Raw genomic sequence first — 56,499 nt, 5'->3', positions numbered from 1 at the left:
GGGATCGCGCCGCGCGCTACTGGCCCCGCTTTATCGAACTTTACTTTTTCGATTTCGTTCGTTAAATTTCGAATTCGAACATTTTGTGTTCGCCACTTTCCATCAGATGATAAGGACAGCAGGGTGACCCAACCGAATCGCTACGATCTGCTCGTCGTCGGCGGCGGCATCAACGGCGCGGGCATCGCGCGCGATGCGGCCGGCCGCGGCCTGTCGGTCCTGCTCTGCGAGCAGGACGACCTCGCGTCGCACACGTCGTCGTGCAGCACGAAGCTGATTCACGGCGGCCTGCGCTATCTCGAGTACAACGAGTTCGGACTGGTCCGCAAGGCGCTGCAGGAGCGCGAGACGCTGCTGCGCGCGGCGCCGCACATCATGTGGCCGCTGCGCTTCGTGATGCCGCACATGCCGAACCTGCGGCCGGCGTGGCTGATCCGCATCGGCCTGTTCCTCTACGATCACCTCGCGAAACGCGAACTGCTGCCGGGCTCGCGCGGCATCGACATGCGCCGCCATGCGGCCGGCGCGCCGCTGATCGATTCGATCAAGCGCGGCTTCGTGTATTCGGACGGCTGGGTCGACGACGCGCGCCTCGTCGTGCTGAACGCGCTCGACGCGAAGGAGCGCGGCGCCGAGATCCTGACGCGCACGAAGCTCGTCGCCGCCGAACGCCACGGCGACGAATGGGAAGCGCAGTTGCAGCTTGCGGACGGTTCGGTCCGTGTCGTGCGCGCGCGTGCGGTCGCGAACGCGGCCGGCCCGTGGGTCGGCGACGTGCTGCACGGCGCGCTCGGCCGTGGCGCGCGTCACAGCGTGCGGCTCGTGAAGGGCAGCCACATCATCACGCGGCGCCTGTTCGATCACGATCACGCGTACATCTTCCAGAATCCGGACAAGCGGATCATCTTCGCGATTCCGTATGAACACGACTTCACGCTGATCGGCACGACCGACGTCGAATACACGAACGATCCCGCGAAGGTCGCGATCGATCGCGACGAAACGCAGTATCTGTGCGAGTCGATCAACCGCTACTTCAAGCGCAAAATCTCGCCGGCCGACGTGCACTGGACCTATTCGGGCGTGCGCCCGCTGCTCGAAGACGAAAACGCGACGAACGCATCGGCCGTCACGCGCGACTACCGCCTCGAGATGGACGACGGCGCCGGCGCGCCGCTGCTGTCGGTGTTCGGCGGCAAGATCACGACGTTCCGCAAGCTCGCCGAAGAAGCCGGCGACCTGCTGTGCCGCGCGCTCGGCCGCGACGCGAAGACGTGGACGGCCGGCGCGCCGCTGCCGGGCGGCGACATCGCGAACGCGAAATTCGACGCATTCGCCGGTGCGTTCGCGAAACGCCATCCGTGGCTGCCTGCCGCGCTCGCACGCCGTTATGCGCGTGCGTACGGCACGCGTGCGGAGCGCGTGGTCGACGGTGCGAAGTCGCTTGCCGACCTCGGCGCGGAAATCGCGCCGGGCATTCACGACGCCGAACTGCGCTACCTGCGCGACGTCGAATGGGCGACCTGCGCGCAGGACGTGCTGTGGCGTCGCTCGAAGCTCGGCCTGCACGTCGCGCCCGGTACGCTCGACGCCGTGACGGCCGCGGTCGACGCATGGTTCGCGGCCGCGCACGCGCCGCACGCCTGATTTCGATTGCAGTCGTCGCAGTCATTGCAGTAGCCGTTGCGTTACCGACGTTGATTCACCGACGCGCCGCCACACGCGGCGCGCATCACAACTACGCCAATCCACGGATGGAGATGAGAGACATGCAGGATCAGTACATCCTCGCGCTTGACCAGGGCACGACGAGCTCCCGCGCGATGCTGTTCGATCGTCAGGGCAACATCGTATCGATCGCCCAGAAGGAATTCGAGCAGATCTACCCGCAACCCGGCTGGGTCGAGCACGATCCGCAGGAAATCTGGTCGACGCAAGCGGGCGTCGCCGCCGAGGCCGTCACGCGCACCGGCCTGAACGGCACGTCGATCGCAGCGATCGGCATCACCAACCAGCGCGAGACGACGATCGTCTGGGATCGCGAGACGGGCCAGCCCGTGTACAACGCGATCGTCTGGCAGGACCGCCGCACCGCCGACTTCTGCGATTCGCTGAAGAAGCAGGGCCTCGAGGCGAAGGTGCGCGCGAAGACCGGCCTGCCGATCGATTCGTACTTCTCAGCGACCAAGATCCGCTGGATCCTCGACAACGTGCCCGGCGCGCGCGACAAGGCGCGCCAGGGCAAGCTCGCGTTCGGCACCGTCGACAGCTGGCTCGTGTGGAACTTCACGAAGCACGAGCTGCACGTGACCGACGTGACGAACGCATCGCGCACGATGCTGTTCAACATCCACACGCGCGAATGGGACAGCGAGCTGCTCGAGCTGCTCGACATCCCGCGCAGCATGCTGCCGGAAGTGAAGGCGTCGTCGGAAATCTACGGCCACACGAAGACCACGGTGTTCGCGTCTAGGATCCCGCTCGCGGGCATCGCCGGCGACCAGCACGCGGCGCTGTTCGGCCAGATGTGCACGACCTCGGGCATGGTGAAGAACACCTACGGCACCGGCTGCTTCCTGATGATGAACACCGGCGACAAGCCGATCGAGTCGAAGAACAACCTCGTGACGACGATCGCATGGCAGATCGGCGACGACGTGCAGTACGCGCTCGAAGGCAGCATCTTCATCGCGGGCGCGGTCGTGCAGTGGCTGCGCGACGGCGTCGGCATCATCAAGACGGCCGCTGAAATCGAAGCGCTCGCCGCGAGCGTGCCGCACACCGACGGCGTCTATCTCGTGCCGGCGTTCGCGGGCCTCGGCGCGCCGCACTGGAATGCGCGCGCACGCGGTTCGGTGTTCGGCGTCACGCGCGGCACGACGTCCGCGCACCTCGCACGCGCGGCGCTCGACGCGATCGCCTACCAGTCGCTCGACGTGCTGGCCGCGATGGAAGCCGACTCGGGCATCAGCATCGGCGAGCTGCGCGTGGACGGCGGGGCAAGCGCGAACAACCTGCTGATGCAGTTCCAGGCAGATCTGCTCGGCGTCGATGCGGTGCGTCCGCAGATCACCGAGACGACCGCGCTCGGCGCGGCCTACCTCGCGGGCCTCGCGATCGGCTACTGGAAGAATCTCGACGAAGTGCGCAGCCAGTGGCAGCTCGATCGCCGCTTCTCGCCGTCGATGCCGAAGGAACAGGTCGAGCGCTGCATGGCCGGCTGGCAGCGTGCGGTGCGCGCGGCCAAGGCGTGGGCCGACGACGCGCAGTAAGTACCGCAGTAGTCAGTCAAGCAATCCGAACGAAATACAACAACGCCGGCGGACCGCGCAACGCGCGAGTCCGCCGCGATCTCCGAGAGACAAGTCATGTCACCTTATATTGCAGAATTCATCGGCACCGCGATCCTCGTGCTGCTCGGCAACGGCGCGGTCGCCAACGTGCTGCTTGCGAAGACCAAGGGCAAGGGCGCGGACCTGATCGTGATCGTGATGGGCTGGGCGATGGCCGTGTTCGTCGCCGTGTACGTGACCGCGTCGTTCAGCGGCGCGCACCTGAACCCGATCGTGACGATCAGCCTCGCGCTCGCGGGCAAGTTCGCGTGGTCGAAGGTCGGCGGCTACATCCTCGCGCAGATGCTCGGCGGGATGGCCGGCGCGCTGCTCGTGTGGCTCGCGTATCGCCAGCACTTCGCGAAGGAAGTCGACGCCGACCTGAAGCTCGCGGTGTTCTGCACGGCGCCCGCGATCCGCAGCACCACGCACAACGTGCTGACCGAAGCGATCTGCACGTTCGTGCTGATTCTCGGCGTGCTGTACCTGGCGTCGCCGCAAGTCGGACTCGGCGCGCTCGACGCGCTGCCCGTCGGCCTGCTCGTGCTCGGCATCGGCATCTCGCTCGGCGGCCCGACCGGCTATGCGATGAGCCCGGCGCGCGACCTGTCGCCGCGCATCATGCATGCGCTGCTGCCGATCCCCGGCAAGCGCGACAGCGACTGGCGCTATGCGTGGGTGCCGGTGATCGGCCCGCTGCTGGGCGGCGCTGCGGCGGCCGGCCTGTATCTGCGTCTGCACGCGATGGCCTGATCGCGGGTCGGGTCATTCGGGCTCGATGCTGAGGTCGAGCTCGAGTTGGAGCGCACGGCAGCGATTGCCGCGCGCATCCGAACCTTCCGCCCACCGTTGCGCGCGCTTTCCCCTCCCGCTTCACACCCGACGGCCGCCGCACCGGCACCGGACACCGCCGCTATCGATCGCCCGCGACCGACACCAGCGACTTCAGCTTCACCGCCGCATCCGCGACCGCCGCCGGCGTCACGCCGATGCCGCGCTCGACCAGCATGCGCGCGACGCGCATTTCCTTCACGAATCCCGACGCACGGCCGAAGCCGCTTGCCGCGACGAGACGCTCGCGTGCATCGAAGTGGAAATGGATTTCCGCATCATCGCCGAGCACGCGCGCGACCGTCCGTTCACCCAGCGCCGGCTCGCCGGCCACCTGCAACTGTGCGTCGTATTGATCGGACCAGAACCAGGGTGTGTCGCGATACGCGTCATCGGCGCCGAGCATGTTGCGCGCAGCGACGCGCGCCTGCGTTTCGGCGCCGTGCCACGTCTCCTGCCGCACGAGCCGCCCCGACACGCCGCTCGGGAACACCGCGACGTCGCCGGCCGCATAGATCCCGCGCGCCGACGTCTCGAGCCGCGCGTTCACGACGATCCCGCGCTCGGTGGCGAGCCCCGCGTCGCGCGCGAGCTCGTCGGCCGGTTCGATGCCGATACCGGCGACCACCGTATCGGCGATCAGCGTGTCGCCGTCGTCGAGCACGACGGCCAGTGCGCCGTCCTGCGTGCGCTCGATCGCGACCGGCCGGCGATTCAGGCCGATCGTCACGCCCTGCTGCGTGTGAAGCGCGTGCACGCGCGCCGCAATCGCCTCCGGCACCGCGCGCCCGAGCAAACGCGGTGCCGCATCGAGCACGGTCACGCGACAGCCACGCGAGCGCGCCGACGCCGCCACTTCGAGGCCGATGAAGCCGCCGCCGATCAGCACGACGCGCGCATCGCGCACAAGCCGCGCGCCGAGCGCCGCCGCATCGTCGAGCGTGCGCAACGCGAATACGCCGTCGCGTTCCGCACCCGGAATCGCGAGGCGGCGCGCGCGGCCGCCGGTCGCGAGCAGCAGCGCGTCGTAATCGAAGCGGCGGCCGCCCGACACGTGCAGCTCGCGCGCAACCGGATCGATCCGCTCGACCGTCGCGACGATCGGCTCGATGTCGTCGGCCCGCCATGCGTCCCGATCGCGCAACCCGCATTGCGCGGCGCTGCGCTCGCCGGTCAGCACGCCTTTCGACAGCGGCGGCCGCTCGTACGGCAGGTGCGCCTCGGCGCCGATCAGCACGATGCGCCCGCGCCAGCCGCCTTCGCGCAGCACCTGCGCCGCGCGGCCGCCCGCATGGCCCGCGCCGACGATCGCCATCACACGGTCGTTCGTCATCGCGTCACACCTCGATCAGGATGCGGCCGTCCTCGACCTTCGCGCGATAGGTGCGCAGCTTCTCGCAGGCGGGCGCCGACAGCGCGCGGCCGTCGCGCACGTCGAAGCGTCCGTTGTGCTTCGGGCATTCGATCACGTGGTCGAGCACGAGCCCGTCCGCGAGATGCACGTGCTCGTGCGTGCACAGGCCGTCGCTCGCGTACACGTTCGCGCCGATCCGGTAGATCGCGTACGTGCGGCCGTCGTGGTCGAAGCGCGCGACGTCTTCATCGTCGATATCGTCGAGGGCGCCGGTGTCGATCCATTGCGTCATGATGCGTGTCTCCTTGGTTGGCATGTTCGATGCCCGTCACGCGCGCGCCGCATCCGGCACCGGCCGCACGACGTGATGGGACGGGTCGCGGGTCTGCCGGATCAGCGCCGGCACGATCTCCGCATACGCGGCCACGGTGCTGCGGTACGGCGGCGGCATGTCGGCCTTCACCGCGTCGTGCAGCGCCGGCAGCGCGTGGAACGGCACCATCGGGAACATGTGATGTTCGACGTGGTAGTTCATGTTCCAGTAGAGGAAGCGGAACACCGGATTCATCATCACGGTCCGGCAGTTGCGCCGGTGGTCGAGCACGTTCTCAGGCATGCCCGCGTGCTGCGTGAGGCCGAAGTACAGGTACAGCCATGCGCCGTACAGGCTCGGCAGCCCGATGTACAGCAGCGGCAGGATCGTGTGCCAGTACAGCGATGCGCCGATCACGAGCGCGTAGACGGCCAGATGGATGCGCGCCTCGCGCACGACCTTCGGCCATTCCGATTCGGGCACGTAGGTGCGCGCCTCGTCGTCGAGCCGGCCGCCGAACGCGAGCGCGATCATCTTGCGCAGCTCGCTCGCCACGTGCTTGAGCGCGACCACGTTCAACGCGAGCCCGAGCCAGTCGGTCGGCTTCGGCGCGGCGATCTCCGGATCGCGCCCGACCACCAGCGTGTCGGTGTGATGCCGCGCGTGGCTCCAGCGCCAGACCGTCGCGCGGCGAAACACCTGGAACGACGCGACCTGGTACAGCACGTCGTTCATCCAGCGCGTGCGGAACGCGGTGCCGTGCCCGCATTCGTGCCAGCGCGAGTCGGCCGGGCTGCAGTAGAGCGTGCCGTACACGAAGAACGCGGGAATCGCCCACGCCGAATGCGCGCGCCATGCGAGCCACGCGAGCACGCCGCTCGCGACGATCGCCGCGTACCAGATCAGCGTGTCGCGGATCGCGCGCGCATCGTCGCGCTGCATCAATTGCTTCATCACCGGCCGCGGCACCGGGCACCGGTACCAGTCGGCGTTGACGAGCCCCGCCGCCCGCGCGCGCTCGCCGGCGCCGCCGATCATTCGGTATTCCTGACGGCGCGCCGCCGTGGGGCGCTCGCGCGCCTGGTCGTCCGTATGGGCCACTCGTGTCTCCTGGGTTCTCGTTCGCGGAAAGCGCGGCGAGCGCTTCGCATGGACCCAAAATTAGGCGACGGCCCTGCCCCGCTCAATCGAAACGTTGACGAAATTTCGCCATCGCTTTAGCGTTCCGGACAGCGCCACACCCCGCTGGCGACAACAAAGACGGAGACGACCATGACTGACCCCACCGGGCCGCGCTGGCGCAAGCGCAGCGCGCGCTTCGACGAGATCGCCGCGCTCGCCGGCGTCAGCACGACCACCGTCGACCGCGTGCTGAACGAGCGCGGCAGCGTGTCCGCGAACGCGCGCGAGCGGGTGGTCGCGGCCGCCCGCCAGCTCGGCGTGCCGCGCCAGCTGCCCGACACGCGGCACGGGCTGCTCCACGTCGACGTGCTGCTGCCGGACACCGACGCGCCGTTCTTCCGGCGGCTGCAGCAGGCGCTGCAACGCTCGCTGCAGATGCTCGACCGGCGCGTGGTCGTACACCGGACCATCCTGCCCGCCGCGGACGACGAACGCGCCGCCGCGCTGATCGAGCGGCCCGCGTACCGGCGCGCGGCGCTGATCGTCACCGCACGCGACACGCCGCGCGTGCGCGACGCACTGGCCGGCGCGATCGCGCGCGGCGAGACCGTCGTCACGATGGTCACCGACATCGGCGGCATCGCGCGCGTGCACTATGCAGGCATCGACAACTATCGCGCCGGGCGCACGGCCGGCTACTACCTCGGCCGCCTCGCACCGCGCCCGGGCCGCGTGCTGCTGCTGGGCGGGCGCATGGGCTACCGCGCGCACGCCGACCGGATGGCCGGCTGTGTCGACCAGCTGACCGAGGCATTCGCGGACCTCGGCTGCGACGACGTGCCGGTCGAAACGCTCGACCAGGACGACCGCTGCTACCGCGCGGTGACGAACGCGCTGCGCGCGCACGGCGACATCGTCGGGGTCTACAACAGCGGCGCGGGCTCGGCCGGCATCGAGGCCGCGCTGCGCAAGGCGGGTGCGGCCGGGCGCGTCGTCTGGATCGGGCACGAGATGATCGACCTGCACCGCACGTACATCGAAGCCGGCTCGATGGACATCGCGATCGATCAGGACCCCGACGGCCAGGCGATCTCCGCGCTGCAGCACGTGCTGCACGCGTGCGGGATCGTCGAACAGCCGCCGCCCGCCGAACCGGTCGAGTTCCGCGTGTTCTGCTCGGCCAACGTGCGCACCAGCGCGTATCTGCAGGGTTGACGCACGCCGCGCCGCGCAGCGAATGCGCGGCGCAGAAAATCGACCGCCGCATTGGCGATTTTTCGTCAACGTTTGTCATGCAGGCCGCCCCGCACGTCCGTACATTTGGCAGCCATCCAGGACAACGACGGACGGCAGACGATGGCTGAAGCGATCCTCATCGGCGTGAACCTCGACGGCGTGCTCGAACACGACGGCCTGCCGTTGCCCACGCCCGCCGAGCGGTTCCGGATGATCGCCGGCGCCGGCGTGTTCGACTATGTCGAGAAGAACCCGGTGCGCGGCGAGGACCTGTCGCCGTATTTCGCGCTGGTCGACCGGCACGCGCTGCCGATTCGCGCGATCGGCGGCATCTGGCGCGCCGGCCGCGACGAAGCGCACGTCGCCGAAATCATCGACGCCGGCGCACGGTTCGGCAGCACGGTACTCAACTGCCAGCTGTACGCGCATCACGCGGACGGCCATCCGCTGTCGGACCGCGAAGTCGCCGATTTCTACTTGCGCGCATACGAACTGGGCGAGCCGGTCGGTTGCCTGCCGAGCCTCGAAGTGCACGTCGACATGTGGAGCGAGGCATTCACGCGCGTCGCACGCGTCGCGCGGCACGTCGAGCAGGCCGGCGTGCCGTTCCGGATCACGCTCGACCATTCGCACCTGCTGTTCAAGATCGGCAACCGCGCCGAACTCGACACGTCGGGCCTGCACGAGCCGGCCGACAGCGCATACCGCCTGCTCGATCCGACGTCGCCGTCGGCGCTCTACGCGGACTGGATCGCGCGCGGCTGGGTTCGCCATGCGCATGCGCGCAGCGTGATTCCGGACAACCCGGAGAATCGCTGGATGCGCCGCGCGGACGGCCGGCCCGGCCGCGGGATCCAGTATCCGTTCGTCGCGCCGGCGCCGGGCGCCTATCACGGCGAGTGGCGCGCCGCATCGCTCGACACGTGGAAGACGGCGCTGCGGCGCCTGCTGCAGTGGCAGGTTCACGCGCGGCCGATACAGCTCGAGCAGATCAGCTGCGAGTTCATCCCGTTTCCCGACTATGGCGGCGGCGCCCGCTATTCGATCTTTGACAACAACGTCGCGTGCGCGCAATGGCTGCGCGACACGTGGCGCGCGCTCGCGTCGGCACCGGACGACGTACCGGCCGGCAACGCCGCGCGCAGCTTCACCTGATTCGCCCTGCCCCACCCGAGACCCGAGGAGACAACGATGACGCAACCCGCATTCCATTTTTCGCTGAACCGGATGAGCGCGCCGCGCCTGCCGCTCGACCGCTATGTCGCGCTGTGCCGGCGGCTCGGCGTCGACACGATCGAGATCCGCAACGATCTGAACGGCGTCGAGATCACCGATGGCACGCCGGCCGCCGCAGTGCGCGCGACGGCCGAAGCCGGCGGCGTGACGATCCTGACGATCAACGCGCTGCAGCGCTTCGAACAATGGAACGCCGAGCGCGCGGACGAAGCGGCCGTGCTCGCCGACTACGCCGCGCAATGCGGCGCGCGTGCGCTGGTGCTGTGCCCGACCAACACCCGCGCCGACTCGCGCGACGCCGACGCACGCCATGCGGATCTCGTGAAAGCGCTGAAGGCGCTCAAGCCGATCCTCGATGCGCGCGGCCTGCTCGGCTTCATCGAGCCGCTCGGCTTCGAGGAATGCGCGCTGCGCCGCAAGTCGGACGCGGTGAAAGGCATCTACGCGGCGGCCGGCGAACAGGTGTTCCGGCTCGTGCACGACACGTTCCACCATCACCTGTCGGGCGAAGACATCTTCTTCCCGAACCTGACGGGCCTCGTGCACATCTCGGGCGTCGAGGAAAGCGACCTGCCGGTCGACCGGATGCGCGACGGCCATCGCGTGCTGGTCGGCGGCGCCGACCGGCTCGGCAACATCCGGCAACTGCGCGAACTGCTCGCGCGCGGCTATCACGGCGCACTCTCGTTCGAGCCGTTCGCGAACGAAATCGCGGAGGCCGACGACATCGAAGACCGGCTGCGCGCGAGCATCGACTACGTACGCAGCGAGCTGGCCGCTCGCTGAGGAAGCGCGGCGGCGCAAGCCGCCGCGACACGCATCACGCCACGCATCGCGCCGCGCCCGAAGAGGCGCGCGATGCACGGCAGCAAGCAGCACAATCCACAACAAATGACGCAAGGTCTGGAGACGACATGAAACGCATCACGCTCACCGCGCTAGGCTGCTCAGGAATCCTCTGTTATTCGCCTGCGTTCGCGCAGACGTCCGTCACGCTATACGGCGTCGCCGACGCCGGCCTCGACTACGTGAGCCAGGTGCAGACCGGCAACGGCACCACCGCGTCGCGGCTGCGCGCGCAAAGCAGCGACTGGGGCGCGAGCCGGTTCGGGCTGCTCGGCCAGGAAGACATCGGCGGCGGCTATCGCGTGATCTTCAACCTCGAATCGGGCACCAACCTGATGTCGGGCACGGCGGGCGACGGCAACGGCCGCCTGTTCAGCCGCAAGGCGCTCGTCGGCGTGCGCAACGACCGGCTCGGCACGTTCACCTTAGGCCGCAACCTGTTCATCGCGAACGACCAGTGGGACATGGACCCGCTGCTGCAACAGGCGTATTCGGCCACCGCGCTGGTGCGCAGCCGCAACGTGCCGATCACGAGCAACAACCTCGAATACCGGTCGCCGTCGTGGAACGGCTTCAGCCTGCATGCGCAGTACGCGCTCGGCAACCAGGCCGGCGGCTTCAACCTGGGCGCGGCGAACGAGTACGGCCGCAGCGACGGGATCCAGCTCACCTACCGCAACGACTTCGTGATGCTGCGCGCGATGTACGACGAACTGCGCGACGCGAACGGCCGGATGAGCAACGTGTTCACGAGCTCGCGCGAAGTCTTCGCCGGGGCGAACCTCTATTGGCGTGCGCTGACGTTGCAGGCCGCCTACACGCACCTGAACGCGCCGGACACGCCCGCCGGGCTCGCGCGCAATGCGGACCACTACTGGATCGGCGCGCAGTATCGCGTGACGCCCGCGCTGTCGCTCGGCGGCGCCGCGTACTACGTGCACGTCGGTTCCGGCGCGGGCGATGCGACGCACGACCCGTCCGGCCATGCGTCGATGTACACGCTCGGCGGCGCGTACAGCCTGTCGAAGCGTACGCTGCTCTACGCGACCGTCGCGCACGTGCGCAACGCGAGCGGCTCGAATTTCTCGGTCGCGAACAACAACCCCTGCAGCGACAACGACAACCTCGCGAATCCGCTGCCGGGCCGTTCGCAGACCGGCGTGAACCTCGGCATCAACCATTCGTTTTGATGGGCAACGCGGGCCGCGGCCGATGCGTGCCGCGCCCGATCGGAAGACAACGGAGTCAACAGGAGAGCAGCATGATCGAATTCGCTTTGTTCGGCGCGGGAAGAATCGGGAAGATCCACGCGGCCAATCTCGCACGCCATCCGGGCGCGAAGCTCAAATACGTGGTCGACCGGCACGCGCCGTCGGCCGATGCGCTCGCGCATGCGCACGGCGCGCAGGTTGCCGACGTCGACCGCGCGCTCGGCGACGCGTCGGTGCGGGCCGTCGTGATCGCGTCGAGCACCGACACGCACGCCGACCTGATCATCGCGGCGGCGAACGCCGGCAAGGCGGTGTTCTGCGAGAAGCCCGTCGACCTCACCGTCGCGCGCTCGCGCGAATGCGCGGACGTGGTGCGACGCCGCGGTGTGACCTGCATGATCGGCTTCCAGCGCCGCTTCGATCCGACCTTCGCCGCGCTGAAGGCGCGCGTCGAACGCGGCGAGATCGGCGCGCCGGAAATGCTGGTCGTCACGAGCCGCGACCCCGGCGCGCCGCCCGTCGACTACATCCGCAGCTCGGGCGGCATCTTCAAGGACATGCTGATCCACGACTTCGACGTGTTCCGCTGGATCCTCGGCGACGAAGCGCAGACGCTGCATGCAACCGGCAGCTGCCTGACCGATCCGGCCGTGCGCGACGCAGGCGACATCGATTCGACGGCCGTCACGATTCGCACGCGGCGCGGGCTGCTGTGCCAGATCAACACGTCGCGCCGCGCCGCTTACGGCTACGACCAGCGCTTCGAGCTGCTCGGCAGCCTGGGGATGCTGCAGGCCGGCAACGTGCGGCCGACCGAAGTCACCGCGTGGTCCGCGAACGGCATTGCAACGGACGTGCCGGAGCCGTTCTTCCTCGAGCGCTACCGGCACGCGTACGCGGCCGAGATCGCGCATTTCGTCGATGCGCTGCGCGACGGCACGCCGGTCAGGACGACCATCGACGACGGACTGGCCGCGCTCGAACTGGCCGAGGCCGCGATGACGTCGTGGCAAACGGGGCGCGTGGTCGAGGTGTGACGCCTGCGCTGCGGCGGCCGGCGCGAGCAGGCCGCCGCAGCGCAGCAGCGCAGCAGCGCGTGCCGATGCGTGCCGATGCGTGCGAGCGGCACGGGATCGACGGGCGGTGAAGGCGACCGGCCGAACGCCTCACGGCGCATCGGCGAAAGCACGTATCATGGCGGCATGATCGGCGTCGCCGACGCCCCGCTTCTTCATCATCATGCTCGATCACCTCATCTGCGACTGCGACGGCGTTCTCGTCGACAGCGAAGTCATTGCCGACCGCGTATTGCTCGACACGCTGTCCGCCACGTTCCCGCATCTCGATTTCGAAGCCGCCGCGAAGTCCGCGTTCGGCCAGCAGACGTCGCGCTTTCTCGCCGGACTCGAAGCGCACTTCGCGATCCGGATGCCCGAGAACTTCCTCGAAACCGTCGAGCACAACATCGAGATCGCGCTCGCGCAGTCGCTCGCGCCGATCAACGGCGTGCGCGATGCATTGCTGAAGGTCGAGTTGCCGGCCGCGGTGGTCTCGAACAGCCGGCTCGTACGCGTGCGCAACTCGCTGAAGCGCGCGTCGCTCACCGAAATCTTCGGCGAGCGCGTGTTCAGCTCCGAGCAGGTCGCACGGCCGAAGCCCTACCCCGACGTGTACCTGCATGCGGCGCAGACTCTAGGCGTCACGCCGCAGCGCTGCATCGTCGTCGAGGATAGCGTGTCGGGCCTGAATGCCGCGCGTGCGGCGGGGATGAAGACGATCGCGTTCGTCGGCGCGAGCCACATCCCCGACAACTACGCGGACGCGCTGCGCGCGATGGGCATCACGCGGATCATGCGCAACATGGATGAACTGCCCGCGCTCGTCGCGGCCGGCCAGCGCGGCGAATTCGGCGACGTGCAGTCCTGACGGCCGGCGCTCGCGTACGCCGCCGCGCGCACGCCGTCGCGCGGGCGCAGCGATGCGCCCGCTTCCCTCTTGGTCAGGCCGGTTCGCAGCAGCGCTCGCGCGCCGCCGCCAGCGCCTCGCGGAATTCGACCAGCTCGGCGATCGTCAGCATCGGCAGGCCATGCTGCTGCGCGAAACGCTCGACGTCGTCGCCGCGCGTCATCGTGCCGTCCGGATTCATCAACTCACACAGCACGCCCGCCGGCTTCAGGCCCGCGAGGATCGACAGGTCGACCGTGCCTTCGGTATGGCCGCGGCGCGCCAGCACGCCGCCCGGCTGCGCGCGCAGCGGGAACACGTGGCCGGGGCGCACGATGTCGTACGGCTTCGCATCGTCGGCGATCGCCGCGCGAATCGTCGTCACGCGGTCGGCCGCGGACACGCCGGTATGCACGCCTTCGCGCGCCTCGATCGACACGGTGAATGCGGTGCCGTTGCGGCTCTCGTTGGTCTGCACCATCGGCGGCAGCTCGAGCGCGCGCACCTGTTCGTCGGTCAGGCACAGGCACACGATGCCGCTGCATTCACGGATCAGCAGTGCCATCGTCTCGGGCGTGATGCGCTCGGCGGCGACGATCAGGTCGGCCTCGTTTTCGCGGTCGTGATCGTCCTGCAACACGACGGCACGGCCCGCGCGCATCGCGTCGAGCGCGGCGGCGATGCGCGGCGGCACCGGTTCGGAATCGAGCAACGGGAGATCGGCAAAGGCGTCGGCCGGTGCCGACGAAACGGACATCAAGGACATGTGAAACGCTCTCGCAAATACGATTTGGGCGAAAAACGTTTCAGGGCATTGCAAACAGACAGAACGACAACCCGCTTCGCACACACGGCAAAGCGGCCCTGACGGACATGACTATCTGCACATCTTCTCTCATCCGGACTGTGACCGTCGGCTCTGGCATTCGACCAGATCTGCTGACCCCGCGCGGATGCGCGGGCGCTCGCGGGCTCGCCGGCTCTCGCCAGCCTACCGCCGGTGGGGAATTTCGCCCCGCCCTGAAGACGCACTGATGCCGGCTGCGGACTCCCCACGGCCGGCGGGCCAAGCATACATCAGCTGCGCGCACCGCGCAGCGAACCACAACTAAAACCTTACTGACGACTCCGTCCAACGGCATCGTCCGGACGACCGATATTCGGCCCCGCACCCGCGTCCGGCACGCGGCGGGCACGGGCGCGTGCCCGGCCCCGGCCGAAGAATCAGCCGGCTGCGTGCGCAGTGTCGGGCACGAGCCAGCGCGGCGGCACCTCCGGGCTCACCGTCACGCGGAACGCACGCGCTTCGCTGTCGCCCGGGTTGCGCAGGCTGTACGGCTGGTCGGCGTCGAACACGATCGCGTCGCCGGTCGCGAGCAACTGGCGGCGATCGTGCACGCTGACTTCTAGCGTGCCCTCGCTGACGACCAGGTTGACCGTCGTGCCGGGCGCGCGGCGTGCGCCGGGCTCCGTATGCAGCGGTGCGATCCGCAGCTCGTGGAACTCGGCGGCGGCCGGTTCGCCTTCCGGATACAGCGCGCGCGCCGAGAAGCGGCCGTTCGAGCTGACGACGCGCGACGCACGCTCGGCCGCCAGATGCTCGAAGCCGTTCACCGCGTGCCGGCGCAGAAATGCGGCGACCGACACCTTCAGCGCCGCGGCGATCTTGCAGAGCACCTTGATCGACGGCACGCTGCGCGCCGACTCGATCTGCGCGAGCATCGCGCGCGATACACCGGACAGCCGCGCGAGCGCATCGAGCGACAGTTGCCGCTCGGCACGCAAGCGCGCGAGGTTCACGCCGACGACCTGCTCGAGGACGTCGAGCGACGCGGACGTCCGCGCGTCGGCGGCGTTGCCGGACTCGAAGGAAGACACGTCGCGCACCAGCGCCAGGGGTGAAGACATAGCATTGCCTCCGGGCCGCCGCGCGGCCCTGCAAATGGGGTAAACCGGAATCGGGTTGCGCTATGAACAGCGCGTAACGAAACGCTATCACCCGGCCCCCAGCCGGCAAACGAAGTTATCTTCACACCGTTATCAGCATCGCGGAGGAATGCGTTTCTCGCGAACCTTTTCCTGCCGCTACGGCGCCGATCCGGCACCGAAGAACGCAGCGGTCGATGCATCGCTCGTTGCATCGCTCGTTGCTCCACTCGTCGCTTCGCTCGTTGCATCGCTCGTTGCGCCGCTCGTCGCATCGCTCGTTGCATCGCTCATTGCATCGCTCGTTGCTCCACTCGTCGCTTCGCTTGTTGCATCGCTCGTTGCATCGCTCGTTGCTCCGCTCATCGCTTCGCTCAATGCGCCGCCGGTGCCGCGCCGCGCGCCGGCGCGCGCGCATCGAGCCGCATCGCGATCCACGTGACGACGAGCGCCGCGAACGTCACCGCGACGGCGACCCACGGCAGCGCATCGAGCGCGAAGCCATGCTCCAGCGCAAGCCCGCCCAGCCACGCACCGCCCGCATTGCCGACGTTGAACGCGCCGATGTTCAGCGTCGACGCGAGATGCGGCGCGCTCGCGGCCTTCTCGACCACGCGCGCCTGCAGCGGCGGCACCGTCGCGAACGCGGCGATCCCCCAGACGAATACGGTGACGGCGGCCGCGACCGGCAGGTGGCTCGTCTTCGCGAACACGGCCATCACGGCCATCAGCGCGATCAGGATCGCGATCAGCGACGGCATCAGCGCGCGGTCGGCGAGCTTGCCGCCGATGGTGTTGCCGACCGTCAGCCCCGCGCCGAACAGCACGAGGATCAGCGCGACCGAGCGCGGCGAATAGCCGGACACGCTCTCGAGAATCGGCGCGATGTAGGTGAACACGACGAACACGCCGCCGAAGCCGAGCACGGTCATCAGCAGCGCGAGCCACACCTGCGGCTCCTTCAGCACGCGCACCTCGTGGCCGAGGCCGACGGGCCCGCTGTCGTGGCGGTTCGGCACCAGCAGCGCGACGCCGCCGAGCGACAGCACGCCGAGCACGGCGACGATCCAGAATGACGCCCGCCAGCCGAGCAATTGACCGACGAACGTGCCGAACGGCACGCCGAGCACGTTCGACAGCGTGAGCCCGGTGAACATCAGCGCGATTGCGCTCGCGCGCTTGTCGGCCGGCACGAGCGACGCGGCGACCACCGCGCCGATCCCGAAGAACGAGCCATGCGCGAACGACGTGACGACGCGCGCGACCATCAGCATCGCGTAGCCGGACGCGGCCGCGCACAGCACGTTGCCGACGGTGAAGATCGCCATCAGCAATTGCAGCGCGGCCTTGCGCGGCATGCGGCTCGTCAGCACCGCGAGCAGCGGCGCGCCGATCGCGACGCCGAGCGCATAGCCGGTGACCAGCAGCCCGGCCGACGGCAGCGACACCGCGAGGTCGCGCGCGACTTCGGGCAAGAGCCCCATGATGATGAATTCGGTGGTGCCGATGGCAAACGCGCTGATCGCGAGCGCCAGTAACGGGATAGGCATGACGTTCTCCGGAAGGCGACGGACGCGGCGCGGGAGCCGTGCCGCACCGCACAAAAAGGGCGATGTGCGCGCATTGTCCCGAATACGCCGATCTTTGATAATTGGCGTGGCACTTGAACCATTTTCAAAAAACAGTGAAAAATCCGATGGATCGACTGGGCGATATCCGGCTGTTCGTCGAGGCGGCCGAACTGGGCAGCCTGTCGGCCGCCGGGCGCAAGCTGAATCTCACGCCGGCCGCTGCGAGCGCGCGCCTCGCGAAGCTGGAAGCGGCCGTCGCCACCCGGCTGTTCGACCGTTCGACCCGGCAGTTGCGGCTGACCGACGAGGGCCGCCTGTACCTGAACGGCTGCCGGCAGGCGTTGCAGGCGCTGGACGACGCAAACGCGCTGCTGCAGGCCGGCCGCAACGTCGTCGGCGGCCGGGTGCGGCTGTCGGCGACGTCCGACTTCGGCCGCCGCCGGCTGCTCGACTGGCTCGACGAATTCACCGCACGCTACCCGGACGTGACGTTCTCGCTGACGGCGTCCGACTCGACGGTGAACCTGTGGCAGGACGAGATCGACCTCGCGATCCGCTTCGCCGCGCCGCCGGACGGCGCGCTGGTCGCCCGCCGGCTCGCCGCAGACCGGCGCGTGCCGTGCGCGGCGCCGTCGTTCGTCGAACGGCACGGCGAGCCGCGCGATCCGCACGATCTGGCCCGCTTTCCATGCAACGTGATCACGGTCGCGTCCGGGCCGATGAACACGTGGCGCTTCACGCGCGGCGACGACACGCAGACCTGCACCGTGCCGCTCGCCAGCGCGTTCGAAACCAACGACGGCGGCCTCGCCCGCGAATGGGCGCTGCGCGGTCGCGGCATCGTGCTGAACTCGATCTGGGATGTCGCCGACGACATCCGCGCCGGGCGGCTCAAGGTGCTGCTGCCCGACTGGCGGCACCAGAGCGCACCGCTGCACGCGGTCTATTCCGGCAAGCGCTACATGGCGCCGCGCGTACGCGCGCTGCTCGACTTCCTCGTCGAGCGGTTCGCACGCGAGGAAGCGGCGCACGACGACCTGCTGAACGCGTGCCGCTGACGGCCGCCGCCATCGCTGGCCACGCGGCATATCGGGGCCCGAGCATGAGGACTGGCGTCGCGCGGCTACAACCCGCCGGCCGCCCCGGGCAGCGCGTAAAGCTATAATGGAAGGCTTTCCCCGACGGCTTTTTCCGCAGTTCACGCCAGGCTCGACGCGCGCTGCGCGCCCCGGTCCGCCCTTTCGGCGCCGACAGGCACCGGCAGGCGCCGGCCCGAGCCGCTGCTTCGGCAGCAGCCGTCCCGATTCACCCTTGACGACGCCCCCAGGTCAACCACTGCGAACGGCGAATCCCCATGACCAAGAAAGTTTACGTAAAGACCTTCGGCTGCCAGATGAACGAGTACGACTCGGACAAGATGGTGGACGTGCTCAATGCGGCCGAAGGCCTCGAAAAGACCGATACCCCGGAAGACGCGGACATCATCCTGTTCAACACGTGCTCGGTGCGTGAAAAGGCACAGGAGAAGGTGTTCTCCGACCTCGGCCGCGTGCGCGAGCTGAAGGAAGCGAAACCGGGCCTGCTGATCGGCGTCGGCGGCTGCGTCGCGAGCCAGGAAGGCGCGTCGATCGTGTCGCGCGCGCCGTACGTCGACCTCGTGTTCGGCCCGCAAACCCTGCACCGCCTGCCGCAGATGATCGACGCGCGCCGCGCGAGCGGTCGCGCGCAGGTCGACATCACGTTCCCCGAAATCGAGAAGTTCGATCACCTGCCGCCCGCACGAGTCGAGGGGCCGAGCGCGTTCGTGTCGATCATGGAAGGCTGCTCGAAGTACTGCAGCTACTGCGTGGTGCCGTACACGCGCGGCGATGAAGTGTCGCGCCCGCTCGACGACGTGCTGACCGAAGTGGCCGGCCTCGCCGACCAGGGCGTACGCGAAGTCACGCTGCTCGGCCAGAACGTGAACGCCTACCGCGGCGCACTGACGGCCGGTTCGACCGAGATCGCCGATTTCGCGACGCTGATCGAATACGTGGCCGACATCCCCGGCATCGAGCGGATCCGCTACACGACGTCGCACCCGAAGGAATTCACGCAGCGCCTGATCGACACGTACGCGAAGGTCCCGAAGCTCGTGAGCCACCTGCACCTGCCGGTCCAGCACGGCTCCGACCGCATCCTGATGGCGATGAAGCGCGGCTACACGGTGCTCGAATACAAGTCGGTGATCCGCAAGCTGCGCGCGATCCGCCCCGACCTGTCGCTGTCGACCGACATGATCGTCGGCTTCCCCGGCGAGACCGAGGACGATTTCGACAAGATGATGGCGCTCGTGCACGAGATGAGCTACGACACCAGCTTCTCGTTCATCTACAGCCCGCGCCCCGGCACGCCGGCCGCGAACCTCGCCGACGATACGCCGCGCGAGGTCAAGCTCAAACGCCTGCAACATCTGCAGGCGACCATCGAGGAGAACGTCGCGCGCATCAGCCAGTCGATGGTCGGGAAGGTCGAGCGGATCCTCGTCGAGGGCCCGTCGCGCAAGGACCCGAACGAGCTCGCGGGCCGCACCGAGAACAACCGGGTCGTGAATTTCCCGGCGCCGCTCGCGTCGCACCCGCGCCTGATCGGCCAGATGATCGACGTGAAGATCAACCATGCGTACCCGCATTCGCTGCGCGGCGAGCTGCTGCTCGTGAGCGACGACGCGAGCGCGGCCACCCACTGACCGATTGACGCTCAACAGGAGCCCGACGCTACTTTGAAGACCGTCCAAGCACTGGAATTCACCGCGCCGCGCGACGACAACGCGCGCCTCGCCAATCTCTGCGGCCCGCTCGACGAGAATCTGCGGCAGATCGAACAGGCGCTCGACGTCACGCTCGCGCGGCGCGGCCACCGGATCACGATCCGCGGGCGCGGCGCGAAGCTCGCGCTCGCCGCACTCGAGAACTTCTACAACCGTTCGCGCGATCCGCTGTCGGTCGACGATATCCAGCTCGCGCTGGTCGAAGTGCGTCACACCGCCGGCAACGGCCGCCAGGACACGCTCGACGTGCGTTTCCGCGGCGACCCGGACCATCCGTTCGACGAACCGGCCGTGCAGACCGACGACGAAAACCCCGACGAGGAACCGGCGCCGAAGCTCTACACGCGGCGCGCCGACCTGCGCGGGCGCACCCCCGCCCAGCGCGAATACCTGAAGCAGATCCTGCAGCACGACGTGACGTTCGGCATCGGGCCGGCCGGCACCGGCAAGACCTACCTCGCGGTCGCGTGCGCGGTCGACGCGCTCGAGCGCGACCAGGTCAAGCGGATCGTGCTCACGCGTCCGGCCGTCGAGGCCGGCGAGCGGCTCGGCTTCCTGCCGGGCGATCTCGCGCAGAAGGTCGACCCGTACCTGCGTCCGCTGTACGACGCGCTGTACGACCTGCTCGGCTTCGACAAGACGGCGAAAATGTTCGAGCGCCAGATGATCGAGATCGCGCCGCTCGCGTACATGCGCGGCCGCACGCTGAACCACGCGTTCATCATCCTGGACGAGGCGCAGAACACCACGCCCGAGCAGATGAAGATGTTCCTCACGCGGATCGGCTTCGGCTCGAAGGCGGTCGTGACCGGCGACACGAGCCAAGTCGACCTGCCGCGCGGCCACAAGAGCGGCCTCGTCGAGGCGCAGCAGGTGCTCGGCGGCGTGCGCGGCATCGCGCTCACGCGCTTCACGAGCGCGGACGTCGTGCGCCATCCGCTCGTCGCGCGCATCGTCGAGGCTTACGACGACTTCCACGCTCAGCACAAGGACGCGTGAAGCACCGGCGGCGCCCGCGCGCCGTACCGGCCGACGGCCCGGCCCGCCCGACGGCGCGCCGGGCTTTTTTGCGTCGGCGCGCAAGCGCGCTGGAATTCGGGCGCGATCGACCGTTTGGTGTATCCTCAACGCGTCCCAATCGCCTCACCCGTCATGAAATCTTCCCGCTCCCGCAAGTCCGGTCGCGACCAGTCCGCCGCGCCCGATTCCCCCCGTGTTTCGCTGTTCGATGCGAAGGGCAAAGCCCGGACCATCAACGCACAAGGACTGCGAATCGACTTCCCGGACGGCCGCAGCCTGATGTTCGACCTGTCGGGCAGCTCGGGCGAGGCGGCCGTCGCGATCGTGGCGCAGCACAACGACCCGGCGATGCGCGCGAAGCTCGCGCTGCAGCCCGAGCACTACGACAGCGTGACGCTGCACGTGGGCGCCGAGATCGCGCCGCGTGAAGAGGAACTGGAAGCCGACCTGCGCGAACCGGAACTCGAGCTGTCCGTGCAGTACGGCGACGAGATCACCGGCGACGTGCGCAAGGCGCTCCCGAAGCGCAAGCTGATCGCCGAATGGCTCGAGCCGGCGCTGTTCGCCAGCGCGCAGCTGACCGTGCGCTTCGTCGGCGACGAAGAAGGCCGCACGCTGAACGCCGGCTACCGCCACAAGGACTACCCGACCAACGTGCTGACCTTCGCGTACGACGCGGCGCCCGACGGCACCGTGATCGGCGACCTCGTGCTGTGCTGCCCGATCGTCGAGAAGGAAGCGCACGAGCAGGGCAAGCCGCTCACGGCTCACTACGCGCACCTGCTGGTGCACGGCGCGCTGCACGCGCAGGGCTACGATCACGAGACGAGCGACGAGGACGCTGCCGAAATGGAAGCGCTCGAAGTCGACATCCTCGCGAAACTGGGCTTCCCGAACCCGTACCAGTAAGCAGCGCCTCCACCATGCACCACGCCGCGACACTGCCGCCCGCCTACCCGCCGTCGATCGGCGAGGGCCGGCTGCTGACGGAAGACGAGCTGGCGGCGTCGCTCGCGCACACGATGCGCGACTGGGACGGCCAGCAGGATCTGTGGCTGTTCGGCTATGGCTCGCTGATCTGGAACCCCGGTCTGCCGACCGTCGCCGCCGTGCGCGGCAAGGTGCACGGCTACCATCGCGGGCTCTACCTGTGGTCGCGCGTGAACCGAGGCACCCCGGAACGTCCGGGGCTCGTGCTCGCGCTCGATCGCGGCGGCTCGTGCTCGGGCATCGCGTTCCGGCTCGCGGGCCCGACCGCGCAGCCGCATCTCGAGACCTTGTGGAAGCGCGAGATGCCGATGGGCTCGTACCGGCCCGCATGGCTGCCGTGCTCGCTCGAGACGGGCGAACGCGTGAACGCGCTCGCGTTCGTGATGCGCCGCGACGCGCCGACCTACACCGGCAAGCTGCCCGACCCGATCGTGAAGGAAGTGTTCGGCTGCGCGGCCGGCCGCTACGGCACGACGCTCGACTACGTGAGCCGCACCGTGGATGCGCTGCGCGCGAGCGGCATCCCCGACCGGGCGCTCGAAGGGCTGCTCGCGCGATGCCGGTAGCGCGCGCTCGGCGCACGGCATTTTTGCCGCCGCTGCCCCGGCAACCCGTTCTGAGATAGGATGGATACGAAGGACGGCGCCGTGCGCGGCATGGCCGTTCCCGAGCGGGGCTCGCGCGGGCCGCCTGAGCCCGGCCGGACGGCCGGTGTGACACGGCCGCGCCATGCCCTTGGTGTATCCTTGCCTACTCCGTGACAGCGCGCCCCGGCATGACCCGGGCGCACCACCATGAACGATTCGTATCCCAGTCGTAAGCTAACCGACAAACCGCAAGAAAAGCGCTCGCTGCTCGAGCGCCTGACCGACTTCATCTCGCCCGAGCCGGAATCCCGGACGGAGCTGCTGGAAATCCTCCAGGATGCCCACGAACGCAACCTGATCGACGCCGATTCGCTGTCGATGATCGAAGGCGTGTTCCAGGTGTCCGACCTGTGCGCCCGCGACATCATGGTGCCGCGCGCACAGATGGACGCGATCAACATCGCGGACAAGCCCGAAGACTTCATCCCGTTCGTCCTCGAGAAGGCGCACTCGCGCTACCCGGTGTTCGAGGAGAACCGCGACAACGTGATCGGCGTGCTGCTCGCCAAAGACCTGCTGCGCTTCTATGCGGAAGAGGAATTCGACGTGCGCGGGATGCTGCGCCCCGCCGTGTTCATCCCCGAATCGAAGCGCCTGAACGTGCTGCTGCACGACTTCCGCGTGAACCGCAACCACCTTGCGATCGTCGTCGACGAATACGGCGGCGTCGCGGGCCTGATCACGATCGAGGACGTGCTCGAACAGATCGTCGGCGACATCGAGGACGAATACGACTTCGACGAAGAAGCCGGCAACATCATCTCGGGGCCGGATGGCCGCTACCGCGTGCGCGCGCTGACCGAGATCCAGCAGTTCAACGAGACGTTCGGCACCGATTTCCCCGACGACGAAGTCGACACGATCGGCGGCCTGATCACCCATCATTTCGGTCGCGTGCCGCATCGCGGCGAGAAGCTGCAGCTCGGCAACCTCGTGTTCGAGATCCAGCGCGGCGATGCGCGCCAGGTCCACGTGCTGCTGGTGCGGCGCAACCCGCTCGCGAGCCGCCGCGCCGAAACCTCGCACGAGGACTGACCGTCTCGCGCCGGCCGCGCCTCCTTCAACCGCTCGCCCCCTTCCGTTTCACATGGACGATCCGATCCCGTCCCGCCCGGCTGGCGGTCTTATCGCGCCGGCGCCCGGCCGCGCGCTGCCGCGCTGGCACTACCCGGCCGCGCTGCTCGCCGGCGCGGCCAATACGCTCAGCTTCGCGCCGACGCCGCATGGCGGCTGGCTGCAGCTCGTCGTATTCGTCTGGTTTTTCGCGCAACTGACGCGCACGTCGAGCTGGCGCGGCGCCGCGCTCACCGGCGGCGCGTTCGGCTTCGGCAACTTCATCAGCGGCATCTGGTGGCTCTACATCAGCATGCACGTGTACGGCGAGATGGCCGCGCCGCTCGCGGGCGGCGCGCTCGTGCTGTTCTCGCTGTACCTGTCGCTGTACCCGGCGTTCTCGGCCGGGTTGTGGTCGTTCTGCGCCGGTCATGCGTGGCACCGGCGCACGCCCGACCCGCGGCCGTTCTCGCCGACCTGGCACGGCGCATTCGCGTTCGCCAGCGCGTGGGCGCTCGGCGAATGGCTGCGCGGCACCGTGTTTACCGGCTTCCCGTGGCTCGCGAGCGGCTATCCGCAGGTCGACGGCCCGTTCGCGGGCTTCGCGCCGGTCGTCGGCGTGTACGGGATCGGCTGGGTGCTCGCGCTGTTCGCGGCGCTGGTCGCGCAGGCGCTCGTCGCCGCGCGCCGCGCGCCTGCGAACGCGCATGAACGACGCGCCGGCGGCAACGCGCGCGTGCGCATCGCCGCGCCGGCCGCCATCGCCGTCGCGCTGCTCGCCGCCGGCCTTGCGCTGCCGCAGGCCACGTGGACCGTGCCCGCCAACACGCCGCTCACCGTGCGGCTGCTGCAGGGCAACGTAAAGCAGGACATCAAGTTCGAGCAGGAAGGCATCGACGCCGCGATCAAGATGTACCAGCAGATGATCGTCGAGAAGCCGGCCGACCTGATCGTCACGCCGGAAACGGCGATCGCGGTGATGATCCAGGAACTGCCCGAGCCGTTCGCCGTCGCGATCCGCAAGTTCAGCGACACGACCGGCTCGGCCGTGCTGTTCGGCGCGGTCGGCGCGTCGGTGACGCCGGACGGCCACTACGTCGACTACACGAACAGCCTGTACGGCGTGACGCCGCACTCGCGCGACATCTATCACTACGACAAGCACCATCTCGTGCCCTTCGGCGAATTCATCCCGTGGGGCTTCCGGTGGTTCGTCGACCTGATGAAGATGCCGCTCGGCGATTTCGCGCGCGGCGCGCCGGTGCAGAAGCCGTTCCTCGTGCACAACCAGCCGGTGATGGCCGACATCTGCTACGAGGACTTGTTCGGCGAGGAAATCGCCGCGACGATCCGCGACAATCCGCAACCGCCCGGCGTGCTCGTCAACGTGACGAACCTCGCGTGGTTCGGCGACACGATCGCGCTCGACCAGCACCTGCAGATCGCGCGGATGCGCGCGCTCGAAACCGGCCGGCCGATGCTGCGCGCGACCAACACCGGGATGACGGCCGCGATCGACGCGCGCGGCCGCGTGCTCGGCCAGCTGAAGCCGTTCACGATCGGCTCGCTCGACGTGCGGATCGAAGGCACGAGCGGCTTCACGCCGTACGTGACGAGCGGCAACAACATCGTGCTCGCGGTGTCGCTGGTGCTGCTCGCGTTCGGCTTCACGTTCGGGCCCGGCCTGCGCCGCCGCAACGGTGCGAAGGGCGGCCACGACCGGAACGCGTGACGCAGCGCGACCGCGAGGTCGTTCGAGCCGTCCACGCGCTCCGCGAATCGGCGATCGGTCGCGCGACAACGGTCGCGCGCACCGCGATACGCGCAACTTGGCGCCCGCTGGAACCGCTCCGCACGCGCATCGCGAACGCCGTCGCCGCGCAGCGCCCGAGGCCGCCCCCCCGCATTGCGTGCCCCGCACGGACGCGGCGAAAACACCGTCGACGGCCGCTTCGTCCGCGTTCCGGCCGCATCCGGCCGCCGATCCGGTAAAATTGCGCGTTTCAGCACACTAACAAGCCGCGCCGCCGCGCGAGCCGACCCTCCGGACCCTGCCCGGAGCGCCGCCCGCAACGGAGCGCCAGCGCCACGAAGGCTCTTCATGCTTACGTTTCAGCAAATCATCCTGACGCTGCAGTCCTACTGGGACAAGCAGGGTTGCGCCCTGCTCCAGCCCATCGACATGGAAGTCGGCGCGGGCACGTCGCACGTCCACACGTTCCTGCGCGCGGTCGGCCCCGAGCCGTGGCGCGCCGCGTACGTGCAGCCGTCGCGCCGCCCGAAGGACGGCCGCTACGGCGAGAACCCGAACCGCCTGCAGCACTACTACCAGTACCAGGTCGTGCTCAAGCCGGCGCCGGAAAACATCCTCGACCTGTACCTCGGCTCGCTCGAGGCGCTCGGCTTCGACCTGAAGCAGAACGACGTGCGCTTCGTCGAGGACGACTGGGAAAACCCGACGCTCGGCGCGTGGGGCCTCGGCTGGGAAGTGTGGCTGAACGGGATGGAAGTCACGCAGTTCACGTATTTCCAGGAAGTCGGCGGCCTCGAATGCAAGCCGGTGCTCGGCGAGATCACGTACGGCCTCGAGCGCCTCGCGATGTATCTGCAGAAGGTCGAGAACGTGTACGACCTCGTGTGGACCGAGTGGGAAGAGCAAGGCCCGAACGGCCCCGAGCTGCGCCGCCTGTCGTATGGCGACGTGTACCACCAGAACGAGGTCGAGCAGTCGACCTACAACTTCGAGCACGCGAACGTCGACCTGCTGTTCACGTTCTTCAACAGCTACGAAGCGGAAGCGAAGAAGATGATCGACGCGCAGCTCGCACTGCCCGCGTACGAGCTCGTGCTGAAGGCCGGCCACACGTTCAACCTGCTCGACGCGCGCGGCGCGATCTCGGTCACCGAGCGGGCAGCGTACATCGGCCGCATCCGCGCGCTGTCGCGTCTCGTCGCGCAGGCTTACTACGACTCGCGCGAGAAGCTCGGCTTCCCGATGCTGGGCAACCCGCCGGGCGTGCCGGGCCTCACCACCGACGCCCAGGACGCCGCGCAGCCGGCATGGGCGCCGCCGCTGAAGGTCGAACGCAAGATCGATCAGGACTGACGAGACGAGATTTATTCCAGACATGACGCACAATCATCCCGCCCCCCTGCTCGTCGAACTGCTGACCGAAGAGCTGCCGCCGAAGGCCCTCGCGCGCCTCGGCGACGCATTCGCCGAAGGCGTCGCACAACGCCTCGCCGCGCGCGACCTCATCGAAGGTGAACTCGTATTCGAGCGCTACGCCACGCCGCGCCGCCTTGCGGTCGTCGTGCAGAACGTGCGCGCCGTCGCGCCCGAAAAGCAGGTGCGCGAAAAGGTCCTGCCCGTGTCGGTCGCACTCGACGCCGAAGGCAGGCCGACCGCCCCGCTCGCGAAGAAGCTCGCGGCGCTCGGCCACCCGAACCTGACGATCGCCGATCTCGAACGCGCGCAGGACGGCAAGGCCGAAGCGTTCTTCATCAACTATTCGGCGGCCGGCGCGACGCTCGCCGACGGGCTGCAGGCCGCGCTCGACGAAGCGCTCGCGAAGCTGCCGATCCCGAAGTTCATGACTTACCAGCGCCCGGACGGCTCCGACGTGAAGTTCGTGCGCCCGGTGCATCGCCTGACGGTGCTGCACGACGATCGCGTCGTGCCGGTCACCGCGTTCGGCATCGACGCAGGCGACACCACGCTCGGCCACCGCTTCCTGTCCGACGGCCTCGTCGCGATCCAGCATGCGCGCGCGTACGCCGACACGCTGCGCGACAAGGGCCGCGTGATCGCGCACTTCGCCGATCGCCGCGAAACGATCCGCATGCAACTGAACGAACACGCGAACGGCGACACGGTCGTGATGCCCGAATCGCTGCTCGACGAAGTGACGTCGCTGGTCGAATGGCCGGTCGTCTACCCGTGCCGCTTCGAGGACGAATTCCTGCAGGTGCCGCAGGAATGCCTGATCCTCACGATGCAGACGAACCAGAAGTATTTCGCGCTGACTGACGTCGCCGGCAAGCTGCGCTCGCGCTTCCTGATCGTGTCGAACATCGACACGAAGACGCCGGGCGAGATCATCGAAGGCAACGAGCGCGTCGTGCGCCCGCGCCTCGCCGACGCGAAGTTCTTCTTCGAGCAGGACAAGAAGAAGCCGCTCGCCGCGCGCGTGCCGCTGCTCGCGAACGTCGTCTATCACAACAAGCTCGGTTCGGCGCTCGCGCGCGTCGAGCGCCTCGAGGCGCTGGCCGGCGAGATCGCGCCCGCGATCGGCGCCGATGCCGCGCACGCGAAGCGCGCCGCGCGCCTCGCGAAGGCCGACCTGCTGACCGACATGGTCGGCGAGTTCCCGGAGCTGCAGGGCACGATGGGCACGTACTACGCGCGTCACGACGGCGAACCCGACGACGTCGCGCTGGCCTGCGCCGAGCACTACCAGCCGCGCTTCTCCGGCGACGCGCTGCCGACCACGCCGGTGTCGACCGCCGTCGCGCTCGCCGACAAGCTCGAGACGATCGTCGGCATCTGGGGCATCGGCCTCGCGCCGACCGGCGAGAAGGATCCGTTCGCGCTGCGCCGCCACGCGCTCGGCGTGCTGCGCCTGCTGCTCGAGAAGCAGCTGCCGCTCGATCTCGTGGCGCTGCTGCGCACGGCCCACGCGCGCTTCGAAGGCGTGCCGGGCGTCGCGGAAGCGACCGATGCGATCTTCGCGTTCTTCATGGATCGCCTGCGCGGCCTGCTGCGCGAGCGCGGCTATACGGCCGGCGAAGTCGATGCGGTGCTGAGCCTGAACCCGACGCGCGTCGACGATCTCGTCGCGCGCCTCGACGCGGTGCGCGAATTCACGCGCCTCGCGGAAGCCGAAGCGCTCGCGGCCGCGAACAAGCGGATCTCGAACATCCTGAAGAAGTCGGAAGGCGGCGCGAACGGCGCGGTACAGCCGACGCTGCTCATCGAAGCGGCCGAGAAGGCGCTGCACGAACAGCTCACGGCCGTGACGCCGCACGTGCAGTCGCAGCTCGAAGCACGGGCATACACGGGCGCGCTGTCGGCGCTCGCCGCGCTGCGCGCGCCGGTCGACACGTTCTTCAACGACGTGATGGTCAATGCCGAGGATCCCGCGCTGCGCGCGAACCGCCTCGCGCTGCTGGCCGCGCTGCATCAGCAGATGAACTGCGTCGCCGACATCTCGAAGCTCGCCGCATAAGGGCCGCACGATGCCGACCAGCCCCAACCGCAAGCTCGTCGTCCTCGACCGGGACGGCGTGATCAACGTCGATTCGGATGCGTTCATCAAGACGCCCGACGAGTGGATCGCGCTGCCCGGCAGCCTCGAGGCGATCGCACGACTCAACCACGCGGGCTATCGCGTGGTCGTCGCGACCAACCAGTCCGGCATCGGTCGCGGGCTGTTCGACATGGCCGCGCTCAACGAGATGCACCTGAAGATGCATCGCGCGGCGGCCGCGGTCGGCGCGCGCATCGACGCGGTGTTCTTCTGCCCGCACACGGCCGAGGATCGCTGCGACTGCCGCAAGCCGAAGCCCGGCATGATGCAGATGATCGCCGAGCGCTTCGAGATCGATCCCGAGCACACGCCGGCCGTCGGCGATGCGCTGCGCGACCTGCAGGCCGGCGTCGCGGTCGGCTTCCAGCCGCACCTCGTGCTGACCGGCAAGGGCAAGAAGACGCTCGCCGCGGGCAACCTGCCCGACGGCACGAAGGTCCACGACGACCTGCGCGCGTTCGCCCTCGATTTCCTTTCACACGAACACGAGTGATGCGCGCGCCGCGCGCATCCTCCCTACTGTCAGACCCACGCCGATGCGCTTCGTCCGCTCCCTGCTGCTGCTGATCTACTTCATCGTGTACACGGTGCCGTACGCCACCGCGTGCTTCATCGCGTTTCCGTTCATGCGTCCCGACGCGCGCTACTGGATGGCAGCCGGCTGGTGCAAGTCCACGCTGTGGGTCGTGCGCTGGCTGAACGGCATCCGCTACCGGATCGAAGGGTTCGAGAACCTGCCCGACGGCCCGGCCGTGCTGCTGTCGAAGCACCAGTCCGCGTGGGAGACGCTCGCGTTTCCGGCGCTGATGCCGAAACCGCTGTGCTACGTGTTCAAGCGCGAGCTGCTGTACGTGCCGTTCTTCGGCTGGGCGCTCGGGCTGCTGCACATGGTCAACATCAACCGCAGGGAAGGCAAGAACGCGTTCGTGTCGGTGATCCGCCAGGGCAAGAAGCGCCTGTCCGAAGGCGCATGGATGATCATGTTCCCGGAAGGCACGCGCACGCCGGTCGGCAAGCAGGGCAAGTACAAGACGGGCGGCGCGCGCTTCGCGATCGAAACCGGCGCACCGGTCGTGCCGATCGCGCACAATGCAGGTCGTGTGTGGCCGCGCAATTCGTTCACGAAATTCCCGGGCGTGGTCACCGTGTCGATCGGCAAGCCGATTCCGGTCGCGGGCAAAACGCCGGACGTATTGAACTCGCAGGTCGAAGCATGGATCGAAGCGGAAATGCGCCGCATCGACCCGGATGCGTATCGCGAGTCGGGCAAGGCGGGTGCGCGCGATGCCGCGCGCATCTGAAGCGCCCGGATTGCCGCCGTTGCGTACGACGAAACGAAGCGAATTGATGAAAAAGCGTCCGCGGCCACGGCCTGCCGTCGTAGCCCTCGATCATCGTCAGATGGATCTGCCGCTCTTCGACGGGCCGGCTGCCGCACCGTCGGCACCCGCCGCGGCGCCCACGCCCACTCAGCCTGAAGCCACGCCGGTCGCGGCTGCGCCCACCGCCCCGCTCGACCCGGGCCGCCCGCCCGATCGCTCCCGCGTGCGCACGCTCGCGCTCGACAGCCGCGTGATCGAATACCGGCTGAAGCGCTCGGCACGCCGCACGATCGGCTTCACGATCGACGGCAGCGGGCTGTCGATCACCGCGCCGCGCTGGGTCACGCTCGCCGACATCGAAGCGGCGATCGCCGAGAAGCAGCGCTGGATCTTCGCGAAGCTCGCCGAATGGAAGACCCGCACCGAGCAGCGCGCGCTGCCGCAGATCGACTGGCGCGACGGCGCGCAACTTCCGTATCTCGGCAAGACCGTGACGATCGCGCTCGGCGCGAGCGCCGTCGCGTTCGATGCCGACGCACTGCGGCTGTCGCTGCCGCTGCCCGTGCAGGCCGACATGCAGCAGATCAAGGATCGCGTGCAGGGCTGGCTGCAGAACGAAGCGAAGCGGATCTTCGGCGAACGCCTCGTCGTCTATGCGGAAAGGCTCGGCGTCACGTATTCGATGTACGCGCTGTCGTCGGCCGCGACGCGCTGGGGCAGCTGCTCGAGCGACGGCAAGATCCGGCTGAACTGGCGGCTGATCCATTTCCCGATGTCGATCATCGACTACGTCGTCGCGCACGAACTGTCGCACCTGCGCGAAATGAACCATAGCCCGGCCTTCTGGCAGACGGTCGAATCGATCTTTCCGGAATTCCGCGAAGCGCGGCACACGCTCAAGCATCATCCGCCCGAGTTGCTGCCGTCGCTGTAACGCCGCCGGTCGCGACGTCAATGCGAAACGGGCGATGCGGATCACTCCGCATCGCCCGTTTTCGTTGCCCGCGGCGCGCAATGCGCCGCGACCCGCTCATCCGGCGCTCAGTGCGCCTTCTTCTGGATGAACTCGATCTTGTAGCCGTCCGGATCCTCGACGAACGCGATCACGGTCGTGCCGTGCTTCATCGGGCCTGCTTCGCGCGTGACCTTGCCGCCTTGCGCCTTGATCTTGTCGCAGGCCGCGTACGCGTCTTCGACTTCCACCGCGAGGTGGCCGAAACCGTTGCCGAGATCGTACGACGGCGTATCCCAGTTGTGGGTCAGCTCGAGCACGGTGCCCGTGCTCTCCGCTTCATAGCCGACGAACGCAAGCGTGAACCTGCCTTCCGGATAATCGTCGCGACGCAGCAGCTTCATGCCGAGCAATTCGGTGTAGAACTTGATCGAGCGGTCGAGATCGCCGACTCGCAGCATCGTATGCAGCAAACGCATGTGTTGTACTCCTGTGGGGCCTTGCCGGAACCGGAAATTCTACCGGAGTCGCCGAAAATCCGCTGGCCGCGGGCCTCCGCGAGACGTGACAGCCTTTCGGCCGCGTGGATGACGCGAACAATTATTGGCTCACGTGGGAAATAAGGAAAATAGAGGATTAACGGGAAATCTGCAGCACCGACGCAGCGAAAAACGCATCGCATCAGCGGTGTTATTCTGATAAATCCACACAATATCGAGATATTTAAATATCTCAAAATAAATCAGGCTTCCACCCCGGAAATAATACATTATTATTGCAATCTCATTTTATTTTCATATCGCCATGCAAAATACATATGCATATGGAATACACAATAACCTCACACCTGCAGAACTATTCTTTTTGATCACGATCGATAAAACCATGGATGAGTTGGGAGTTAGCGATGCAGCAGGTGTTGCAATGATACTTGCGGGCTCACGGTTTCTCTCAACACGAGGCAAATTCGCTGGTGCAGTAAAAGGGACCTCGGTCGCGTCGAAGGTCTCTCGCTCACTATTGCCCTATGAGATAAAATATCGGATCTTACCGACGTTCACATCATGGACCAGTGTAGCGCGATTACGAGTGAAGTTGACGAACCATATTGGTGTATTCGTCGGCCGCGCGATTCCGGGAGTCGGCTGGGCGATTACTGCTGTCGATGTGGCAATGATCGGGTACAAATCGGTTATGGAATACAACGGACGAGTAAAACGTGAGGATCGACTGTAATGGACGATGCGTGGCCCCAACTTCAGCAATTCATACGGGAAGTACGCGCCGCCGGAGTATTCGGGCTGGACGATGAATTAACTCGCGATATGGATCTGTATCACGATCTCGATTGGGAACCACCCAAAATCGTGAACGTCATACAGATGTGGGGCAAACGATTTCACGTCGACCTCAGCGACTTCAATGTCGCCTACTACGTTCCATCCGCGAGTATGCGAAGGCGTGACGTAGTGCTGGCTGCGTTGAAGTCGCCGTTCAGCGCGAAGGCGCGAGAATCGCTAGGAGGGCGATCGCTCACACTGGGGATGTTGGAAGACGCAATGAAGCGGGGGCGATGGGAACGGCGTTAACGACGCAGCGCCGCAAGCGCCTGCGCCACGCCGACGTATTCGGCCACGCTCACGTCCTCCGCACGGCGCGCGAGATCGAAGCCGAGCGCGTCGAAATCGATCGTCTCGCGATAGTCGCCGAGCGTATTGCGCAGCATCTTGCGGCGCTGCGAGAACGCGGCCGTGACGACTTCGCCGAGCAGCACGGGATCGACGTCCGGCAGTTCGTGCGGCTCGTACGGAATCATCCGGACGATCGCCGAATCGACCTTCGGCGGCGGCTGGAACGATTCCGGCGGCACGTCGAGCATCTTCTCCATCACGTAGCGGTACTGCAGCATCACCGACAGCCGCGAAAACGCCTTCGTGCCCGGCTCCGCGACCATCCGTTCGACGACTTCGTTCTGCAGCATGAAATGCTGGTCGATGACCGCGTCCGCGAACGTCATCAGGTGAAACAGCAGCGGGCTCGAAATGTTGTACGGCAGGTTGCCGACGATGCGCAGCGACGGCGTGTCGCCGGGCGCCGCGAGCGAGCGGAAATCGAATGCGAGCGCATCGCCCGCGTGCAGCTCCAGCAGTGCGCCGAAGCGCTGCTGCAGGCGGCCGATCAGGTCGCGGTCGAGTTCGACCGCGTGCAGCGGCGACTCGGGCGTCGCGAGACGCTCGATCAGCGGCCCGGTCAGCGCGCCGAGCCCGGGGCCGATCTCGACCATCCGCTGGCCGCGCGCGGGGCCGATCGTCGACACGATCGAGTCGATCACGCCGTGATCGACGAGGAAGTTCTGCCCGAAGCGCTTGCGCGCGAAGTGGCCTTGGTGCTGTCTGCTGTTCGACATCGACTGAGAAAAACGAAAAATACTGCGAGTAAAGTCAGGCCGCGAAGGCCGGCGCGCGTCAGGACGCGCGGCGATGGCGCGCCATCGTGACGGCCGTGTCGAGCGCGGCGACCATGCTGCCCGGATCCGCGCGGCCCGTGCCGGCCAGATCCAGCGCGGTGCCGTGATCGACCGACGTGCGGATGATCGGCAGCCCGAGCGTGACGTTGATGCCCTCGCCGAACGTCGCGTACTTCAGCACCGGCAAGCCCTGATCGTGGAACATCGCGAGCACGCAATCGGCATCCGCGAGGTAGCGCGGCTGGAACAGCGTGTCGGCCGGATACGGGCCGCGCGCGTCGATGCGCTGCGCGTTCGCGCGCGCGAGTGCCGGCGCGATCACGTCGATCTCCTCGCGCCCGAGATAGCCGTTCTCGCCCGCGTGCGGGTTCAGCCCCGTCACGAGGATGCGCGGCGCGGCGAGACCGAAGTCGCGCCGCAGATCGTGATCGATGATCGCGAGCGTCTCGACGAGACCGTCGATCGTCAGCGCGGCCGATACGTCCTTCAACGGCAGATGGGTGGTGGCGAGCGCGACGCGCAGCGGCCGCTCGCCGGTACCCGCCAGCATCATCACGACGCGCGGCGTGTGCGTGCGTTCCGCGAGATATTCGGTGTGGCCGGTAAACGGCACGCCGGCATCGTTGATCGTGCTCTTCTGCAGCGGCGCGGTGACGATCGCGTCGTATCGCCCCGCCACCGCCCCGTCGATCGCCGCGTCGAGCAGCCCGAGCACGTAGCGGCCGTTGGCCGCGTCGAGCGTGCCCGCGTGCGCGGGCGCGGCGAGCGCGTGATGCTCGACCGACACCGGGCCGGCGCCGGCGAGCACCGCGCGGTCGGCACCGACGGCCGCCGCACGTGCATCGAGCAGCGCGGCGTCGCCGAGCACGGTGAAATGTGCATCCGGCCAGCGCCGCGCGGCGTCCTGCAATGCCTGCACGGTCAGCTCCGGACCGACACCCGCGGGTTCACCGGTCGTGATCGCGATCTGCAGCACGGGTGTCGTCATCTGGCGCTCGCTCAGTTCGCCGGGCCCATGCCGCCGATCTTGTACTGAACGTACGACGAATCGCGCAGCTCGCGCAGCCAGTCGGCATACGCCTGCTCGGCCTTGCGCTGGCCGATCGCCTGGCGTGCGATATCCATCTGCTGCTGCACCGAGCCTTCCGCATCGCGGCGGTCGATCACCTGGATCAGGTGATAGCCGTACTCGGTCCGTACCGGCTGGCTGATCTGGCCGTCCTGCAGATTGTTCATCGCGCGCTCGAATTCAGGCACGGTCTCGCCCGGGCTGATCCAGCCGAGATCGCCGCCTTGCGACGCCGACCCGTCCTGCGAGTAGGTGCGCGCGAACTTCTCGAAATCGCCGCCGGCCTCGACCTGCTTGCGGATGTCGAGCAGTTGCTGGCGCGCCTGGCCTTCCGACTTGCCTTCGCCCACGCGCAGCAGGATGTGGCGCACGTGCGTCTGCACGATCTTCGGCGCCGCGGCCGACGTGCCCTGGCTCTCGCGGCGATCGACCAGACGCACGATCTCGAAGCCGTCCGGCACGCGGATCAGCGTCGGGTTGACCTGGCCCGGGCGCAGCTTCGATGCGGCTGCAACGACGTCCGGCGGCAGCGTGCCCGGCGCCTTGAAGCCGAGGTCGCCGCCGCTCTTCGCGTCGTTCGCTTCCGAATTGCTCTTCGCGAGCTTCTCGAAATTGGCGCCCGACGTCGCCTGCTGCAGCAACGCTTCAGCCTTCTTCTGCGCGGCTTCGATCTCCGGCTGCGGCGCGTTGGTCGGCGCCTTGATGAAGATGTGCTGGAAGCGCAGGTCCTGCTGCTGCGATGCGCTCGGCCCGCGCTGGCTCGCGATGTAGTTCGCGACTTCGGCGTCCGACACGGTGATCTTGCCGTCGACTTCGCGCTCGCGCAGCTTCGACAGCATCAGCTCGGTACGTGCATCGTTCGTGAAGATGGTCCAGGGCACGCCTTGCGCCACGATGCGCGCACGATACTGGTCGAGCGTCATCCCGTTCGCCTGCGCGAGACGCTGCAGCGTGGCCTGCACGGTGGCGTCGTCGATGCGGATCCCGTCGTCCTTGGCCTTCTGCACCTGGATGCGCTCGAGCACCATCTGGTTCAGTACCTGCGCACGCAGCTGGTCGGCCGGCGGCACGGGCGCGTTCTGCTGCTGCAGCCGGCGCGCGATCAGGCCGACGCGCTGGTCGAGTTCGCGGCCCGTGATCACGTCGTTGTTGACCACCGCGACGACTTCGTCGGCGAGCTGCGCGCCGTGCGAACCGAGCGCCTGCGCCGCGGCCGGCGCGGGGGCGAGCAGCGCGGCGGACGCGGCGAGGCTGGACACGACTGCCGCGAAACGAAGGGTTTTCTTCATTGCCACTGAAACTCCATTGAAATCGTGCTGACCGGTGCAGACATGCCGGCGTTACTCGTAGTTGCTGAAGCGGGACATCGGCGGCGGCGGCGGCGGCAACGGCGTGTAGCCCGGCACCCCGGCGCGGAATGCCGACACGAGGCCGTTGTCGACCGTCGACAGGCCCTTGAGCGTCAGCTGCATCATGAAACGCGTCGACGAGTTCTGCTGTCCCGACGTATTGATGCCGTTCGCAAACCGCTGCACCCCGACCCCGAGCGCCCAGCAGTCCGCGTCGTATTGTAAGCCGAGCAGACCGTCGACCACGCGATCGGCGGCAAGGTCGTAGTTGAAGCGGCCGATCGCATACAGGCGGCGCGTGAGCGGCCACTGCGCGGACACCAGGAACTGGTTGATCGGCTGATTGTCGAGCGTGGTGTTCGCGCGCGTATAGCGGTAGCCGACGTTGATCACGCGGCGCTCGCCCGGACTGTAGCCGAAACCGACGCTCGACTTCACGAGCTGGTTGTTGTTCTGGTTGTACTGGAACGCCGTTTCCGACATGAAGCCCGAGCCGAGCTTCAGCGCGGCGCCGACGATCAGGTCCGAGTGGCGCGCCAGCACGGCGCTCTGCCCGGGGTTCAGCGTCACGCGCTGATCGGCGAAGTAGTACTGCTGCGCGATCACGAAGCGCGCGCGCTCGTCGCCGGTGCGCGGGTCGATGAAGCGCGACGTCAGGCCGGCCGTGATCCGGTTCGCATCGGCAATGCGGTCGTTGCCGACGAACGTGTTCGGCTGGTAGATCTCGGCGAGGCCGAAGTCCGATTCCGCGGTGTCGAACAGCGGCGCGTTCGACTGATCGCGATACGGCGTGTACACGTAGTACAGGCGCGGCTCGAGGGTCTGGATGAAGTCCTGGCCGAACAGTCGCACCGAGCGATCGAAGATCAGGCCCGAGTCGAAGCTCACGGTCGGGATCGACTCGGTGAAGCGCTTCGGGCTGTTCGGCGTGCTCGACGACAGGTAGTTCAGGTCGTACGACGCGAAGTGGTACTGGACCTTCGGCACGGCGAAGTAGCCGGGCCCGTACACGCCGTACGCGATGTACGGGTTGAAGACGACGCGGTCGCCTTCGGTCGAATCGGCGGTCGTGATGCGGAACCGCGAATAATCGGCTTCCGCGCCGAAGTCGAAGCCGCCGACGTTGTACTTCGTGTACTTCACGTTCAACTGCGGCTCGCGGCTGTACGGCGCGATCGACGGCGGCAGCGTCTGCCAGTGCTGGTAGCGCGCGAGCACCGACCACGGGCCCTTGTTGTACGTGAGGCCGGCTTCCTGCTGGTACAGCGTCTGCGTCCCGTTGATGAACTGGTTCATCGACCCAAGGTCTTCGGGATACGTGTTGTCCGAGACCTTGTTGAAGTAGACGTAGCCGCCGAATCCGCCGCCGAAGTTCTGCTGGTGCTGCCAGTAGATCGCGTAGCGGTCGCGATGCGCGAGCCGGTCATCCGGCAGGTAATTGGCCGTGAACGTGCCCGAATACGACGGCGACAGGTAGCGGAACGTCGCCTCGGTCATCACGCCGCGCCGCGAGATGATGCGCGGCGTGAGCGTCAGGTCGCGGTTCGGCGCGATGTTGAAGTAGTACGGCAGCGTCAGCTCGAACCCGTTGTTCGAGTTCATCGAGAACGTCGGCGGCAGCAGGCCGCTGCGCCGCTCGCCCGACAACGGGAACGTCATCCACGGGCTCGCGAAGATCGGCACGCCCTGGAAGAACAGCACGCTGTTGCGCACGGTGCCTTCGTCGGCGCCCGTGTCGAAGTCGAAACGGCTGCCCTTGATGTACCACGCGGGGTTCGTCGAGCACTGGCACGCCGTGTAGGTCCCGTTCATGAACACCGAGCGCTCGCTGTCGAGCAGGTCGACGCGCTCGGCGCTGCCCGAGCCGCCCGTCACGTTGAAGTGATACTTCGGCGCCGTCATGAAGCCCTGGTTCGCCTCGACCTTCAGATGCGCGTCGGGGCCCGCGAACGACGTGCCGCCGTTGATCACCCGGACCTGGCCGTATGCATCGGCCATGTCGGTATCCTGATCGTAGTGGAGCGCATCGGCCTTCACGACCGCATCGCCGCGCCGCAGCTCGGCCGAGCCCTTCGCGGCCAGGTCCTGGTCGGCCGTGCCGCTCGTATGGTCGGCGATCACGAAGGCGGCCGGCTTCGCGCCGTCCTTCAGCGGATGATCCTCGAGCTGCGGGGCGAGACGCAGATCCCACGGCGAATCGAGCGGCTGCGGCTGAGCGGCCGCACCCGACAGCTGCGCGTACGACACGGCCGGCACGAGGCCCGGCACGGCCAGCAGTGCGAGCGCGAGCCGCCGTTTGCGCGGCGCCCCGTCACCGGGGAAGACATTCGGGAATAGCGGTTTGGGCGGCATCTATCGTTTGGCGAATCGCCCCTTGTCAACCATACCTGCATCGCACATTCGCGCACGGCCGGCCGCACCGTCGAACCGCGACTGCGGCTGAGCGCAAACGGGGGAGGCGATCGGACACGCGGCGCGACAGGCGGCGGACCTGCACGGCGGAAGCTGACGCGGGGCGCGTCAAAAAAGTCGTGGGGTATTATATGGCAAGACGTTCCCCCCTCCGCCGAGTTTCATGACGCCTCCATCCGCCGCATCCCAGCCCGACGCCCGCCTCGAAGCACTCACCGCGTGGCTGCGCCCGCTCGCCGAGCGCTACGCCCTCGACCTGTCGACCCTCGCGAGCGCGTCGTCGGACGCCAGTTTCCGCCGCTATTTCCGTGTCGCGTCGGCCACGAGCGCCGGCGGCACGCTGATCGCCGTCGACGCGCCGCCGCCCGAGAAATGCCGCGAGTTCGTCCAGGTCGCGCAACTGCTGGCCGCGGCCGGCGACCACGTGCCGGACGTGCTGGCACACGATTTCGATGCCGGCTTCATGCTCGTGACCGATCTCGGCCGCACGTCGTACATCTCGGTGCTCGATCCGGCCGACCCGGTCGCCGCCCGCCCACTGATGCGCGACGCGCTCGACGCGCTGATCCGCTTCCAGTTGAGCTCGAAGCCCGACGTGCTGCCGCCGTTCGACGAAGCGTTCCTGCGCCGCGAGATGGAGCTGCTGCCCGAATGGTACGTCGGCCGGCACCTCGGCAAGCCCGTGACCGACGCGATGCGCGGCACGCTCGACCGCACGTTCGCGCTGCTGGTCGCGAGCGCCCATGCGCAGCCGCAGGGCTTCATGCTGCGCGACTTCATGCCGCGCAACCTGATGGTCTGCGAGCCGAACCCGGGCGTGCTCGACTTCCAGGACGCCGTATACGGGCCGCTGACGTACGACGTCGTGTCGCTGCTGCGCGACGCGTTCATCAGCTGGGACGAGGAGTTCGAGCTGGACTGCTTCGCGTATTACTGGGAAAAGTCGAAGAAGGCCGGCCTGCCGGTCGACCCGGATTTCGGCGAGTTCTACCGCCAGCTCGAATGGATGGGGCTGCAGCGCCACATCAAGATCCTCGGCCTGTTCGCGCGCATCAACTACCGCGACGGCAAGCCGCACTACCTGAACGACCTGCCGCGCTTCCTGACCTACGCGCGCAAGGTCGCGCTGCGCTACCGGCCGCTCGTGCCGTTCGCGAAGCTGCTCGACGAGCTCGAGGGCAACGCGCCGCCCGACGTCGGCTATACGTTCTGACCGCCCTCCCCGCCCTCACCTTCAGCCGAACATGAGCACTACCCTGACCACGGCGATGATCTTCGCCGCCGGGCGCGGCGACCGGATGCGCCCGCTCACCGACACCCGCCCGAAGCCGCTGCTCGAAGCGGGCGGCAAGCCGCTGATCGTCTGGCAGATCGAAGCGCTCGCACGCGCGGGCATCGAGACGATCGTGATCAATCACGCATGGCTCGGCGAACAGTTCGAGGCCACGCTCGGCGACGGTTCGCGCTGGGGCGTGCGGCTCGCGTATTCGGCCGAAGGCGACGCGCTGGAAACCGCAGGTGGTATCGCGCAGGCGCTGCCGCTGCTCGAACGCGACGGGCGGCCGACGGTGTTCGCGGCGGTGGCCGGCGACGTCTACTGCGCATTCGACTACCGGACGCTCGCGGCGCGCGCCGCGCAGATGGTCACCCTCGACGCGCCCGCGATGCATCTCGTGATGGTGCCGAACCCGCCGTTCCATCCGGCCGGCGACTTCGTGCTCCGCGACGACGGCCGGCTGGCGCTCGCCGGCGCGCCGCGCGTGACGTTCGGCAGCATCGGCGTGTACGACACACGGATGTTCCGCGACATCGTGCCCGGCACGCACCGCGCGCTGTCGCCGTACTTCAAGGCGACGATCGAGGCCGGACTTGCGACCGGCGAATTGTATGAAGGTATCTGGGAGAACGTCGGTACGCCCGCGCAGCTCGGCGAACTCGACACGCGGCTGCGCGCCGCCGCGGGCTGAACGTTGGGTGGCGGTTCGGCGGTTCGGCGGTTCGGCGGTTCGGCGGTTCGGCGGTTCGGCGGTTCGGCGGTTCGGCGGTTCGGCGGTTCGGCGGTTCGGCGGTTCGGCGGTTCGCCAGCATGGGGCCGATGGCGTGACGGGCCGATGAAAGCCCGGCCAAGCCGGGGGCTTGGTTGCCACGGACGCCTCGCCCGGTCACCCGGCCGTGACGCCGCCACGCCACCACGCCATCCCAGTGCCCGTTACCGAAGGGACGCGCGCCCAATCACCCGCTGCCGCCGCGCACCACGTCGCGCGGCCCCCACGCTCACGCGGCCTCGGCCGCTTCCCCGCCCGCCGCCGCGCGCTGCTGCTGCAGCGCCCACATCTGCGCATAGAGCCCGTCGGCGCGCACGAGTTCGTCGTGCGTGCCGCGCTCGACGATGCGTCCGTGGTCCATCACGAGAATCTGCTGCGCATGCACGACCGTCGACAGCCGGTGCGCGATCACGAGCGTCGTACGATGCCGCGCGATCTGGTCGAGTTCGTGCTGGATCGCGCGCTCCGAGCGCGAGTCGAGCGCCGACGTCGCCTCGTCGAACAGCAGCACCGGCGGATCCTTCAGCAGCGTGCGCGCGATCGCGACGCGCTGCTTCTCGCCGCCCGACAGCTTCAGTCCGCGCTCGCCGACCGGCGTGTCATAGCCCTTCGGCAAGCTTTCGATGAAGTCGTGAATATGCGCGGCGCGCGCGGCCGCGATCACTTCGTCGCGGCTGGCGGTCGGCCGGCCGTACGCGATGTTGTAGTAGATCGAGTCGTTGAACAGCACGGTGTCCTGCGGCACGATCCCGATCGATGCGCGCAGCGAGTCCTGCGTGACGTCGCGAATGTCCTCGCCGTCGATCCGGATCGCGCCGCCCGTCTGTCGGTCGAGATCGTAGAAGCGGAACAGCAGCCGCGACAGCGTCGACTTGCCCGAGCCGCTGTGCCCGACGACCGCGGTCGTCGTGCCTGCTTCGATCGTGAAGGTGACGTCGTGCAGGATCTGCCGCGACGCTTCGTACGCGAAGTTCACGTGCTCGAAGCGCACCTGCGCGCCGGCCACCGCGAGCGGCCGCGCGTCGGGCGCGTCCGCGACTTCCTTCGCGGACGACAGCAGCCCGAACATCCGGTCCATGTCGGTGAGGCTCTGCTTCAGCTCGCGATAGACGACGCCGAGAAAATTCAGCGGAATGTACAGCTGCAGCATGAACGTATTGATCAGCACGAGATCGCCGAGCGTCAGCTTGCCGGCCAGCACGCCCTGCGTCGCGCGCCACAGGATGAACACGAGCCCCGTGCCGATGATCGCCTGCTGGCCGAAGTTCAGCACCGACAGCGAGTTCTGCGAACGGATCGCGGCCTTGCGATAGCGCTTCAGGTTCTCGTCGTAGCGCTGCGCTTCCCACTCCTCGTTGCCGAAGTACTTCACCGTCTCGTAGTTGATCAGCGAATCGATCGCGCGCGAGTTCGCACGCGAATCGAGCTCGTTCATCGTGCGGCGAAAGTGCGTGCGCCAGTTCGTGACCTTCACGGTGAACACGATGTACGTGACGAGCGCCGCGAACGTCACGTACGCGTAGTAGGCCTCGTACTTGACCACGAAGAAGCCGAGCACGAGCCCGACCTCGACGAGCGTCGGCAGGATGCTGTACAGCGAATACGAAATCAGTTGCTGGATGCCGCGCGTGCCGCGCTCGATGTCGCGCGACATGCCGCCCGTCTGGCGCTCGAGATGGAAGCGCAGCGACAGCCCGTGCAGATGCCGGAACACCTGCAGCGCGAGCTGGCGCACCGCGCTCTCGGTGACCTTCGAGAACAGGATTTCGCGCAGCTCGGTGAACAGCGACGTCGACAGCCGCACGAGCGCATACGCGACGACCAGCAACCCCACGCCGCCCGCGAGCACGATGCCGGCCGAATGCTCCGCGCGGCCGAGCGCGGTGAGCTGCTGCACGGCGGACAGATGATCGACGATGCGCTTCATCACGACGGGCACGCCGAGGTTCGCGACTTTCGCGCCGATCAGGCAGCCGAGCGCGAGCGCGACGCGCAGCTTGTAGGTGGCGAGGTACGGCAGCAACGACCGGATGGTCTGCCAGTCGTTGCGAGGCCCGGTCGGAGCCGGCGCGGGCTCGCCGGAAGCGGAATATCGGCGCATGGGGGAAGGATCTGCGGCGGTGCCAAACGCGTGCGGCTGCGATCGACTGGCGCGCTTTCTCGTACAATTTGCGAACGTTGTATTGTCGCAGAAGCCGCCTCGCGCCGCTGCCGGCGCCCTCGCCGGCCGTGCTGCGCGCGGCGGCGCCTTTATTACAGGATGAAAGCACCCGCCATGACCGATTCGACCCTCGAACTCCCGCAAAAGCAGCCCGCGCTGCGCGTCGTCCCGCAACCGCACGACGCCAACGTCCACGGCGACGTGTTCGGCGGCTGGATCATGTCGCAGGTCGACATCGCCGGGTCGATCCCCGCAAGCCAGCGCGCGAACGGGCGTGTCGCGACGGTTGCGGTCAATTCGTTCGTGTTCAAGCAGCCGGTGTTCGTCGGCGACCTGCTGAGTTTCTACGCGACCATCACGCGCACCGGCAACACGTCGGTGACGGTCGACGTCGAGGTGTACGCACAGCGCATGCGCCTGATGGGCGAAATCGTGAAGGTGACCGAAGCGACGCTCACCTACGTCGCGACGGGCGCCGACCGCAAGCCGCGGCCGCTGCCGCCGCTGTAATGCGCGCGCCGCGCCGCGGCGCGGCTCGGCGGCACGTCAGTGCGTGGCCGTCAGCCCGAACTCGCGCATCGCGGGCACGAAATCGTGATTGAGCGTCGGCTTGCGCGACAGCTTCATCAGCACGTAGCGCTGGAACGGCGCGAGCCGCTGCCACTGCGCAAGGGCGGGCGCCGGCAGCCCGGCCAGCGCGCACTGCTGCACGAGCGCATCCGGCACCGCGTCGACGGCGCGCCAGGCCGGCTGATCGTCCGGCTGGAACCACGACGGCTCCAGATCCGCATGCGTGCGCAGCATCTCGAACAGCGCGTGATCAAAGTTGGGCTCGATCGCGGTGTCGTCGTCGGCCGGAAAGCGCGCGAGCAGCTTGCGGTCCTCGAGCGGCAGCAGCTGCCACTGCTCCAGCGAAATCCGCAGACCGAAACGGTCGAGATTGAAACGCACGATCATCGGGATGTACGTCAGGTTTTCCGACGAATCGTGTTCGAAGTTGAATAGCAGCGGAGCGTCGCTGAGTCCCATGGTCGTTACCTGAGTGGCGGATGCCGGCGCGGCCGGCCTGCCTGGGGTATTTTAGAACCTCTGCGCGCGCGCGGCGAATGCGATCGTCGCCGCACGCGCTTCGAATCAACGGGAGTGCTCGTGAATCCGACCCAATCCGACCTACTGCACGACCCACTGCGCGACCCAGCGCGCGCCGAATCGCGCGACGAGCCGCGCGGCGCGATCGAGCTGTCCGTGCGCCGCACGCGCGGCGGCGCAGTCGAGACCGCGCACGACTACGTCGGCCAGGAATGGCCGGTTGCGCTCGTCTTCAACGGCATCTCGCATGCGGTGATGATGTGCACGCCGCTCGACCTCGAGGCATTCGCGGTCGGCTTCGCGATCTCGGAAGGGATCGTCGCGCGCGGCAGCGACATCAAGGACATCGAGGTGATCCTGCACGCCGACGCGCCGCTGCCGCATGCGGAGGTGCATCTGGAAGTCGTCCAGCAGGCGTTCGCCGCGCTGAAGGACCGGCGCCGCGCGCTCGCGGGGCGCACCGGCTGCGGCGTGTGCGGCATCGAGAGCATCGACCTGCTCGACCTCGCGCCCGAACGCGTGCCCGACACCGGCTTTCTCGCGCGCCTCGCGCCCGACGCGCTCGCGTGCGCGGCCCACGCGCTGCCCGCGCACCAGGCGCTCACGCGACTCACCGGCGGCCTGCACGCGGCGGCGTGGTGCGACGCAACAGGCGCGATCCGGATGGCGTTCGAGGATGTCGGCCGCCACAACGCGCTCGACAAGCTGATCGGCTCGCTCGTGCTGTCGCGCGCCGACGCGACCGACGGCTTCGTGTTCCTGTCGAGCCGCGCGAGCTACGAGCTCGTGCGCAAGTCGGCACGGGTCGGCATCCCGATGGTCGCGACGATCTCCGCGCCGTCGTCGCTCGCGATCGACATCGCGAAGGCGGCCGGCCTGCGGCTGGTCAGCTTCTGCCGCGAAACCGGCCACGTCGATTACGGCACGGCCTGATAGAGGCCCGGAAGCGGCACGCAGCGGCTTCTGCGACAGCCGTGCGGTCGGGCCGGCGCTCTTGCGCCGGCGCGCCCCACTCCGTCAGTCGAACTGACGGAAATCCGGCTTGCGCTTCTCGAAGAACGCGGTCATCGCCTCGCGCGCTTCCGGCGCGCGCAGCATCGCGGAGAAGTGCGCGGCTTCCTCGGCCATCCGCGCGGGCGTCGCCACGCCGCCCGTATCCTTGAGCAGTGCCTTCGTCACGCGCAGCGACGCCGCCGGCAGCGCCGCCAGCTTCGCCGCCTGCTTCGCCGCGAACGCGTCGAGCTCGGCCGCCGGCAGCACGCGGTTGACGATGCCGATCCGGTGCGCTTCCAGCGCGTCGAACGCCTCGCCCAGCAGCAGCTTCTCGGCGGCGACCTGATGGCCGGCCAGGCGCGGCAGCAGTGCGCTCGACGCGGCTTCCGGGCACAGCCCGAGCTGCACGAACGGCAGCGAGAACGTCGCGGTGTCGGCCGCATAGACCAGATCGCAGTGCAGCAGCATCGTCACGCCGACGCCGACCGCAATGCCGGGCACGGCCGCCACGACCGGCTTGCTCGCGCTGCTGATCCGCGCCAGGAACTGGAACACCGATGCGGTGTCGTCCTTCGGCGGCGCCTTCAGGAAATCCTCGAGATCGTTGCCCGAGCTGAAATTGCCGTCGCTGCCGCGCAGCAGGATCACGCGCGTCGCCTTGTCTTCCTGCGCATCGGCGAGCGCATCGGCCATCGTCTGATACATCGCCGCCGTCAGCGCATTCTTCTTCGCCGGGCGCGCGATCGTGATCGTCATCACGCCGTCGGCGCGTTCCACTTGAATGTCGGCCACAACCGTCTCCTTTGACTGTCTCTACCGGAATGAAAAAACGGTGCGCGAGCTCGTGGCCCGCGCACCGTCGTCGCTTTTCGTCGCGTCCCGCTTACAGGCGTTCGATGATGCCCGCCGCACCCATGCCGGTGCCGACGCACATCGTGACCATCCCGTACTTCAGGTTGCGGCGGCGCAGGCCGTGCACGACGGTCGCCGCGCGGATCGCACCGGTCGCGCCGAGCGGGTGGCCCAGTGCGATCGCGCCGCCCATCGGGTTGACCTTCGACGGATCGAGGCCGAGATCGCGCATCACCGCCAGCGACTGCGCGGCGAACGCCTCGTTCAGCTCGATCCAGTCGAGATCGTCCTGCTTCAGGCCGGCGGCCTTCAGCGCGGCCGGAATCGCTTCCTTCGGGCCGATCCCCATGATTTCCGGCGGCACGCCACGCACCGCGAAGCTCACGAAGCGCGCGAGCGGCGTCAGGTTGAATTCCTTCAGCACCTTCTCCGACACGACGAGCAGCGCACCGGCGCCGTCCGACGTCTGCGAGCTGTTGCCGGCCGTGACCGAACCCTTGTTCGCGAATACCGTGCGCAGCTTCGCGAGGCCTTCGAGCGACGTATCCGCGCGCGGACCTTCGTCGAGCTTGATCTCGCGCGTCTTCACGTCGACCTCACCGGTCGCGAGGTTCGGGAACCGCTCGGTGATCGTGTACGCAGCGATTTCGTCGCCGAACTCGCCGGCCTGCTGCGCGGCGAGCGCCTTGCGGTGCGATTCGACCGAGAACGCGTCCTGGTCGTCGCGGCTCACCTTCCACTGCTCGGCGACGCGCTCGGCCGTCAGGCCCATTCCGTACGCGATGCCGAAGTCTTCGCTGCGATCGAAGATGTGCGGCGACATCGACGGCTTGTTGCCCATCATCGGCACCATGCTCATCGATTCGCAGCCGCCCGCGAAGATCGCGTCCGACTCGCCGACGCGGATGCGATCGGCTGCCATCGCGAGCGCGGTGATGCCCGACGCGCAGAAGCGGTTGACCGTCACGCCGCCGACCGTCTGCGGCAGGCCCGCGAGCAGCGCGCCCATGCGCGCGACGTTCAGGCCCTGCTCGGCTTCCGGAATCGCGCAGCCGATGATCGCGTCCTCGATCACCTTCGTGTCGAGACCGGGCACCTGCGCGACCGCCGACTTGATCGCGTGAACCAGCAGCTCGTCGGGGCGCGTGTTCTTGAAGACACCGCGCGGGGCCTTGCCGATCGGGGTGCGGCTGGCGGCGACGATGTATGCGTCTTGCAGTTGTTTGCTCATTTCAGACTCCTTGTCTGCTCGCTCAGTTACGCACCGGCTTGCCGGTCTGCAACATGCCCATGATCCGTTCCTGCGTCTTCTGCGTGCCGAGCAGCTCGACGAACGCGCGGCGCTCCAGCGCGAGCAGCCATTCCTCGTCGACGAGGCTGCCGGCTTCGACGTCGCCGCCGCACGCGGCTTCGGCGATGCGGCTTGCGATCAGGTAGTCGTGGTCGCTGATGAAGCGGCCGTCACGCATGTTGACGAGCGACGCCTTGATCGTCGCGATCGCCGAACGGCCGGCGACCGGCACGTCTTTCGCGCGCAGCGGTGCGCGGTAGCCGGTGTCGGCCAGCGCACGCGCTTCCTTCTTCGCGGTGTCGAGCAGCTCGAACACGTTGAAGACGATCGTATCGGACGGCTTCACGTAACCCATCGCCCGTGCGTCGTGCGCGGACGCCGACACCTTCGCCATCGCCGCGTTCTCGAACGACTTGGTGACGAACTTCAGGATGTCGGTGGTCGCGTTCGCGGCCGTCGCGGCGTCCGCTGCGCGCAGCGCCGCTTCCTTCAGGCCGCCGCCGGCCGGCACGAGGCCGACGCCCACTTCGACGAGACCGATGTAGCTCTCGACGTGCACGACGCGCTTCGCGCTGTGCAGCATCAGCTCGCACCCGCCGCCGAGCGCGATGCCCGACACGGCCGCCACGACCGGCACGTTCGCGTACTTCACGCGCAGCATGCCTTCCTGGAACTTCTTCACGAACGGCTCGATGCCCTTCGCGCCGCCCATCATGAATGCGGGCATCGCCTCTTCGAGGTTCGCGCCGGCCGAGAACGGGCCACCCGGCGTGCCGAGCTTCAGCGACGTCGGCTGCCAGATCACCACGCCCTTGTAGTCCTTCTCCGCGAGTTCGATCGCCTGCACGAGGCCGTCGATCACGCTCGGTCCGATCGTGTTCATCTTCGACTTGAACGACACGATCACGACGTCGTCTTCACCGGCACGATCGTCGACCCACGCGCGCACCGCGTCGGTTTCGAACAGCGTCTTGCCGTACGTCTTCGGATCGGCGCCCGCTTCGCCCAGCAGCGGTGCGCGGAACACCTGCTTGCCGTACACGGCCAGGTCCGAACGCGGCACGAAGCGCTTCGATGCCGGCGCCCACGAGCCTTCGGCCGTGTGCACGCCGCCCTGCTCGGCGACCGGGCCTTCGAGCACCCACGACGGCAGCGGCACGTTCGCGAGCGCCTTGCCGGCCGCGATGTCTTCCTGCACCCACTCGGCCACCTGCTTCCAGCCGGCGGCCTGCCAGCCTTCGAACGGGCCTTCGTTCCAGCCGAAGCCCCAGCGGATCGCGAGGTCGACGTCGCGCGCGTTGTCGGCGATCGACTCGAGGTGCACGCCGATGTAGTGGAACACGTCGCGGAAGATCGACCACAGGAACTGCGCATGCGGATGATCCGTCTCGCGCAGCAGCTTCAGGCGTTCCGCCGGCGGGCGCTTCAGGATGCGGCCGACCGTTTCGTCCGCCTTCGCGCCGGCATCCACGTAGGTGCCCGTCTTCGCGTCGAGCACCTTGATCGCCTTGCCTTCCTTCTTGTAGAACCCGCCGCCCGTCTTCTGGCCGAGCGCGCCCTGCTTCACCAGTTCGGCGAGCACGGCGGGCGTCTGGTAGACCGGGAAGAACGGATCGTCGGCGAGGTTGTCCTGCATCGTCTTGATCACGTGCGCCATCGTGTCGAGGCCGACCACGTCCGCGGTGCGGAACGTCGCCGACTTCGCGCGGCCGAGGCGGCTGCCCGTCAGGTCGTCGACTTCGTCGAAGCGCAGGCCGAACTTCGCGGCCTCGGTGATCACCGCGAGGATCGAGAAGATGCCGACGCGGTTCGCGATGAAGTTCGGCGTGTCCTTCGCGCGCACGACGCCCTTGCCGACGACGCTCGTCAGGAAGGTCTCGAGCTGGTCGAGGATCTCGGCACGCGTATGCGCGGTCGGGATCAGCTCGACGAGGTGCATGTAGCGCGGCGGGTTGAAGAAGTGCACGCCGCAGAAGCGCGCCTTCAGCTCGTCCGAGAACCCTTCGGACAGCTTCGTGATCGACAGGCCCGACGTGTTGGTCGCGAAAATCGCGTTCGGCGCGATGTGCGGCGCGACCTTCTTGTACAGGTCGTGCTTCCAGTCCATCCGCTCGGCGATCGCCTCGATCACGACGTCGCATTCGGCGAGCTTCGCGATGTCGTCTTCGTAGTTGGCCGCTTCGAGGTACTTCGCATCGTCCTTCACGCCGAACGGCGCGGGCGAAAGCTTCTTCAGGTTCTCGATCGCCTTCAGCGCGATCGCGTTTTTCGGGCCTTCCTTGGCCGGCAGGTCGAACAGCAGCACCGGCACGCGCGCGTTGACGAGGTGCGCGGCGATCTGCGCGCCCATCACGCCGGCGCCCAGCACGGCGACCTTGCGAATCAGGAAATTGCTCACGGGATGTCTCCGGATAGTGTCGTGCAGCGCGGAATGTGAGGGCTGCACGGCGAAGTGAGTACCAGGAACCGTTGCGTTCGGGCGGCGCGGCACGCGGCGCGCACCGCCCGGACTCGCGTCAGAACAGCGATTCGTCGACTTCCATCAGCGTCTTCGAACCGGCGCGCGCGGCGCGGATCGTCGATGCCGTTTCGGGCAAGAGGCGCGCGAAGTAGAAGCGGGCCGTCGCGAGCTTCGACTTGTAGAACGGATCGCCCGACGCTTCCTTGTCGAGTGCGAGACGCGCCATGCGCGCCCAGAAGTACGAGAACACCAGATGGCCGACGGTGCGCAGGTACGGCACGGCGGCCGCGCCGACTTCGTCCGGGTTCTGCATCGCCTTCATGCCGATTTCCATCGTCAGCTTCTGCACCTTGTCGCCGATGTCCGCGAGCGGGTTGATGAACTCGGCCATCTCGGGCTTCACGCCTTCGGCTTCCGCGAATTCGGTGACGAGCTTGCCGAACTTCTTCAGCTTCGCGCCCATGTCGCCGAGCACCTTGCGGCCCAGCAGGTCGAGCGACTGGATCGAGTTCGTGCCTTCGTAGATCATGTTGATCCGCGCATCGCGCACGTACTGCTCCATGCCCCACTCGGAGATGAAGCCGTGGCCGCCGTAGATCTGCATCGCGTGGTTGGTCGACTCGAACGCGTTGTCGGTCAGGAACGCCTTGATGATCGGCGTGAGCAGCGCGACGAGGTCGGCCGCTTCCTTGCGCACCGCTTCGTCGGCGTGCGACAGTTCCTTGTCGATCTGCAGCGCGGACCAGTACGTGAACGCGCGCGCGCCTTCGGCGTAAGCCTTCTGCGTGAGCAGCATGCGGCGCACGTCCGGGTGCACGATGATCGGGTCGGCCGGCTTGTCCGGTGCCTTCGGGCCCGTCAGCGAACGCATCTGCAGGCGTTCCTTCGCGTACGTCAGCGAGTTCTGGTAAGCGACTTCCGTGAGGCCGAGGCCCTGCATGCCGACGCCGAGGCGCGCGGCATTCATCATCACGAACATCGCGTTCAAGCCCTTGTTCGGCTCGCCGACCATCCAGCCCTTCGCGTTGTCGAGGTTCATCACGCACGTCGAGTTGCCGTGGATGCCCATCTTGTGTTCGATCGAGCCGCACTTGATGCCGTTGCGCTCGCCCGGCTCGCCCGAAGCGTCCGGAATGAACTTCGGCACGATGAACAGCGAGATCCCCTTCGTGCCTTGCGGCGCGTCCGGCAGGCGCGCGAGCACGAGGTGGATGATGTTCTTCGACATGTCGTGCTCGCCGCTCGAGATGAAGATCTTCGTGCCGCTGATCGAGTACGAGCCGTCGCCGTTCGGTTCGGCCTTGGTGCGCAGGATGCCGAGGTCGGTGCCGCAGTGCGGCTCGGTCAGGCACATCGTGCCCGTCCATTCGCCCGACACGAGCTTCGGCAGGTATTGCTGCTGCAGTTCCGGCGCGCCGTGCGCGTGCAGGCATTCGTACGCGCCGTGCGACAGGCCCGGATACATCGTCCATGCCTGGTTCGCCGAGTTCAGCATTTCGTACAGCGCGTTGTTCACGAACGCGGGCAGGCCCTGGCCGCCGTAGTCCGGATCGCAGCCGAGCGCCGGCCAGCCGGCCTCGACGTACTGCTGATACGCTTCCTTGAAGCCGGTCGGGGTCTTCACGACGCCGTCGCCTTCATACGTGCAGCCTTCGCGGTCGCCGACCTGGTTCAGCGGGAACAGTACCTCGGAGCAGAACTTGCCCGCTTCCTCGAGGACCTGGTTGATCGTGTCGGCGTCGAGGTCCGCATGCCTGGGCATTTGCTTGACTTCGGCTTCGACGTTCAGAAGCTCGTGCAACACGAATTGCATGTCGCGCAGCGGCGCGGCGTACTGTCCCATGACTCTCTCCAAAGGTGGGCTACGGCTCGAGCTCCTGGCGGGCGGGTCACGCGCCGCTAACGGCTCTCGCTCTGATACGAAACAATCGTCTTTTCCAGCGCGGCCCACGTGAGGCGCACGGCATCCGGCGAATGCAGGAAGCGTGCATCGTGATGCAGGCCGAGCGTGAAGCTGTACAACTCGAAGAGCATCAGGTCCGGATCGGTATCCGCACGCAGATGCCCTTCTTCCTTCGCCTGCGAAATGGCACGCAGCATCGCGGCACGCCAGGCCGTCACGCTCGCGACCAGTTGCTCGCGCACGGGGCTGTCAGGCCGGTCGTCGTACTCGACTGCGCCGCTGATGTAGATGCATCCCGTCGTCACCTCCTGGATGCGCTTCTCCGTCCAGCGGGCCAGCATCGCCCGAAGGCGCGGCAAGCCTCGCGGCTCGCGCAGGCTCGGAAAGAACACCTCGTTTTCGAAACGATGGTGATATTCGCGGACGACCTCGACCTGCAGGTCTTCGCGCGATCCGAAGTGCGCGAACACGCCGCTCTTGCTCATCTGCATGCGCTCGGCCAGCAGGCCGATCGTCAGCCCCTCCAGCCCGTCACGGCTGGCGAGGTCCAAAGCAGCTTCGAGTATCGCGGCACGCGTCTGTTCGCCTTTTCGCATAGCTATTTCTGTAACCGTTCGGGGGTTCGAATAAAATCGAACGGCCGTACTATTATTGAGTGCGGCCGCTCGCGAAACAAGGAAATTATTAGAAACCGGTGTCTAACCGAGCCGCTATTTTGCGCGATTCCGGCGGGACCGGAGCGGCTTTTCCGCACGAACGTGCGGACAGAATTTTGAAGCGGATGCTGAATCCGCGTCAGTCGTAACCACCGACCGTCAGCGCCTTCATCACGATGCGGTACGTGTTGTACGCGAGCCAGTTCAGGATACGCTCGATGCGCGGCCGTGCGGCATACCGCGCGGCGTCGATTTCGCGGCCTTCGGAGAACGCGGCCGCGATCGCGTCGCGCAGCTCGTTCGTGATCGTGTCGTAGCGCACCAGCACGACGTTCGCCTCATTGTTCAGCATCAGACTCAGCGCGTCCAGATTCGACGAGCCGACCGTCGCCCAATTGTCGTCGATCACGGCCACCTTGCCGTGCAGGATCGTCTTGTCATATTCCGCCACGCGCACGCCGGCGCGCAACAGCGAGTGATACAGGAACGGCACCGCCGTATCGAGCGCGGTGAACTCCTTGCGGCCGATCAGCACGCGCACGTCGACGCCGCGGCGGGCCGCGCCCGTCAGCGCGCGGCGCAGCTTGCGGCCCGGCATGAAGTACGGGTTCGCGAGCAGGATCCGCTGGCGCGCCTGGCCGATCGCCGCGAGATAGGCCTTTTCGATCGCGCGGCGGTTCACGACGTTGTCGCGCGCGACGAACGCGACGCTCGGCTCCGTCACGATCCGCAGCGCGCCGGCCTTCACCCACCGATGGCTGCGCATCCAGCGCCGGAACATGTCGGGGAACGCTTCGCCGCCGTGCAGCCCCGCCGCGTACTGCGCATACGGCTTGTGACCGAACTGGATCCGGTGCCACTGCAGTTCGAACGCGGCGCGCACGTCCGCCACCGCCGGCCCCGCCATCTCGACCGCGAAATCCCAGCGCGCGAACGGCAGCGTCGCGCTGCCCTGCGTGAAGTCGTCGACGATGTTGATGCCGCCGCAGAACGCGACCGCATGATCGATCACCGCGAGCTTGCGGTGCGTGCGCGAGAAGCCGAAACGGCCGAACAGGTAACGGTTGTAGATGCAGTGCTCGACACCGGCCGCGGCCCACGTGTCGAACAGCGGCAGGCGCGCGGTGCCGACGCCATCGGTGATCACGCGCACGCGCACGCCGCGCTGCACCGCGCGGATCAGCGCGTCCGACACCGGGCGGCCGGCCGCATCGTCGCAGAAGATGTAGGTTTCGAGCATCACCTGCTCGCGGGCGGCGTCGATCCGTTCGATCAACGCGTGGAAGAATTCGCCGCCGGTTTCGCACAGTCGCACCGTGTTGCCGGCCGTGAACGCGAGCCGCGACGCGGAGCCGCGCTCCTGCAGGAACATCTGCCGCAATTGCGCGAAGCGCTTGCGGGTTTCCGCATTCATGCGGACGAGCCGTGCGGTGCGTGCGCGAGCGCCACGCGCACGGGCAATTGCAGGATCGCTTCGGCGTTCGACGGCGAGAAGCAGCGCGCGGCCGCTTCGCGGAACGGCAGCCATGCATGGTCGACGTGCTCGCGCGGCGACAGCGTCACGTCCATACGATGCGGCACGCACAGGCCGAACCAGTGCTCGACGTTGTGCGTGACACCCGGCGCGTAGCGATGCAGATATTGCGGATAGATCGTGTATTCGATCCGGTGGTGCCAGTCGACGAGCGCGCTGGCCGGCACGTCGGGCGTGCCGACCGCGATGCCGGTTTCCTCGGCCACTTCGCGCGCGGCCGTAAGCGCTAGCGGCTCGTCGAGCGTGTCCTTCGACCCGGTCACCGATTGCCAGAAATCGGGCTGGTCGGCACGCTTGATCACCAGCACGTCGAGTTCCGGCGTGTAGATCACGACGAGAACGGATTCGGGGATTTTCGGCGGCTTCGTCATCTTGGTTTCATGCGGCGCAGGGCCTGCAGCGGGCACTGTGCCCGAACGTGCGGCAAGTGCTGCGACTGTACCGCAAAAAACGAAAAAGGCGCACGATGGCGCCTTCTTCGTTGGGCATCGTGCGCGCGTCGCCGCGCACACGATTGTGGACAAACGTTACGCCTTCGGCTGTTCCGGCTGACGCAGACGGATGTGCAGTTCGCGCAGCTGACGCTCGTCGACCGGGCTCGGCGCCTGCGTGAGCAGATCCTGCGCACGCTGCGTCTTCGGGAACGCGATCACGTCGCGAATCGAATCGGCACCGGCCATCATCGTGACGATGCGGTCGAGACCGAACGCGATACCGCCGTGCGGCGGCGCGCCGTACTGCAGCGCGTCCAGCAGGAAGCCGAACTTCGCCTGCGCCTCTTCCGCGCCGATCTTCAGCGCGCGGAACACCTTGCTCTGCACTTCCTCGCGGTGGATACGCACCGAGCCACCGCCGATTTCCCAGCCGTTCAGCACCATGTCGTAGGCCTTCGCGAGGCAGCGGCCCGGGTCGGTCTCGAGGTATTCGAGGTGCTCATCCTTCGGGCTGGTGAACGGGTGGTGTGCCGCGACGTAGCGCGCGTCTTCGTCGTCGTATTCGAACATCGGGAAGTCGACGACCCACAGCGGCTTCCAGCCGGCCTGGACGAGGCCATTCGCCTTGCCGAATTCCGAATGGCCGATCTTCAGGCGCAGCGCGCCGAGGCTGTCGTTGACGACCTTCGCGCGGTCGGCCGCGAAGAAGATGATGTCGCCGTCTTCAGCGCCGGTGCGCTCGAGGATCGCCGCGATCGATGCGTCGTGCAGGTTCTTGACGATCGGGCTTTGCAGGCCGTCGCGGCCCTTCGCCTTCTCGTTGACCTTGATCCATGCGAGGCCCTTCGCGCCGTAGATGCGCACGAATTCCGTGTAGCCGTCGATGTCGCCGCGCGACAGCTCGCTGCCCTTCGGCACGCGCAGCGCCGCGACACGGCCGTCCTTCGCGTTGGCCGGCGTGCTGAACACCTTGAAGTCGACGTCCTTCATCGCGTCGGTCAGCTCGGTGAATTCGAGCTGCACGCGCAGGTCGGGCTTGTCCGAACCGAAACGCGCCATCGCTTCCGAGTACGGCATCACCGGGAATTTCGCGTCGAGTTCGACGTCGATCGTCGTCTTGAAGATGTGACGGATCATGTCTTCGAACAGGTCGCGGATTTCCTGCTCGCCGAGGAACGACGTTTCGCAGTCGATCTGCGTGAATTCCGGCTGGCGGTCGGCGCGGAGGTCTTCGTCGCGGAAGCACTTGGTGATCTGGTAGTAACGGTCGAAGTTCGCGACCATCAGCAGCTGCTTGAACAGCTGCGGCGACTGCGGCAGCGCGAAGAACTGGCCCGCGTTCACGCGCGACGGCACGAGGTAGTCGCGCGCGCCTTCCGGCGTGCTCTTCGTCAGCATCGGCGTTTCGATGTCGATGAAGCCCTGCTCGTCGAGGTACTTGCGCGCTTCGATCGCGACGCGGTAGCGCAGGCGCAGGTTGTGCTGCATCTGCGGACGGCGCAGGTCGAGCACGCGGTGCGTGAGGCGCGTCGTTTCCGACAGGTTGTCGTCGTCGAGCTGGAACGGTGGCGTGACCGACGCGTTCAGCACGTTCAGTTCGTGGCACAGCACTTCGATCTTGCCGCTCTTCAGGCCGGCGTTGACCGTGCCTTCCGGACGGTTGCGCACGAGGCCCTTGATCTGCACGCAGAACTCGTTGCGCACGCCTTCGGCGGTCGCGAACATTTCCGCGCGATCCGGATCGCACACCACCTGTACGAGGCCTTCACGATCGCGCAGGTCGATGAAGATCACACCGCCGTGATCGCGGCGGCGCTGCACCCAGCCGCACAGCGACACGGTTTGGCCCAGCAGGTGTTCGGTCACGAGACCGCAGTATTCAGTACGCATCGACATGATGTTTGCTTTCGTTCGGTTTGATCAACGGGCGCCGCAACGCGCGGCCCGGGCGATGATTCTTTACTTACAGCGGCGGCTCGACGGGACGGCGGGCGGGCGCCGGAGCCGGCGCCGAAGGCGCCACGACGCCCATCGAGACGATGTACTTGAGCGCGGCATCGACCGACATGTCGAGTTCGATGACTTCGCTCTTCGGCAGCATCAGGAAGAAGCCCGACGTCGGGTTCGGCGTCGTGGGCACGTACACGCTCACGTACTCTTCCGTCAGATGGTTGACCACGTCGCCGCCGGGCGTGCCGGTCAGAAACGCGATCGTATACGAGCCGCGGCGCGGGTATTCGATCAGCAGCGCCTTGCGGAACGCGTTGCCGCTGCTCGACAGCAGCGTGTCCGACACCTGCTTGACGCTCGTGTAGATCGGCCCGACGACCGGGATGTGACGCACGACCGCGTTCCACCACGTGACGAGCTTCTGGCCGACGAAGTTCTGCGTGGCCAGCCCGACGACGAAGATGAACGCGAGCGTCAGCACCGCGCCGATCCCCGGCAGATGGAAACCGAGCACGCGCTCGGGCTGCCACGATTCGGGCAGCAGGAGCAGCGTCTGATCCATCGTGCCGATGATGAGGCCGAGCACCCACAGCGTGATCGCGAGCGGGACGAGAACCAGCAGGCCGGTCAGAAACACCGTTTTCAGGGTCGTCTTTTTCATCATCTGCCGTCAATGAACCGCGCCGGGGGCGCGGTGTGGGCGCGGCCCGACCGGGCCGCGACTGTCAACTGCCGGCGGCGGGCGCCGCAGCCGGGGCCGGCGCGGCGCTCGTCGTCGTACTTTCGGAACTCGCGGCGGCCGGCGCGGC

General features: G+C 67.5%; 50 protein-coding genes, 1 pseudogene and 1 riboswitch. Of the genes and pseudogenes, 27 read left to right on the top strand and 24 right to left on the bottom strand.

Annotation, left to right across the window (positions count from 1 at the left end; genetic code table 11):
* Positions 1 to 123: 123 nt before the first annotated feature.
* The 3 genes from glpD (at position 124) to O1Q03_RS29290 (ending at position 4,085) form a co-directional block, all read left to right on the top strand.
* Positions 124 to 1,647 carry a glycerol-3-phosphate dehydrogenase gene (glpD, locus tag O1Q03_RS29300; RefSeq protein WP_269507539.1) on the top strand — a complete coding sequence of 508 codons (1,524 nt, stop codon included), beginning with the start codon at positions 124 to 126 and terminating at the stop codon, positions 1,645 to 1,647.
* Between the two features lie 122 nt (positions 1,648 to 1,769).
* Positions 1,770 to 3,272, top strand: coding sequence for a glycerol kinase GlpK (gene glpK / locus O1Q03_RS29295; RefSeq protein WP_269507538.1), 1,503 nt, complete (start codon positions 1,770 to 1,772; stop codon positions 3,270 to 3,272).
* Between the two features lie 96 nt (positions 3,273 to 3,368).
* Positions 3,369 to 4,085: an MIP/aquaporin family protein gene (locus O1Q03_RS29290; protein ID WP_059820373.1), complete on the top strand. Its 717-nt coding sequence runs from the start codon at positions 3,369 to 3,371 to the stop codon at positions 4,083 to 4,085.
* 160 nt (positions 4,086 to 4,245) lie between these two features.
* On the opposite strand, the gene O1Q03_RS29285 is transcribed toward O1Q03_RS29290, so the two are convergent.
* The 3 genes from O1Q03_RS29285 to O1Q03_RS29275 are packed head-to-tail and all read right to left on the bottom strand — an operon-like array spanning position 4,246 to position 6,931.
* A complete protein-coding gene (locus O1Q03_RS29285; RefSeq protein WP_269507537.1) occupies positions 4,246 to 5,496 on the bottom strand; it encodes an NAD(P)/FAD-dependent oxidoreductase in 1,251 nt (416 codons plus the stop codon).
* Positions 5,497 to 5,500: 4 nt separating this feature from the next.
* The gene (locus O1Q03_RS29280; protein ID WP_269507536.1) at positions 5,501 to 5,809 is read right to left on the bottom strand and encodes a non-heme iron oxygenase ferredoxin subunit; all 309 of its coding nucleotides are present in this window, start codon (positions 5,807 to 5,809) and stop codon (positions 5,501 to 5,503) included.
* Positions 5,810 to 5,845: 36 nt separating this feature from the next.
* Positions 5,846 to 6,931 (bottom strand): fatty acid desaturase family protein, encoded by a 1,086-nt coding sequence (locus tag O1Q03_RS29275; protein WP_269507535.1) that lies wholly within the window; start codon positions 6,929 to 6,931, stop codon positions 5,846 to 5,848.
* Positions 6,932 to 7,102: 171 nt separating this feature from the next.
* On the opposite strand from O1Q03_RS29275, the gene O1Q03_RS29270 reads away from it, so the two are divergent.
* The 6 genes from O1Q03_RS29270 (at position 7,103) to O1Q03_RS29245 (ending at position 13,407) form a co-directional block, all read left to right on the top strand.
* Positions 7,103 to 8,167, top strand: a complete 1,065-nt coding sequence (locus O1Q03_RS29270; RefSeq protein WP_269507534.1) for a LacI family DNA-binding transcriptional regulator — start codon at positions 7,103 to 7,105, stop codon at positions 8,165 to 8,167.
* 141 nt (positions 8,168 to 8,308) lie between these two features.
* Positions 8,309 to 9,343 (top strand): xylose isomerase, encoded by a 1,035-nt coding sequence (locus tag O1Q03_RS29265; protein ID WP_269507533.1) that lies wholly within the window; start codon positions 8,309 to 8,311, stop codon positions 9,341 to 9,343.
* A 36-nt stretch (positions 9,344 to 9,379) separates the two neighbouring features.
* Positions 9,380 to 10,210: a TIM barrel protein gene (locus O1Q03_RS29260; protein WP_269507532.1), complete on the top strand. Its 831-nt coding sequence runs from the start codon at positions 9,380 to 9,382 to the stop codon at positions 10,208 to 10,210.
* 128 nt (positions 10,211 to 10,338) lie between these two features.
* The gene (locus O1Q03_RS29255; RefSeq protein ID WP_269507531.1) at positions 10,339 to 11,460 is read left to right on the top strand and encodes a porin; all 1,122 of its coding nucleotides are present in this window, start codon (positions 10,339 to 10,341) and stop codon (positions 11,458 to 11,460) included.
* 71 nt (positions 11,461 to 11,531) lie between these two features.
* A complete protein-coding gene (gene iolG / locus O1Q03_RS29250; RefSeq protein ID WP_269507530.1) occupies positions 11,532 to 12,518 on the top strand; it encodes an inositol 2-dehydrogenase in 987 nt (328 codons plus the stop codon).
* A gap of 202 nt (positions 12,519 to 12,720) precedes the next feature.
* Positions 12,721 to 13,407: an HAD family hydrolase gene (locus O1Q03_RS29245; RefSeq protein WP_269507529.1), complete on the top strand. Its 687-nt coding sequence runs from the start codon at positions 12,721 to 12,723 to the stop codon at positions 13,405 to 13,407.
* A 73-nt stretch (positions 13,408 to 13,480) separates the two neighbouring features.
* On the opposite strand, the gene ribB is transcribed toward O1Q03_RS29245, so the two are convergent.
* The 4 genes from ribB to O1Q03_RS29225 all read right to left on the bottom strand — a co-directional run bounded on the left by ribB (position 13,481) and on the right by O1Q03_RS29225 (position 16,901).
* The gene (gene ribB, locus O1Q03_RS29240) at positions 13,481 to 14,191 is read right to left on the bottom strand and encodes a 3,4-dihydroxy-2-butanone-4-phosphate synthase (RefSeq protein ID WP_269507528.1); all 711 of its coding nucleotides are present in this window, start codon (positions 14,189 to 14,191) and stop codon (positions 13,481 to 13,483) included.
* Positions 14,192 to 14,308: 117 nt separating this feature from the next.
* A riboswitch (FMN riboswitch) is annotated at positions 14,309 to 14,457 on the bottom strand.
* Between the two features lie 192 nt (positions 14,458 to 14,649).
* On the bottom strand, positions 14,650 to 15,333 hold the full coding sequence (locus O1Q03_RS29235) for a helix-turn-helix domain-containing protein (RefSeq protein WP_269507527.1): 684 nt from the start codon (positions 15,331 to 15,333) through the stop codon (positions 14,650 to 14,652).
* A gap of 177 nt (positions 15,334 to 15,510) precedes the next feature.
* Entirely contained in the window at positions 15,511 to 15,645 is a 135-nt protein-coding gene (locus O1Q03_RS29230; protein ID WP_269507526.1) for a hypothetical protein, read from the bottom strand.
* Between the two features lie 80 nt (positions 15,646 to 15,725).
* Complete coding sequence (locus tag O1Q03_RS29225; protein WP_269507525.1) at positions 15,726 to 16,901, bottom strand: MFS transporter; 1,176 nt, start codon at positions 16,899 to 16,901, stop codon at positions 15,726 to 15,728.
* Between the two features lie 146 nt (positions 16,902 to 17,047).
* On the opposite strand from O1Q03_RS29225, the gene O1Q03_RS29220 reads away from it, so the two are divergent.
* The 12 genes from O1Q03_RS29220 to O1Q03_RS29165 all read left to right on the top strand — a co-directional run bounded on the left by O1Q03_RS29220 (position 17,048) and on the right by O1Q03_RS29165 (position 31,006).
* Positions 17,048 to 17,980 carry a LysR family transcriptional regulator gene (locus tag O1Q03_RS29220; RefSeq protein WP_269507524.1) on the top strand — a complete coding sequence of 311 codons (933 nt, stop codon included), beginning with the start codon at positions 17,048 to 17,050 and terminating at the stop codon, positions 17,978 to 17,980.
* A 296-nt stretch (positions 17,981 to 18,276) separates the two neighbouring features.
* Positions 18,277 to 19,650 (top strand): tRNA (N6-isopentenyl adenosine(37)-C2)-methylthiotransferase MiaB, encoded by a 1,374-nt coding sequence (gene miaB, locus O1Q03_RS29215; protein WP_269507523.1) that lies wholly within the window; start codon positions 18,277 to 18,279, stop codon positions 19,648 to 19,650.
* A gap of 33 nt (positions 19,651 to 19,683) precedes the next feature.
* Positions 19,684 to 20,730: a PhoH family protein gene (locus O1Q03_RS29210; protein ID WP_269507522.1), complete on the top strand. Its 1,047-nt coding sequence runs from the start codon at positions 19,684 to 19,686 to the stop codon at positions 20,728 to 20,730.
* A 153-nt stretch (positions 20,731 to 20,883) separates the two neighbouring features.
* A complete protein-coding gene (gene ybeY / locus O1Q03_RS29205; RefSeq protein WP_269507521.1) occupies positions 20,884 to 21,660 on the top strand; it encodes an rRNA maturation RNase YbeY in 777 nt (258 codons plus the stop codon).
* A 14-nt stretch (positions 21,661 to 21,674) separates the two neighbouring features.
* Complete coding sequence (locus O1Q03_RS29200; RefSeq protein ID WP_269507520.1) at positions 21,675 to 22,307, top strand: gamma-glutamylcyclotransferase; 633 nt, start codon at positions 21,675 to 21,677, stop codon at positions 22,305 to 22,307.
* A gap of 228 nt (positions 22,308 to 22,535) precedes the next feature.
* A complete protein-coding gene (locus tag O1Q03_RS29195) occupies positions 22,536 to 23,423 on the top strand; it encodes an HlyC/CorC family transporter (RefSeq protein ID WP_269507518.1) in 888 nt (295 codons plus the stop codon).
* 52 nt (positions 23,424 to 23,475) lie between these two features.
* Positions 23,476 to 25,173, top strand: coding sequence for an apolipoprotein N-acyltransferase (gene lnt, locus O1Q03_RS29190; protein ID WP_269507517.1), 1,698 nt, complete (start codon positions 23,476 to 23,478; stop codon positions 25,171 to 25,173).
* Between the two features lie 369 nt (positions 25,174 to 25,542).
* Positions 25,543 to 26,547: a glycine--tRNA ligase subunit alpha gene (gene glyQ, locus O1Q03_RS29185; RefSeq protein WP_006477868.1), complete on the top strand. Its 1,005-nt coding sequence runs from the start codon at positions 25,543 to 25,545 to the stop codon at positions 26,545 to 26,547.
* Between the two features lie 22 nt (positions 26,548 to 26,569).
* Positions 26,570 to 28,669, top strand: a complete 2,100-nt coding sequence (glyS, locus tag O1Q03_RS29180) for a glycine--tRNA ligase subunit beta (RefSeq protein ID WP_269507516.1) — start codon at positions 26,570 to 26,572, stop codon at positions 28,667 to 28,669.
* A 10-nt stretch (positions 28,670 to 28,679) separates the two neighbouring features.
* Positions 28,680 to 29,243 (top strand): D-glycero-beta-D-manno-heptose 1,7-bisphosphate 7-phosphatase, encoded by a 564-nt coding sequence (gene gmhB / locus O1Q03_RS29175; protein WP_269507513.1) that lies wholly within the window; start codon positions 28,680 to 28,682, stop codon positions 29,241 to 29,243.
* A gap of 43 nt (positions 29,244 to 29,286) precedes the next feature.
* Positions 29,287 to 30,051 (top strand): lysophospholipid acyltransferase family protein, encoded by a 765-nt coding sequence (locus O1Q03_RS29170; protein ID WP_269507511.1) that lies wholly within the window; start codon positions 29,287 to 29,289, stop codon positions 30,049 to 30,051.
* A 46-nt stretch (positions 30,052 to 30,097) separates the two neighbouring features.
* Positions 30,098 to 31,006 carry a M48 family metallopeptidase gene (locus tag O1Q03_RS29165; protein ID WP_269507510.1) on the top strand — a complete coding sequence of 303 codons (909 nt, stop codon included), beginning with the start codon at positions 30,098 to 30,100 and terminating at the stop codon, positions 31,004 to 31,006.
* A gap of 107 nt (positions 31,007 to 31,113) precedes the next feature.
* Here O1Q03_RS29165 and gloA read toward each other — a convergent pair whose 3' ends face one another.
* Entirely contained in the window at positions 31,114 to 31,503 is a 390-nt protein-coding gene (gloA, locus tag O1Q03_RS29160) for a lactoylglutathione lyase (RefSeq protein WP_269507509.1), read from the bottom strand.
* Between the two features lie 325 nt (positions 31,504 to 31,828).
* Here gloA and O1Q03_RS29155 point away from each other — a divergent pair, with 325 nt between their 5' ends.
* Together O1Q03_RS29155 and O1Q03_RS29150 are read left to right on the top strand one after the other, a co-directional pair.
* On the top strand, positions 31,829 to 32,260 hold the full coding sequence (locus O1Q03_RS29155; RefSeq protein WP_269507508.1) for an STM2901 family protein: 432 nt from the start codon (positions 31,829 to 31,831) through the stop codon (positions 32,258 to 32,260).
* Positions 32,260 to 32,613 carry a DUF1493 family protein gene (locus O1Q03_RS29150; protein ID WP_269507507.1) on the top strand — a complete coding sequence of 118 codons (354 nt, stop codon included), beginning with the start codon at positions 32,260 to 32,262 and terminating at the stop codon, positions 32,611 to 32,613. Before O1Q03_RS29155 ends, O1Q03_RS29150 begins: the two co-directional genes overlap by 1 nt.
* Here the strand turns inward: O1Q03_RS29150 and rsmA are convergent.
* Genes rsmA through O1Q03_RS29130 form a run of 4 tightly spaced genes read right to left on the bottom strand, consistent with a single transcriptional unit; the run spans position 32,610 to position 38,261 of the window.
* Positions 32,610 to 33,431 carry a 16S rRNA (adenine(1518)-N(6)/adenine(1519)-N(6))-dimethyltransferase RsmA gene (gene rsmA, locus O1Q03_RS29145; RefSeq protein WP_269507505.1) on the bottom strand — a complete coding sequence of 274 codons (822 nt, stop codon included), beginning with the start codon at positions 33,429 to 33,431 and terminating at the stop codon, positions 32,610 to 32,612. The genes O1Q03_RS29150 and rsmA overlap by 4 nt on opposite strands.
* A 58-nt stretch (positions 33,432 to 33,489) precedes the next feature.
* The gene (gene pdxA / locus O1Q03_RS29140; RefSeq protein ID WP_269507503.1) at positions 33,490 to 34,479 is read right to left on the bottom strand and encodes a 4-hydroxythreonine-4-phosphate dehydrogenase PdxA; all 990 of its coding nucleotides are present in this window, start codon (positions 34,477 to 34,479) and stop codon (positions 33,490 to 33,492) included.
* Positions 34,480 to 34,490: 11 nt separating this feature from the next.
* Positions 34,491 to 35,849 (bottom strand): peptidylprolyl isomerase, encoded by a 1,359-nt coding sequence (locus tag O1Q03_RS29135; RefSeq protein ID WP_269507501.1) that lies wholly within the window; start codon positions 35,847 to 35,849, stop codon positions 34,491 to 34,493.
* A 51-nt stretch (positions 35,850 to 35,900) separates the two neighbouring features.
* Positions 35,901 to 38,261 (bottom strand): LPS-assembly protein LptD, encoded by a 2,361-nt coding sequence (locus O1Q03_RS29130; RefSeq protein ID WP_269507499.1) that lies wholly within the window; start codon positions 38,259 to 38,261, stop codon positions 35,901 to 35,903.
* 223 nt (positions 38,262 to 38,484) lie between these two features.
* Here O1Q03_RS29130 and O1Q03_RS29125 point away from each other — a divergent pair, with 223 nt between their 5' ends.
* Together O1Q03_RS29125 and murU are read left to right on the top strand one after the other, a co-directional pair.
* Positions 38,485 to 39,534 carry an aminoglycoside phosphotransferase family protein gene (locus O1Q03_RS29125; protein WP_269507498.1) on the top strand — a complete coding sequence of 350 codons (1,050 nt, stop codon included), beginning with the start codon at positions 38,485 to 38,487 and terminating at the stop codon, positions 39,532 to 39,534.
* 31 nt (positions 39,535 to 39,565) lie between these two features.
* The gene (gene murU, locus O1Q03_RS29120) at positions 39,566 to 40,288 is read left to right on the top strand and encodes an N-acetylmuramate alpha-1-phosphate uridylyltransferase MurU (protein WP_269507497.1); all 723 of its coding nucleotides are present in this window, start codon (positions 39,566 to 39,568) and stop codon (positions 40,286 to 40,288) included.
* Between the two features lie 307 nt (positions 40,289 to 40,595).
* Here murU and O1Q03_RS29115 read toward each other — a convergent pair whose 3' ends face one another.
* Entirely contained in the window at positions 40,596 to 42,467 is a 1,872-nt protein-coding gene (locus O1Q03_RS29115) for an ABCB family ABC transporter ATP-binding protein/permease (RefSeq protein ID WP_269507496.1), read from the bottom strand.
* Positions 42,468 to 42,641: 174 nt separating this feature from the next.
* Here O1Q03_RS29115 and O1Q03_RS29110 point away from each other — a divergent pair, with 174 nt between their 5' ends.
* Positions 42,642 to 43,037, top strand: a complete 396-nt coding sequence (locus O1Q03_RS29110; protein ID WP_269507495.1) for an acyl-CoA thioesterase — start codon at positions 42,642 to 42,644, stop codon at positions 43,035 to 43,037.
* Between the two features lie 36 nt (positions 43,038 to 43,073).
* Here O1Q03_RS29110 and O1Q03_RS29105 read toward each other — a convergent pair whose 3' ends face one another.
* A complete protein-coding gene (locus O1Q03_RS29105; RefSeq protein WP_269507494.1) occupies positions 43,074 to 43,556 on the bottom strand; it encodes a nitrate reductase associated protein in 483 nt (160 codons plus the stop codon).
* 114 nt (positions 43,557 to 43,670) lie between these two features.
* Here O1Q03_RS29105 and fdhD point away from each other — a divergent pair, with 114 nt between their 5' ends.
* The gene (gene fdhD, locus O1Q03_RS29100; RefSeq protein WP_442865880.1) at positions 43,671 to 44,549 is read left to right on the top strand and encodes a formate dehydrogenase accessory sulfurtransferase FdhD; all 879 of its coding nucleotides are present in this window, start codon (positions 43,671 to 43,673) and stop codon (positions 44,547 to 44,549) included.
* Positions 44,550 to 44,633: 84 nt separating this feature from the next.
* Here the strand turns inward: fdhD and O1Q03_RS29095 are convergent, their stop codons facing one another.
* From O1Q03_RS29095 to O1Q03_RS29050, 10 genes and pseudogenes are all read right to left on the bottom strand, one after another.
* Positions 44,634 to 45,401 carry an enoyl-CoA hydratase gene (locus O1Q03_RS29095; protein ID WP_269507493.1) on the bottom strand — a complete coding sequence of 256 codons (768 nt, stop codon included), beginning with the start codon at positions 45,399 to 45,401 and terminating at the stop codon, positions 44,634 to 44,636.
* A 91-nt stretch (positions 45,402 to 45,492) separates the two neighbouring features.
* Positions 45,493 to 46,692: an acetyl-CoA C-acyltransferase gene (locus O1Q03_RS29090; RefSeq protein WP_006477849.1), complete on the bottom strand. Its 1,200-nt coding sequence runs from the start codon at positions 46,690 to 46,692 to the stop codon at positions 45,493 to 45,495.
* Positions 46,693 to 46,714: 22 nt separating this feature from the next.
* The gene (locus tag O1Q03_RS29085; RefSeq protein WP_269507492.1) at positions 46,715 to 49,150 is read right to left on the bottom strand and encodes a 3-hydroxyacyl-CoA dehydrogenase/enoyl-CoA hydratase family protein; all 2,436 of its coding nucleotides are present in this window, start codon (positions 49,148 to 49,150) and stop codon (positions 46,715 to 46,717) included.
* 118 nt (positions 49,151 to 49,268) lie between these two features.
* Entirely contained in the window at positions 49,269 to 51,056 is a 1,788-nt protein-coding gene (locus tag O1Q03_RS29080) for an acyl-CoA dehydrogenase C-terminal domain-containing protein (protein ID WP_269507491.1), read from the bottom strand.
* Between the two features lie 56 nt (positions 51,057 to 51,112).
* Positions 51,113 to 51,712 carry a TetR/AcrR family transcriptional regulator gene (locus tag O1Q03_RS29075; RefSeq protein WP_269507490.1) on the bottom strand — a complete coding sequence of 200 codons (600 nt, stop codon included), beginning with the start codon at positions 51,710 to 51,712 and terminating at the stop codon, positions 51,113 to 51,115.
* 199 nt (positions 51,713 to 51,911) lie between these two features.
* Positions 51,912 to 53,186: a cardiolipin synthase ClsB gene (gene clsB / locus O1Q03_RS29070; RefSeq protein ID WP_269507489.1), complete on the bottom strand. Its 1,275-nt coding sequence runs from the start codon at positions 53,184 to 53,186 to the stop codon at positions 51,912 to 51,914.
* Positions 53,183 to 53,677 (bottom strand): dihydroneopterin triphosphate diphosphatase, encoded by a 495-nt coding sequence (nudB, locus tag O1Q03_RS29065; protein ID WP_269507488.1) that lies wholly within the window; start codon positions 53,675 to 53,677, stop codon positions 53,183 to 53,185. The genes clsB and nudB overlap by 4 nt, the downstream gene beginning before the upstream one ends.
* Before the next feature lie 156 nt (positions 53,678 to 53,833).
* Entirely contained in the window at positions 53,834 to 55,636 is a 1,803-nt protein-coding gene (gene aspS, locus O1Q03_RS29060; RefSeq protein ID WP_269507487.1) for an aspartate--tRNA ligase, read from the bottom strand.
* A gap of 67 nt (positions 55,637 to 55,703) precedes the next feature.
* The gene (locus O1Q03_RS29055) at positions 55,704 to 56,354 is read right to left on the bottom strand and encodes a DUF502 domain-containing protein (RefSeq protein ID WP_269507486.1); all 651 of its coding nucleotides are present in this window, start codon (positions 56,352 to 56,354) and stop codon (positions 55,704 to 55,706) included.
* Positions 56,355 to 56,415: 61 nt separating this feature from the next.
* A pseudogene (locus O1Q03_RS29050) lies at positions 56,416 to 56,499 on the bottom strand (FmdB family zinc ribbon protein); the annotation flags it as partial.

Origin of the sequence: Burkholderia sp. IMCC1007 (genome assembly GCF_027257875.1) — a bacterium.
Lineage (GTDB): Bacteria > Pseudomonadota > Gammaproteobacteria > Burkholderiales > Burkholderiaceae > Burkholderia.
This window is presented reverse-complemented; position numbering and strand designations above follow the sequence as displayed.

What these genes read in the sequence shown, in the direction of transcription:
- glpK (WP_269507538.1), top strand. Translation starts at nt 1,770, where the DNA reads ATGCAGGATCAGTACATCCTCGCGCTTGACCAGGGCACGACGAGCTCC.
- O1Q03_RS29255 (WP_269507531.1), top strand. Translation starts at nt 10,339, where the DNA reads ATGAAACGCATCACGCTCACCGCGCTAGGCTGCTCAGGAATCCTCTGT.
- glyS (WP_269507516.1), top strand. Translation starts at nt 26,570, where the DNA reads ATGACGCACAATCATCCCGCCCCCCTGCTCGTCGAACTGCTGACCGAA.
- O1Q03_RS29270 (WP_269507534.1), top strand. Translation starts at nt 7,103, where the DNA reads ATGACTGACCCCACCGGGCCGCGCTGGCGCAAGCGCAGCGCGCGCTTC.
- glyQ (WP_006477868.1), top strand. Translation starts at nt 25,543, where the DNA reads ATGCTTACGTTTCAGCAAATCATCCTGACGCTGCAGTCCTACTGGGAC.
- O1Q03_RS29165 (WP_269507510.1), top strand. Translation starts at nt 30,098, where the DNA reads ATGAAAAAGCGTCCGCGGCCACGGCCTGCCGTCGTAGCCCTCGATCAT.
- O1Q03_RS29280 (WP_269507536.1), bottom strand. Translation starts at nt 5,809, where the DNA reads ATGACGCAATGGATCGACACCGGCGCCCTCGACGATATCGACGATGAA.
- O1Q03_RS29200 (WP_269507520.1), top strand. Translation starts at nt 21,675, where the DNA reads ATGCACCACGCCGCGACACTGCCGCCCGCCTACCCGCCGTCGATCGGC.
- O1Q03_RS29285 (WP_269507537.1), bottom strand. Translation starts at nt 5,496, where the DNA reads ATGACGAACGACCGTGTGATGGCGATCGTCGGCGCGGGCCATGCGGGC.
- pdxA (WP_269507503.1), bottom strand. Translation starts at nt 34,479, where the DNA reads ATGACGACACCCGTGCTGCAGATCGCGATCACGACCGGTGAACCCGCG.
- ybeY (WP_269507521.1), top strand. Translation starts at nt 20,884, where the DNA reads ATGAAATCTTCCCGCTCCCGCAAGTCCGGTCGCGACCAGTCCGCCGCG.
- O1Q03_RS29195 (WP_269507518.1), top strand. Translation starts at nt 22,536, where the DNA reads ATGAACGATTCGTATCCCAGTCGTAAGCTAACCGACAAACCGCAAGAA.
- O1Q03_RS29135 (WP_269507501.1), bottom strand. Translation starts at nt 35,849, where the DNA reads ATGAAGAAAACCCTTCGTTTCGCGGCAGTCGTGTCCAGCCTCGCCGCG.
- O1Q03_RS29235 (WP_269507527.1), bottom strand. Translation starts at nt 15,333, where the DNA reads ATGTCTTCACCCCTGGCGCTGGTGCGCGACGTGTCTTCCTTCGAGTCC.
- iolG (WP_269507530.1), top strand. Translation starts at nt 11,532, where the DNA reads ATGATCGAATTCGCTTTGTTCGGCGCGGGAAGAATCGGGAAGATCCAC.
- miaB (WP_269507523.1), top strand. Translation starts at nt 18,277, where the DNA reads ATGACCAAGAAAGTTTACGTAAAGACCTTCGGCTGCCAGATGAACGAG.
- O1Q03_RS29150 (WP_269507507.1), top strand. Translation starts at nt 32,260, where the DNA reads ATGGACGATGCGTGGCCCCAACTTCAGCAATTCATACGGGAAGTACGC.
- O1Q03_RS29090 (WP_006477849.1), bottom strand. Translation starts at nt 46,692, where the DNA reads ATGAGCAAACAACTGCAAGACGCATACATCGTCGCCGCCAGCCGCACC.
- gmhB (WP_269507513.1), top strand. Translation starts at nt 28,680, where the DNA reads ATGCCGACCAGCCCCAACCGCAAGCTCGTCGTCCTCGACCGGGACGGC.
- nudB (WP_269507488.1), bottom strand. Translation starts at nt 53,677, where the DNA reads ATGACGAAGCCGCCGAAAATCCCCGAATCCGTTCTCGTCGTGATCTAC.
- O1Q03_RS29245 (WP_269507529.1), top strand. Translation starts at nt 12,721, where the DNA reads ATGCTCGATCACCTCATCTGCGACTGCGACGGCGTTCTCGTCGACAGC.
- O1Q03_RS29115 (WP_269507496.1), bottom strand. Translation starts at nt 42,467, where the DNA reads ATGCGCCGATATTCCGCTTCCGGCGAGCCCGCGCCGGCTCCGACCGGG.
- aspS (WP_269507487.1), bottom strand. Translation starts at nt 55,636, where the DNA reads ATGTCGATGCGTACTGAATACTGCGGTCTCGTGACCGAACACCTGCTG.
- O1Q03_RS29155 (WP_269507508.1), top strand. Translation starts at nt 31,829, where the DNA reads ATGCAAAATACATATGCATATGGAATACACAATAACCTCACACCTGCA.
- O1Q03_RS29170 (WP_269507511.1), top strand. Translation starts at nt 29,287, where the DNA reads ATGCGCTTCGTCCGCTCCCTGCTGCTGCTGATCTACTTCATCGTGTAC.
- O1Q03_RS29265 (WP_269507533.1), top strand. Translation starts at nt 8,309, where the DNA reads ATGGCTGAAGCGATCCTCATCGGCGTGAACCTCGACGGCGTGCTCGAA.
- O1Q03_RS29260 (WP_269507532.1), top strand. Translation starts at nt 9,380, where the DNA reads ATGACGCAACCCGCATTCCATTTTTCGCTGAACCGGATGAGCGCGCCG.
- O1Q03_RS29130 (WP_269507499.1), bottom strand. Translation starts at nt 38,261, where the DNA reads ATGCCGCCCAAACCGCTATTCCCGAATGTCTTCCCCGGTGACGGGGCG.
- ribB (WP_269507528.1), bottom strand. Translation starts at nt 14,191, where the DNA reads ATGTCCTTGATGTCCGTTTCGTCGGCACCGGCCGACGCCTTTGCCGAT.
- rsmA (WP_269507505.1), bottom strand. Translation starts at nt 33,431, where the DNA reads ATGTCGAACAGCAGACAGCACCAAGGCCACTTCGCGCGCAAGCGCTTC.
- O1Q03_RS29105 (WP_269507494.1), bottom strand. Translation starts at nt 43,556, where the DNA reads ATGGGACTCAGCGACGCTCCGCTGCTATTCAACTTCGAACACGATTCG.
- O1Q03_RS29290 (WP_059820373.1), top strand. Translation starts at nt 3,369, where the DNA reads ATGTCACCTTATATTGCAGAATTCATCGGCACCGCGATCCTCGTGCTG.
- O1Q03_RS29220 (WP_269507524.1), top strand. Translation starts at nt 17,048, where the DNA reads ATGGATCGACTGGGCGATATCCGGCTGTTCGTCGAGGCGGCCGAACTG.
- lnt (WP_269507517.1), top strand. Translation starts at nt 23,476, where the DNA reads ATGGACGATCCGATCCCGTCCCGCCCGGCTGGCGGTCTTATCGCGCCG.
- O1Q03_RS29225 (WP_269507525.1), bottom strand. Translation starts at nt 16,901, where the DNA reads ATGCCTATCCCGTTACTGGCGCTCGCGATCAGCGCGTTTGCCATCGGC.
- murU (WP_269507497.1), top strand. Translation starts at nt 39,566, where the DNA reads ATGAGCACTACCCTGACCACGGCGATGATCTTCGCCGCCGGGCGCGGC.
- O1Q03_RS29230 (WP_269507526.1), bottom strand. Translation starts at nt 15,645, where the DNA reads ATGAGCGATGCAACGAGCGATGCGACGAGCGGCGCAACGAGCGATGCA.
- O1Q03_RS29075 (WP_269507490.1), bottom strand. Translation starts at nt 51,712, where the DNA reads ATGCGAAAAGGCGAACAGACGCGTGCCGCGATACTCGAAGCTGCTTTG.
- O1Q03_RS29110 (WP_269507495.1), top strand. Translation starts at nt 42,642, where the DNA reads ATGACCGATTCGACCCTCGAACTCCCGCAAAAGCAGCCCGCGCTGCGC.
- O1Q03_RS29080 (WP_269507491.1), bottom strand. Translation starts at nt 51,056, where the DNA reads ATGGGACAGTACGCCGCGCCGCTGCGCGACATGCAATTCGTGTTGCAC.
- clsB (WP_269507489.1), bottom strand. Translation starts at nt 53,186, where the DNA reads ATGAATGCGGAAACCCGCAAGCGCTTCGCGCAATTGCGGCAGATGTTC.
- O1Q03_RS29125 (WP_269507498.1), top strand. Translation starts at nt 38,485, where the DNA reads ATGACGCCTCCATCCGCCGCATCCCAGCCCGACGCCCGCCTCGAAGCA.
- gloA (WP_269507509.1), bottom strand. Translation starts at nt 31,503, where the DNA reads ATGCGTTTGCTGCATACGATGCTGCGAGTCGGCGATCTCGACCGCTCG.
- O1Q03_RS29055 (WP_269507486.1), bottom strand. Translation starts at nt 56,354, where the DNA reads ATGATGAAAAAGACGACCCTGAAAACGGTGTTTCTGACCGGCCTGCTG.